The 57,671-nt window shown below is 40.8% G+C and carries 45 protein-coding genes, 6 tRNA genes, 1 pseudogene and 1 other annotated feature (2 of these 53 only partly in view); of the genes and pseudogenes, 45 read left to right on the forward strand and 7 right to left on the reverse strand.

Going from position 1 to position 57,671, the window contains the following annotated elements; genetic code table 11:
• Window positions 1–288 (forward strand) — a sequence feature (23S ribosomal RNA rRNA prediction is too short) (it extends 86 nt beyond the left edge of the window).
• A 73-nt stretch (window positions 289–361) separates the two neighbouring features.
• The 7 genes from T543_RS13015 (at window position 362) to T543_RS13045 (ending at window position 1,547) form a co-directional block, all read left to right on the forward strand.
• Window positions 362–435, forward strand: a tRNA-Asp gene (locus tag T543_RS13015).
• Between the two features lie 24 nt (window positions 436–459).
• A tRNA-Val gene (locus T543_RS13020) sits at window positions 460–532 on the forward strand.
• A 27-nt stretch (window positions 533–559) separates the two neighbouring features.
• Window positions 560–632, forward strand: a tRNA-Thr gene (locus T543_RS13025).
• An 8-nt stretch (window positions 633–640) separates the two neighbouring features.
• Window positions 641–722 (forward strand) — tRNA-Tyr (locus tag T543_RS13030).
• 13 nt (window positions 723–735) lie between these two features.
• Window positions 736–809, forward strand: a tRNA-Met gene (locus tag T543_RS13035).
• Window positions 810–817: 8 nt separating this feature from the next.
• A tRNA-Phe gene (locus tag T543_RS13040) sits at window positions 818–890 on the forward strand.
• A 129-nt stretch (window positions 891–1,019) separates the two neighbouring features.
• Window positions 1,020–1,547 (forward strand): HD domain-containing protein, encoded by a 528-nt coding sequence (locus T543_RS13045; protein ID WP_051638775.1) that lies wholly within the window; start codon window positions 1,020–1,022, stop codon window positions 1,545–1,547.
• Between the two features lie 144 nt (window positions 1,548–1,691).
• On the opposite strand, the gene pckA is transcribed toward T543_RS13045, so the two are convergent.
• Window positions 1,692–3,305, reverse strand: a complete 1,614-nt coding sequence (gene pckA / locus T543_RS13050; RefSeq protein WP_035769145.1) for a phosphoenolpyruvate carboxykinase (ATP) — start codon at window positions 3,303–3,305, stop codon at window positions 1,692–1,694.
• A gap of 286 nt (window positions 3,306–3,591) precedes the next feature.
• On the opposite strand from pckA, the gene T543_RS13055 reads away from it, so the two are divergent.
• From T543_RS13055 to T543_RS13095, 9 genes and pseudogenes are all read left to right on the forward strand, one after another.
• On the forward strand, window positions 3,592–4,461 hold the full coding sequence (locus tag T543_RS13055) for a helix-turn-helix domain-containing protein (protein ID WP_051638776.1): 870 nt from the start codon (window positions 3,592–3,594) through the stop codon (window positions 4,459–4,461).
• A 24-nt stretch (window positions 4,462–4,485) separates the two neighbouring features.
• Window positions 4,486–5,970 (forward strand): aminotransferase class I/II-fold pyridoxal phosphate-dependent enzyme, encoded by a 1,485-nt coding sequence (locus T543_RS13060; RefSeq protein WP_035769146.1) that lies wholly within the window; start codon window positions 4,486–4,488, stop codon window positions 5,968–5,970.
• A 15-nt stretch (window positions 5,971–5,985) separates the two neighbouring features.
• Window positions 5,986–6,585 carry a nucleoside/nucleotide kinase family protein gene (locus tag T543_RS13065; RefSeq protein WP_035769148.1) on the forward strand — a complete coding sequence of 200 codons (600 nt, stop codon included), beginning with the start codon at window positions 5,986–5,988 and terminating at the stop codon, window positions 6,583–6,585.
• A 4-nt stretch (window positions 6,586–6,589) separates the two neighbouring features.
• Window positions 6,590–7,030 (forward strand): YaaR family protein, encoded by a 441-nt coding sequence (locus T543_RS13070; protein WP_035769150.1) that lies wholly within the window; start codon window positions 6,590–6,592, stop codon window positions 7,028–7,030.
• Between the two features lie 33 nt (window positions 7,031–7,063).
• On the forward strand, window positions 7,064–8,152 hold the full coding sequence (locus T543_RS13075; protein WP_051638777.1) for a DNA polymerase III subunit: 1,089 nt from the start codon (window positions 7,064–7,066) through the stop codon (window positions 8,150–8,152).
• Window positions 8,149–9,060: pseudogene (locus tag T543_RS13080) on the forward strand (PSP1 domain-containing protein); the annotation flags it as partial. The gene T543_RS13075 and the pseudogene T543_RS13080, both read left to right, overlap by 4 nt.
• Before the next feature lie 289 nt (window positions 9,061–9,349).
• Window positions 9,350–10,105 (forward strand): tRNA1(Val) (adenine(37)-N6)-methyltransferase, encoded by a 756-nt coding sequence (locus tag T543_RS13085; protein ID WP_035769154.1) that lies wholly within the window; start codon window positions 9,350–9,352, stop codon window positions 10,103–10,105.
• Between the two features lie 126 nt (window positions 10,106–10,231).
• Window positions 10,232–11,107, forward strand: a complete 876-nt coding sequence (rsmI, locus tag T543_RS13090; protein ID WP_035769155.1) for a 16S rRNA (cytidine(1402)-2'-O)-methyltransferase — start codon at window positions 10,232–10,234, stop codon at window positions 11,105–11,107.
• Window positions 11,108–11,296: 189 nt separating this feature from the next.
• Entirely contained in the window at window positions 11,297–13,288 is a 1,992-nt protein-coding gene (locus T543_RS13095; RefSeq protein WP_051638778.1) for an alpha-glucuronidase family glycosyl hydrolase, read from the forward strand.
• 93 nt (window positions 13,289–13,381) lie between these two features.
• Here T543_RS13095 and T543_RS13100 read toward each other — a convergent pair whose 3' ends face one another.
• Entirely contained in the window at window positions 13,382–14,185 is an 804-nt protein-coding gene (locus T543_RS13100) for an FRG domain-containing protein (protein ID WP_035769158.1), read from the reverse strand.
• A 195-nt stretch (window positions 14,186–14,380) separates the two neighbouring features.
• Here T543_RS13100 and T543_RS13105 point away from each other — a divergent pair, with 195 nt between their 5' ends.
• Entirely contained in the window at window positions 14,381–16,501 is a 2,121-nt protein-coding gene (locus T543_RS13105) for a glycoside hydrolase family 3 C-terminal domain-containing protein (RefSeq protein WP_035769161.1), read from the forward strand.
• A 1-nt stretch (window position 16,502) separates the two neighbouring features.
• On the opposite strand, the gene T543_RS13110 is transcribed toward T543_RS13105, so the two are convergent.
• The 4 genes from T543_RS13110 to T543_RS16490 are packed head-to-tail and all read right to left on the reverse strand — an operon-like array spanning window position 16,503 to window position 21,935.
• A complete protein-coding gene (locus T543_RS13110) occupies window positions 16,503–17,168 on the reverse strand; it encodes a TVP38/TMEM64 family protein (RefSeq protein WP_035769163.1) in 666 nt (221 codons plus the stop codon).
• Window positions 17,168–17,914: an alpha/beta hydrolase gene (locus T543_RS13115; protein ID WP_051638779.1), complete on the reverse strand. Its 747-nt coding sequence runs from the start codon at window positions 17,912–17,914 to the stop codon at window positions 17,168–17,170. Before T543_RS13115 ends, T543_RS13110 begins: the two co-directional genes overlap by 1 nt.
• A gap of 14 nt (window positions 17,915–17,928) precedes the next feature.
• Complete coding sequence (locus T543_RS13120) at window positions 17,929–19,131, reverse strand: glycoside hydrolase family 5 protein (RefSeq protein ID WP_035769168.1); 1,203 nt, start codon at window positions 19,129–19,131, stop codon at window positions 17,929–17,931.
• Window positions 19,132–19,154: 23 nt separating this feature from the next.
• The gene (locus T543_RS16490) at window positions 19,155–21,935 is read right to left on the reverse strand and encodes a carboxylesterase family protein (protein ID WP_197023969.1); all 2,781 of its coding nucleotides are present in this window, start codon (window positions 21,933–21,935) and stop codon (window positions 19,155–19,157) included.
• A 340-nt stretch (window positions 21,936–22,275) separates the two neighbouring features.
• On the opposite strand from T543_RS16490, the gene T543_RS13130 reads away from it, so the two are divergent.
• Window positions 22,276–23,724: a glycoside hydrolase family 43 protein gene (locus T543_RS13130; RefSeq protein ID WP_035769171.1), complete on the forward strand. Its 1,449-nt coding sequence runs from the start codon at window positions 22,276–22,278 to the stop codon at window positions 23,722–23,724.
• A 59-nt stretch (window positions 23,725–23,783) separates the two neighbouring features.
• On the opposite strand, the gene T543_RS13135 is transcribed toward T543_RS13130, so the two are convergent.
• Window positions 23,784–24,749 carry a helix-turn-helix transcriptional regulator gene (locus T543_RS13135; protein ID WP_081830073.1) on the reverse strand — a complete coding sequence of 322 codons (966 nt, stop codon included), beginning with the start codon at window positions 24,747–24,749 and terminating at the stop codon, window positions 23,784–23,786.
• A gap of 362 nt (window positions 24,750–25,111) precedes the next feature.
• Here T543_RS13135 and T543_RS13140 point away from each other — a divergent pair, with 362 nt between their 5' ends.
• From T543_RS13140 to T543_RS13270, 27 genes are all read left to right on the forward strand, one after another.
• A complete protein-coding gene (locus T543_RS13140) occupies window positions 25,112–26,569 on the forward strand; it encodes an endo-1,4-beta-xylanase (RefSeq protein WP_035769173.1) in 1,458 nt (485 codons plus the stop codon).
• Window positions 26,570–26,595: 26 nt separating this feature from the next.
• Complete coding sequence (locus T543_RS13145; RefSeq protein WP_035769176.1) at window positions 26,596–29,550, forward strand: extracellular solute-binding protein; 2,955 nt, start codon at window positions 26,596–26,598, stop codon at window positions 29,548–29,550.
• Window positions 29,551–29,578: 28 nt separating this feature from the next.
• A complete protein-coding gene (locus tag T543_RS13150; protein ID WP_035769178.1) occupies window positions 29,579–30,517 on the forward strand; it encodes a carbohydrate ABC transporter permease in 939 nt (312 codons plus the stop codon).
• A gap of 1 nt (window position 30,518) precedes the next feature.
• The gene (locus T543_RS13155; protein ID WP_035769180.1) at window positions 30,519–31,382 is read left to right on the forward strand and encodes a carbohydrate ABC transporter permease; all 864 of its coding nucleotides are present in this window, start codon (window positions 30,519–30,521) and stop codon (window positions 31,380–31,382) included.
• A gap of 18 nt (window positions 31,383–31,400) precedes the next feature.
• Entirely contained in the window at window positions 31,401–32,924 is a 1,524-nt protein-coding gene (locus T543_RS13160; RefSeq protein ID WP_035769183.1) for a hypothetical protein, read from the forward strand.
• A gap of 4 nt (window positions 32,925–32,928) precedes the next feature.
• Window positions 32,929–33,588, forward strand: a complete 660-nt coding sequence (locus T543_RS13165) for a Yip1 family protein (RefSeq protein ID WP_035769185.1) — start codon at window positions 32,929–32,931, stop codon at window positions 33,586–33,588.
• A 15-nt stretch (window positions 33,589–33,603) separates the two neighbouring features.
• On the forward strand, window positions 33,604–36,183 hold the full coding sequence (locus T543_RS13170; protein ID WP_035769187.1) for a DUF5696 domain-containing protein: 2,580 nt from the start codon (window positions 33,604–33,606) through the stop codon (window positions 36,181–36,183).
• Window positions 36,184–36,199: 16 nt separating this feature from the next.
• Window positions 36,200–37,108, forward strand: coding sequence for a carbohydrate ABC transporter permease (locus tag T543_RS13175; RefSeq protein WP_035769189.1), 909 nt, complete (start codon window positions 36,200–36,202; stop codon window positions 37,106–37,108).
• On the forward strand, window positions 37,101–38,108 hold the full coding sequence (locus T543_RS13180) for a carbohydrate ABC transporter permease (RefSeq protein WP_035769191.1): 1,008 nt from the start codon (window positions 37,101–37,103) through the stop codon (window positions 38,106–38,108). The genes T543_RS13175 and T543_RS13180 overlap by 8 nt, the downstream gene beginning before the upstream one ends.
• A gap of 98 nt (window positions 38,109–38,206) precedes the next feature.
• Window positions 38,207–39,727, forward strand: a complete 1,521-nt coding sequence (locus T543_RS13185; protein ID WP_035769192.1) for an ABC transporter substrate-binding protein — start codon at window positions 38,207–38,209, stop codon at window positions 39,725–39,727.
• Between the two features lie 94 nt (window positions 39,728–39,821).
• Entirely contained in the window at window positions 39,822–41,552 is a 1,731-nt protein-coding gene (locus T543_RS13190; RefSeq protein WP_081830074.1) for an SGNH/GDSL hydrolase family protein, read from the forward strand.
• Between the two features lie 217 nt (window positions 41,553–41,769).
• On the forward strand, window positions 41,770–42,879 hold the full coding sequence (locus T543_RS13195) for a GntR family transcriptional regulator (RefSeq protein ID WP_035769194.1): 1,110 nt from the start codon (window positions 41,770–41,772) through the stop codon (window positions 42,877–42,879).
• Entirely contained in the window at window positions 42,876–44,372 is a 1,497-nt protein-coding gene (araA, locus tag T543_RS13200) for an L-arabinose isomerase (RefSeq protein WP_035769197.1), read from the forward strand. The genes T543_RS13195 and araA overlap by 4 nt, the downstream gene beginning before the upstream one ends.
• Window positions 44,373–44,389: 17 nt before the next feature.
• Entirely contained in the window at window positions 44,390–45,985 is a 1,596-nt protein-coding gene (locus T543_RS13205; RefSeq protein ID WP_035769199.1) for a xylulokinase, read from the forward strand.
• A gap of 10 nt (window positions 45,986–45,995) precedes the next feature.
• Window positions 45,996–46,691, forward strand: a complete 696-nt coding sequence (locus tag T543_RS13210) for an L-ribulose-5-phosphate 4-epimerase (protein WP_035769201.1) — start codon at window positions 45,996–45,998, stop codon at window positions 46,689–46,691.
• 153 nt (window positions 46,692–46,844) lie between these two features.
• A complete protein-coding gene (locus T543_RS13215; protein WP_035769203.1) occupies window positions 46,845–47,675 on the forward strand; it encodes a transketolase in 831 nt (276 codons plus the stop codon).
• Window positions 47,676–47,700: 25 nt separating this feature from the next.
• Entirely contained in the window at window positions 47,701–48,642 is a 942-nt protein-coding gene (locus tag T543_RS13220) for a transketolase family protein (protein ID WP_035769205.1), read from the forward strand.
• 92 nt (window positions 48,643–48,734) lie between these two features.
• Window positions 48,735–49,382, forward strand: coding sequence for a ribulose-phosphate 3-epimerase (gene rpe / locus T543_RS13225; RefSeq protein ID WP_035769207.1), 648 nt, complete (start codon window positions 48,735–48,737; stop codon window positions 49,380–49,382).
• Between the two features lie 117 nt (window positions 49,383–49,499).
• A complete protein-coding gene (locus T543_RS13230; RefSeq protein WP_035769209.1) occupies window positions 49,500–49,733 on the forward strand; it encodes a hypothetical protein in 234 nt (77 codons plus the stop codon).
• 163 nt (window positions 49,734–49,896) lie between these two features.
• A complete protein-coding gene (locus T543_RS13235; protein WP_035769211.1) occupies window positions 49,897–50,772 on the forward strand; it encodes a methionyl aminopeptidase in 876 nt (291 codons plus the stop codon).
• Between the two features lie 29 nt (window positions 50,773–50,801).
• Entirely contained in the window at window positions 50,802–52,859 is a 2,058-nt protein-coding gene (gene metG, locus T543_RS13240) for a methionine--tRNA ligase (protein ID WP_035769213.1), read from the forward strand.
• A gap of 30 nt (window positions 52,860–52,889) precedes the next feature.
• Window positions 52,890–54,098, forward strand: a complete 1,209-nt coding sequence (locus T543_RS13245) for a DUF819 family protein (protein ID WP_035769215.1) — start codon at window positions 52,890–52,892, stop codon at window positions 54,096–54,098.
• A 5-nt stretch (window positions 54,099–54,103) separates the two neighbouring features.
• A complete protein-coding gene (locus tag T543_RS13250) occupies window positions 54,104–54,751 on the forward strand; it encodes a M15 family metallopeptidase (protein WP_051638800.1) in 648 nt (215 codons plus the stop codon).
• A gap of 32 nt (window positions 54,752–54,783) precedes the next feature.
• Window positions 54,784–55,197 (forward strand): hypothetical protein, encoded by a 414-nt coding sequence (locus tag T543_RS13255; protein ID WP_035769217.1) that lies wholly within the window; start codon window positions 54,784–54,786, stop codon window positions 55,195–55,197.
• 207 nt (window positions 55,198–55,404) lie between these two features.
• Complete coding sequence (locus T543_RS13260; protein WP_035769219.1) at window positions 55,405–56,343, forward strand: alpha/beta fold hydrolase; 939 nt, start codon at window positions 55,405–55,407, stop codon at window positions 56,341–56,343.
• A gap of 98 nt (window positions 56,344–56,441) precedes the next feature.
• Complete coding sequence (locus T543_RS13265) at window positions 56,442–57,158, forward strand: YesL family protein (protein WP_051638781.1); 717 nt, start codon at window positions 56,442–56,444, stop codon at window positions 57,156–57,158.
• Between the two features lie 231 nt (window positions 57,159–57,389).
• Window positions 57,390–57,671: the 5' portion of an ABC transporter ATP-binding protein gene (locus T543_RS13270; protein ID WP_035769221.1), read on the forward strand. 828 nt of this gene lie beyond the right edge of the window; the window shows 282 of its 1,110 coding nt (coding positions 1–282); it begins with the start codon at window positions 57,390–57,392; the stop codon falls past the right edge of the window.

A 57,671-nucleotide genomic window follows, 5' to 3' on the forward strand; every position in this document is an offset into this window, starting at 1 on the left:
CCTATCCGGCGCGGGCGTAGGATATCTGAGAGGAGCTGTCCTTAGTACGAGAGGACCGGGATGGACGGACCGCTGGTGTATCAGCTGCATCGCCAGATGCATAAGGCTGGGTAGCCAAGTCCGGAAGGGATAAACGCTGAAGGCATCTAAGCGTGAAGCCCCCCTCAAGATGAGATATCCCTGCTTCGGCAGTAAGACCCCTTAGAGACTATGAGGTAGATAGGCACAAGGTGTACGCACGGTAACGTGTTCAGCTGATGTGTACTAATAGGTCGAGGGCTTGTCCAAGAAGGACATAGAACGAAGAAGGATCTGAGATGTATTCAGTGTTCGGTTTTGAAGGTACATGCCTTTAACAAATGGCCCGGTGGCTCAGCTGGTTAGAGCGCCGCCCTGTCACGGCGGAGGTCAGGGGTTCGAACCCCCTTCGGGTCGCTCATTATCTAATAACTGTATATTGGGGTCTTAGCTCAGCTGGGAGAGCATCTGCCTTACAAGCAGAGGGTCACAGGTTCGAGCCCTGTAGGCCCCACTATTTCAAAGATTTTCTTTGAGATAAGCCGATGTGGCTCAATTGGCAGAGCAGCTGATTTGTAATCAGCAGGTTAACGGTTCGAGTCCGCTCATCGGCTCTTTATATGGATGGCTTCCCGAGTGGCCAAAGGGGACAGACTGTAAATCTGCTGCAAATTGCTTCGGTGGTTCGAATCCACCGCCATCCATTCAATTTCATATCGCGGGGTGGAGCAGTCTGGAAGCTCGTCGGGCTCATAACCCGAAGGTCATAGGTTCAAATCCTGTCCCCGCTACTCAATTTGCCTAGATAGCTCAGTTGGTAGAGCAGAGGACTGAAAATCCTCGTGTCCTTGGTTCGATTCCGAGTCTAGGCATCTTTTTTTATTCTTTTTTATCCATTTGTTTATTGATTTATATCTCCAGCCTTATATAATAGAGATTAGGTTTGTTAGCATAAGCTTTCAAATTTGAAATATTAGATTTAGGAAAGATATAAGCTATTTATGACAAGAGAAGAAAAACGCAAAAAGATCAGAGAAATTCTTAAGAAACATGGTCATGAAATATTAAATTCCCATTCGTTTTTAAAATCCCACGGATTCATACAACATGGTGATATGTCAGTATATGAGCATAGTGTTAATGTTGCGGATAGAGCCTTGAGGATCAATCGTTTTCTGCATGCTAAATGCAGCGAGAGAGAACTAGTACGTGGAGCTTTATTACATGATTATTTTTTGTATGACTGGCATATAGACGGAAAAGATAAAGGAAATATACATCCAAAGCTTCATGGCTTTTTTCATCCCTCTACGGCCCTTAAAAACGCTAATAGGGACTTCATATTAACAGATAGGGAAAAGGACATAATTAAGAAGCATATGTGGCCTTTAACGATTGTGCCGCCGCTCTGTAGGGAGGCATGGATTGTTACACTTGCCGATAAATATTGCTCGACTATGGAAGCACTAGGTCTTCATCGTGCAAGGATAAAGGTTAAATATATTGATATGACAGACGATGCGGAATAAATGATCTAGACTATATATAAAATTTTAATATATTACTATAGGTTTCTGTTTTCTCAGAAAAACGAGAAATACAGCTGAACTAAGCAGCAAAAAGCGGTGATCATTACGATCACCGCTAATTTTGTTACCTAATTTGGATTTAAATTAAAGCTGGGGGCCTGCTGAAACAAGTGCCTTACCTGCTTCATTTCCTTCATACTTCTTAAAGTTCTTTGTGAATCTCTCAGCAAGATCCTTAGCCTTTGTTTCCCATTCAGAAGCATTAGCATATGTATCACGAGGATCAAGAATTGTAGGATCAACGCCCGGAAGAGATGTAGGAACTTCGAAATCGAAGATCGGAATCTTCTTTGTCTCTGCCTTGTTTACATCGCCGTTAAGGATTGCGTCGATAATTCCACGAGTATCCTTGATTGAGATTCTCTTACCTGTGCCGTTCCAACCTGTATTTACAAGGTAAGCCTTAGCACCAGACTTCTTCATCTTCTTTACAAGCTCTTCGCCGTATTTTGTAGGATGAAGCTCAAGGAATGCCTGACCAAAGCAAGCTGAGAATGTAGGAGTGGGCTCTGTGATACCACGCTCTGTACCAGCAAGCTTAGCTGTAAAGCCTGAAAGGAAGTAGTACTGTGTCTGCTCAGGAGTAAGGATTGATACAGGAGGAAGTACTCCGAATGCATCTGCTGAAAGGAAGATAACATTCTTAGCATCAGGACCTGCTGAAATCTTGTTAACCTTCTGAACGATGTTCTCGATGTGGTTAATAGGATAAGAAACACGAGTATTCTCTGTTACGCTCTTATCATTAAAGTCGATCTTGCCATCTGCAGCAACCGTTACGTTCTCAAGAAGAGCATCTCTCTTGATAGCGTTGAAGATATCAGGCTCAGCTTCCTTATCAAGGCCGATAACCTTTGCATAGCAACCACCTTCGAAGTTGAATACGCCGTTGTCGTCCCAACCGTGCTCATCATCACCGATGAGGAGTCTCTTAGGATCAGTTGAAAGAGTTGTCTTACCTGTTCCTGAAAGACCGAAGAAGATAGCTGTGTTCTTACCTTCCATATCAGTGTTAGCAGAGCAGTGCATTGAAGCCATACCCTTAAGAGGAAGGTAATAGTTCATCATGGAGAACATACCCTTCTTCATCTCACCGCCGTACCATGTGTTGATGATAACCTGTTCACGGCTTGTGATATTGAATGCAACGCAAGTCTCAGAATTAAGACCAAGTGCCTTATAATCTTCTACTTTAGCAAGTGAAGCATTGTAAACTACGAAATCAGGCTTGAAGTTAGCAAGTTCCTCATCTGAAGGCTGAATGAACATGTTCTTAATGAAATGAGCCTGCCAAGCAACCTCAACGATGAAACGAACTGCCATACGGGAATCTTTGTTAGCACCGCAGAAAGCGTCAACAACAAAAAGTCTCTTATTGCATAATTCATTCTTTGCAATTTCCTTAACTTTTTCCCATGTTTCCTGGCTCATCTCGTGGTTATCATTGGGATATTCAGGTGTATTCCACCATACTGTATCTTTGGAGTTCTCATCCATAACGATGTACTTATCTTTAGGTGAACGTCCTGTGTAGATACCGGTCATAACATTAACAGCGCCGAGCTCTGTGTTCTGACCTTTCTCATAACCTGTAAGCTCAGGTTTCATTTCCTCTTCATATAAAAATTCATATGAAGGATTGTGAACGATCTCAGTTGTACCTGTGATACCGTACTGTGTTAAATTGATTTCTGCCATCTTTTTAACTCCTTTTCTTTTTCTATTGTGATAGCATGTGATAACAAATATCAATGCTAAACGCTCATGTAGATTATTATACAATAGAAATTCAGTAAAAAACTATAAAATTGCTATAAATTTAACAAAACGTTCAGAATTTTCTTAATTTATGGGTAAGATAAAATAAATGTCCGTCTCTTATATATATGACAGTAGGAACTACAACATATGCAAACCTTGACGTGTTAGATCAGGTGTCATAAAGTTAGATTTAGCACTTTGATTGATTTCGTGAGGGAATATTTTGAGATATATCATTTTTCCGGAGAACAGACAATTTAAATATGATTACACAGGCAAATTTGAAGCTTTGTCCTCAGAATGGAAGCATGAACAGTTTAATCTTGAGGATTATGAACTGATCGTAATGACAGAGGGGATTTTGTATCTGGGATATGGAGATGACAGATTTACGGTAAAAAAGGGTGAATACCTTATTTTGCCTCCAAGCGATGGATACAGGGAAGGATTCAAGGAAGCATATTGTTCTTTTTACTGGGCTCATTTTTCAGTAGGGAAAACTAATCTTCCGCTAACGGTAAATATTCCAAGAGAAAACTTTGATGATCTGGATGGTAAGGAGTATATAGCAATTCCGCAGCATGGGAAGATACCAAGACCGGAGAAGATGGTTGTGCAGATGAAGCAGCTGCAGGATATAGTCAAAAATGAATATCCATCTATGTCTATAAATGCGATGATAACGAGCATCGTAGGAGAATTATACGGGCAGTTATCGGTAAGAGAGCCTTTTTATAAGGATCTTGCAGGAAGAAAACAGATTTACATGGATATAATTGATTATATACAGACAAATATTAACAGAAATTTGAGAATATCGGAGATAGCGGATGTATTTGGATATAACCCTAAATATTTATCGCATCTGTTTGCTGAGATCAGAGGAATTCCGCTTAAGCAGTATATTTTGAATCAGAAGATTGATGCGGCAAATTTTATGCTCTCTGACAATGATAAGGCTGTGACAGAGATAGCATCTGAACTTGGTTTTTCGGATGTACACAATTTCGCAAGAGCATATAAGAAGATAACGGGGCTTACGCCAAGTGAGTATAGAAATGCATACGCAAAGAGAATGCTTTTTCATGTATAACGCGCTTATGAAGAAGGGACAGAGTTGGAGAGTTTAAAGAAAAAATTAGAAGAATTAAATGAAAAAAACATATATCCGTTTCACATGCCGGGGCATAAGAGAAGTAATGAAGCAGGCATAATGGCCGGGTATTTTGACATTGATATAACCGAAATAGATGATTATGACAATCTTCATGATGCTGAGGGAATAATACTTGATGCAGAAAAGAGGGCAAATAGGCTGTATGGTGCAGACGAAACACATTTCCTTGTAAATGGCAGTAGTTGCGGAATACTATCTGCTATATCCTGTGCGGTTTCTGATGGAGGGACAATACTTGCAGGAAGAAATTGTCACAGATCGATGTTCAATGCAGCTTATTTGAAAAATCTAAGCATCGAATTTCTGATCCCGGAAAACAGGATAATCAGTAAAGATAGAAATATTATGGTTCCGGGGATCATCACACCTGACTTTGTCAGAAAAGCTTTCGAAAAAAACAGGGATATAGAAGCTGTTTTTGTTACATCACCAACCTATGAGGGTTTTTCATCAGATGTTGAAGAGATTGCAAGGATAGCACATGAAAATGATGCAATACTGATAGTTGATGCTGCGCATGGAGCACACTTTGGACTTGATAAGAGGCTTCCAAGGGATGCGGTTAGCCAAGGGGCAGATATAGTTATTCATAGTGTTCACAAGACTCTTGCTGCGATGACTCAGACGGCACTTATCCATGTAAAAGGAAACAGAGTTAATATTGATAGGCTTCGCAGATATCTGCGTATTTATCAGTCAAGCAGTCCTTCATACGTATTAATGGCATCAATAGATTCAGCTATGGAAGATATTGAAAAAAGGGGAGAGGAAGTATTTTCAAAACTGCTTTATTACAGAGAAAAAGTAGAGAAGCTCCTAAATGACACTGAATATATTAAAGTGTATGGAATTGGGGAAAATGATGATCCGGGTAAGCTCCTTATATATTCAAATGAGCCTGGTATTACAGGGCAGATGATATATGATATACTCAGAAGAGAGTATGGGCTTGCACTTGAGATGGTAGGAGATGGTTATGCCCTTGCTATAATTACAGGCTATGATACAGAAGATGGAATAGCTAGACTGATAGATGCAGTCAAAAAAATAGATGATGAAATAAGATCAGGATATATAGATAAATATTTAGATAAAGATTTTGAAAAAAAGAAGATCCCTGAAAACGGTGAAGATCCTGAGGGTGAAGACTTAGGATCAGATGGCAAAATAACTCTTCCAAAGAAAGCTATTTCATTAAAAACAGCTTGGGACAAAGAATCTGAAAAAGTGGTACTGGATGAAGCTTCAGGGAGAGTAGCAGGTGATTTTGTGAATTTATATCCGCCGGGAATACCACTTATAATACCCGGAGAAGAAATCAGTAACAGCCTGATATTTGAGATAAAAAGGTACATTAATGAAGGGTATAATGTTCAGGGTATTTGTGAAGGTAAAGAATATATGATTACCTGCGTGAAGAAATAATTGTTGGAGCATAGAATGGGTAAGATTTTTATAATAATGGGACGAAGCTCTTGTGGGAAAGATACGATATACAAGCATCTTCTTGAAAGGGAAAACGTAGACCTGAAAAAAGTAATAATTTATACAACAAGGCCTATGAGAGAGAAGGAAAAAGAAGGTGTTCAATACTTTTTTCGCAGTATAGAAGAATACGAAAAGCTTAAGAGTGACGGAAGGATAATTGAAGAAAGAACATATAATACCATGTATGGGCCATGGCATTACTTTACGGTTGATGACGGACAGATAGATTTGTCAAAAGGAAATTATCTGATGATCGGAACCATAGAGATGTTTAAGTCAATAGAAGCATATTTTGGAAAAGAAAATGTCTATCCGGTAATGATACATGTGGAGGATGGCAATATTCTTAAGAGAGCATTACACAGAGAGCTAAAGCAGGAAAATCCAAAATATGATGAGATGTGCAGAAGATATCTTGCAGATCTTGCAGATTATTCCGAAGAAAACTTAAAGGATGCGGGCATAGACAGAAGCTTTTCAAATGACGAAGACATTAATACCTGTATTGAAGAAATAGAAGAGTTTATAAAAGAGGTAGAATCCAAGAGGTAACCTTATGGATATCAGGATTGATAACGTACAGCAGACTCAGCAAATTCAGCAGACACAGCAAAGTCAGGAAGCCAGCGGTGACTTCAAATTTACATTGACCAGTAAGATTGAAGATTCAGCACTTGCGGAGAGACTTAATCTCATGATGGAGGATATTGTTCAGCAAGGCAAACAGATAGCCAAGAAGAATGATATCAGAGACATGCAGAGATATCGATTCCTCATAAAAGATTTTTTAAATGAGATTGTAACGAGATCCCATGCTTTTTCGAGAGAAAATTTCCTGGACAGAAGAGGAAGGCACAGGGTTTACGGAATAATAAGGCTTGTTGACGAGAATCTGGATGAACTTGCAAAGGAACTTGTGAAGGATGAGAAGGATAATATCGGTATCCTTGCAAAAATAGGGCAGATAGAGGGACTTCTTCTGGATATTTTTACATAAAGACTTAATAAGAAACGAAAGGAAATGCCATATATGGCGCATTTTTCAGATATATTAGATCAAGATCAGATAAAGGATCACATGCAAAATGCCATAAAGACAGGGAAACTCTCTCATGCGTATATAATTTCCGGAGAGTCCCACAGTGGCAAAAAGATGATCGCAAATATTTTTGCTAAGACCATCTTGTGCGAAAACAAGGTGACAGCAGGCGACAATATAGAGAGTTGTGATGAATGTCATTCCTGCAAACAGGCAGAGAGCTTTTCACATCCGGATATAAAAATCGTGACACATGAAAGACCAAGGCTTATTCGAGTTGATGAGATTAGGCAGCAGGTGTGCGATGACGTATATATTAAGCCATATTCTGACCATAAGATTTATATAATACCGGATGGGGACCTTATGAATCAGGCTGCGCAGAATGCTATATTAAAGACATTGGAGGAGCCGCCTTCATATGTCGTCATTATCATACTAACGTCAAATATTGACGCGTTTCTTCCGACAATCCTTAGCAGATGTATAGTATTTTCCATAAAGCCTGTAAGAGATGACCTTCTTATGAAATATCTTATGGAAAAAAGGAAGGTTGTTGATTATAAGGCGAGATTATGCGTGTCTTTTGCGCAGGGAAATGTGGGAAAAGCAATACTGCTATCCGAAAATGAGGAATTTGAGAAGCTAAAGAATAATGTTCTTGATTTTATTTCAAGACTTGAGAGACTTCAGATTAATGAAATAGCAGACAGGATAAATATGATGCTCACCTCGGAATCGGATGGGGCTGATGATGAAGATGGACAAGAGGATGATGGCGAGGAGAAAAAATCAAAGAAAAAGACAAAGAAGCTTGATCCGGAGCTTATCGTCAACTTTTTCGATATAATTACTTTTTTTATAAGGGATGCCCTTGTTTATAAGGCGGAAGGGGTGCCAAATCACTTGATTTTCGCCGATAAACTGTCGTATATTAGTAGTGTTACGGATAAATGCTCATATGAAGAATTAGAGACAATTTTAAAGCAGATTGAGATAGCAAGAGCGCGAATTAATGCCAATGTAAATGCGCTTCTTACGCTACAGATGCTTATGATAAATGTTAAGGAGAATTTATGACCACTGTTATAGGTGTCAGATTTAGAACAGCAGGAAAGATTTACTATTTTGATCCTGCGAATTTCGATATAAAAAAAGGCGATCATGTTATTGTAGAGACTGCTCGTGGTGTGGAATTCGGAACTGTGCTTACCGGTCCAAAGGAAGTTGAGGATGAGGAAGTCAGTAAGCCACTTAAAGCTGTACTTAGAATGGCAAATGAAAAAGATGAAGAGCAGGAAGCTGCAAACAAGCTAAAAGAGAAGGACGCTTTCAAAATCTGCAAGGAAAAGATAATAAAACACGGGCTTGAAATGAAGCTCATCGATGCAGAATATACTTTTGATAACAACAAGGTTCTTTTTTATTTCACAGCTGATGGAAGAATTGATTTCAGAGATCTTGTAAAGGATCTTGCTTCAGAATTCAAGACAAGAATTGAACTAAGACAGATCGGTGTAAGGGATGAAACAAAGATAATCGGTGGATATGGCATATGCGGAAGACCGCTTTGCTGCCACTCATATCTTTCAGACTTTATTCCTGTATCAATTAAGATGGCAAAAGAGCAGAGTCTTTCACTTAATCCGACAAAGATTTCCGGTGTGTGCGGAAGACTTATGTGCTGCCTTAAAAATGAAGAAGAAGTATATGAAGAACTCAATCGTAAGATGCCCGGAGTTGGTGATATCGTTCAGACACCGGATAAGCTTGAAGGAGAGGTTTCTTCAGTTAATATACTTAGACAGACAGTTAAGATACTGGTCGATGTTGATGATGAGAAGGAAGTTCATGAATGTCATGTGGATGACCTTACTTTCATAAGGAAAAAGGCAAAGCACAAGGGCAATGCTCCTAAGGAGAAGGATGCTGAGGAAGAAGCTCTTGAAGCATTGGAGGAAAAAGAGCAGGAATTGCTGGAGGAGAGTCTTGAAGGCGATCAGAACAGCCAAAAACCTGCAAACAATGGTCAAAGGAACAAGAACCAGAACAGAAATAACAAAGGTCAGGACAGACGTAAAAACTTCAATAATAAAAATAATAAGCCTGAATCAGACACAGGCCGCGTAGATGAGGAAACTGTAAAAGAAGCAGAAGGCGGCGAAGGACAGGGTCCTCATAAAAAGAGAAATAACTTCAAAAAGAAGTTTAACAAAAACAATAAGAACAAATATGGAAACGGCGGAAACAAGGATAATTCCGCAAAAGAGGGCGGCAATGGAAATAGCCAGGGATAAGAGTTTATTCCTTAAAGAAGGCGAAAGGCTTGACGATCTTCAGAGAAACGGGTATCAGATAATTCAGAATCCTGAAAAGTTCTGCTTTGGAATCGATGCGGTTCTTCTGTCAGGATTTGCGACTGCAAAGAGAGGGGATAAGGTTCTGGATCTGGGATGCGGAACCGGGATCATCCCTATTCTCATGGCAGCAAAAACAGATGCCGATGTGTTCTATGCGCTTGAAATACAGGAAGAAAGCGCGGATATGGCAAGAAGAAGCGTAGAAATAAACGACCTTCAAAAAAGAATACATATTGTCAGCGGAGATATTAAAGAGGCAGCGAATATTTTTGATCCTGCCTCTTTTGATGTTGTAACAACTAATCCTCCATATATGATAAGTGGGCATGGGATAAAGAATCCGGACAGTCCAAAGGCGATAGCAAGACATGAAGTTCTGTGCGATCTGTCGGATGTATGCAGGGCAGCCTCATATTGCCTGAAGAACAGTGGGAAGCTATATATGGTTCACAGACCATTCAGGCTTGCTGAGATCATCAGATGTATGAGCGAGTATCACATTGAACCAAAGAGAATGCGCCTTGTTTATCCATACGCTGATAAGGAACCTTCAATTGTGCTGATAGAAGGGGCAAAGGGTGGAAAGCCTAGGATGACAGTTGAACCGCCACTTATAATCTATGAAGATAAAAACAAGTATTCGGCTGAAATGGTTTCAGATTATGGTTTTTAAAATGTTATACAAAGTCGAAGAAGGCAGGATTAGACTATAAAAACTATAAAGACAGAGTACACGATATGAGGCATGAATGTCTATAATGACAGGGCAGATGTGATCAGGTAAAAAGCGGAGATAATTATGGAAGTTAATGAAAATAGCGCAGGCGGACAGGGAATGTTATATCTGTGCGCAACGCCTATAGGGAATTTAAAAGATATTACACAGAGAGTGCTCGAAACATTAAGTAGTGTGGATGTAATTGCAGCGGAGGATACTAGGAACAGCATTAAACTGCTTAATCACTTTGACATACATACTCCGCTGACAAGCTATCATGAGTATAACAAAGTAGAGAAGGCAAAGTATCTTATTGGAGAAATGCTTTCAGGTAAAAATATAGCATTGATAACAGATGCGGGTACTCCTGCTATTTCAGATCCTGGAGAAGTTCTTGTTTCTATGTGTCACGAAGCAGGGATAACTGTCACATCGCTACCCGGACCGGCTGCATGTATAGTTGCGCTTACTCTTTCCGGACTAAATACCAGAAGATTTGTTTTTGAAGGGTTTCTACCGGGACTTGATGAAAAAAAGGAAAGAAAGAAGAGACTGGGACTTTTAAAGGACGAACACAGAACCTTTATCATATATGAAGCACCTCACCACTTAAAGGGGACTTTAAATGATCTGCTAGAAACTCTCGGGGACAGAAGAATATCCATTTGCAGAGAACTGACAAAAAGATTTGAAGAGGTTATGCCAACTACCCTTGAGGCCGCAGTAGCATATTATGAGGACAATGAACCAAGGGGAGAGTACGTACTTGTTATAGAGGGCGTAGATATTTCGGACCTTGATAAGAAGGAGCAGGAAAAGTGGAGTGAAATGAGTCTTAAAGACCATATGGCTTATTATGAAAATGCGGGAATGAGCCATAAGGATGCAATGAAGCAGGTGGCTCAGGACAGGGGAGTAGGAAAAAGAGAAATCTATAAAGCGCTCCTTGAAGAGTAAAAATATAGTGTTAACGCAATAAATAAAGTATTTTTCGCAAGTATTGATATGCCATATATCGCTAAAATTCGTAGAATTAAAGTGATATATGGCATTTTTGCAAATTAAACCAATTATTTTACAAACTATGTGCAGGATGTCGCAAATTAAAATGCATGAACTTATTTGAATTAGCGGGAGGAAGAGAAAGTGAGTAATGCCAAGTGGACACAGCTATGGCTTGAATATCATAAGGTAGAAGATATAACAAAGCCTTTTGCAATAGTAATTGATGGATTTAAAAAAGAAAACAGGATTATAAAGAGCCTTATTTGTGAGCTCAAGACAGGGCTTGAAAAAATGACAGGGGCAAAATGCACTGAAGAAGAAAAGACAACAGATGGTGCATACGTTGTAAATATAAGAAAAAAAGAAGATCTGGCTAAAGAAGGCTATAGAATTAGCAAAAACGGCCTTTCTATTAATGTCGATTCATCTGATGAAAACGGCGCCCTGTACGGAGTTTTTGAATTCTTAAGAACGATAGCTCTTAAGAAATTTGATGAGAATTTTGAAAAAAAATGCGTTCCGGATAATCCGCTTAGAATGATGGATCATTGGGATAATATGGACGGAACCATAGAGAGGGGCTATTCAGGAAACTCTTTCTTTTTCGTTAATAATGAAATAATTGTTGATGATAGAACGAGAGACTATGCAAGATTTCTTGCAAGCGTAGGTATTAATGGAGTAGTTATTAATAATGTAAATGTCAAACAGTGCGCAAGCCTTATGATAACAGATAGGTATTTTGATAAGCTTAAGGAGCTGTCTGATGTTTTTGCTGACTATGGAATATCAATGTACATGTCTCTTAACTTCGCATCACCGATTGAAATCGGAAATATGGATAACTGTGATCCACTGAATGAGGATGTCATCGCATGGTGGAAAAAGAAATGTAAAGAAGTATTTGAAGCTCTGCCGAATCTTGGAGGATTCCTTGTAAAAGCTGATTCCGAAGGACGCCCGGGACCTTTTACATACGGAAGGACACAGGCCGACGGTGCAAATATGCTTGCGGATATCGTTAAGGACTACGGGAAGATCATAATCTGGAGATGCTTTGTATATAACTGCACCCAAGACTGGCGCGATACAAAGACAGATCGCGCAAGAGCAGGATATGATCACTTCAAGGGACAGGACGGTCAGTACCACGACAATGTAATACTGCAAATCAAGAACGGACCTATGGATTTCCAGATAAGAGAACCCGTTTCACCACTTCTTGGCGGACTTAAAGAAACCAATCAGATGCTTGAAGTTCAGATTGCACAGGAATATACGGGACACCAGATAGATCTTTGTTATCTGATTCCAATGTTTAAAGAGGTTCTTGAATTTAAGACTTATTGCCAAAAGGAAAATGATACCGTAGCAGATGTAATAAGCGGAAAAGCATTCGGCAATAAAAACTGCGGAATTGCAGCTGTGATCAATACGGGAAATGATCTTAATTGGACAGGAAATGACTTGGCAGCAGCGAACTTTTACGGATTTGGAAGACTAGCTTTTGATATGAGCTTATCCTCTGAGGAGATTGCCAGAGAGTGGACCATGCTGACGTTTTGTGCGGATGAAAAAACTACGGATGTGATTGTGGATATGCTCCTTCGATCAAGGGAAATATATGAGAAATACACCTGCCCTCTTGGTATAGGCTGGATGGTAACACCCCAGACTCATTATGGTCCAAGCGTAGACGGATACGAATACTCAAGATGGGGAACTTATCACAGAGCTGACCATTTAGGACTTGGTGTCGACAGAAGTAGTAGCGGCACGGGATATGCCATGCAATACTATAAAGAAAATGCGGATATGTATAATGATCCCTCTACTTGCCCTGAAGAACTTCTGTTGTTCTTCCACCACATTCCTTATACGTGGAAATTAAAGGATGGAAGGACGCTTATCCAGTATATTTACGATACACACTTTGCGGGAGAAGAGGAAGCAGAAGAAATTGCAGCAAACTGGAAGAAGCTGGAAGGAAAGGTACCGGAAGGCACATTCAATACAGTATCTCACAGATTTGAAATGCAGATTTACAACGCAAAAGAATGGAGAGATCAGGTTAATTCATATTTTTATAGAAAAAGCGGAATTCCCGATGAGAAAAACCGCCCAATCTATTAATATACTGAAATTCTAACATGCCGGGAGAGACCATGCTCCCGGTATGTGTAGTTTTAGTTGATCAAAGAGCATGACAATAATAAGTTCAAAGTATCAGTGTTTGACGAAATAGTGTCTGCCGAGCCATCTTGATAAGCCGTCGAGACCTGGATATACAATGCGCTCAGAAATATTCTGGTGATCGAGCATATCACGGATCTGCCAGCGGAGCTCCTTTTTTATAACGTATTTTACAGTCTGATCGCACTTTTTGTTGAGGAAATCTTCGACGTATTCCATGGAGCTTGGTACGACTGAGAAGAATGAATATTGATTGACAATGCGGACATCTACGGAGGGTGGCTCTATCATGAGCATGGAATCGGTGCCCATATCCTCATCATATTGCTCAAGACTAGAGCAGACTTCCTGAAGCATGTCGACAGAAAATACAGTAGTGCAGTACTTCTCACAAATTTTCTGGTATTTTTCGGGCAAAAGATCGTGAAGCTCATGGATGTCAGTTCGCCATACGGCGCTGTCGTGAGCTTCCATCATGTCCATATCATTTTCTGTTACAGAAAAGTGAAGTGCTATAAGAGGAGAAAACGACCAGTCAAGCAGCCTTGTGGGGAGTCCGTGATGCTGACCAAAGATCATCTGCCTCCAGACGGATCGTTCGATTGTTGGCTCTTCAAGAGCGGCATATTTTGTAAAATTCCTTAGAATGCAGGGCTCTAAAGTTTTGCGCTTATCTTTACAATTTCTCTGAAGGCTTGTTGTGAGGGGAAAACTTGCATCCGGCTGGCCGCGATAGACATAGAGATTGCGGTTTCTTCCGAGGTCGCTTCTGTATTGCTGCTCGGAAACCATGTCAAAAAGAGAATTCATGTCGGAAATTTCTATAGTTTTAATCATATGATCACCTCACGATTTCGATTCGTATTCGGAATAAAGAGGATATATGTTTTCTGATTTAATTATAATATTTTTCTTTCCCGCGTAAAAGCAAATATTAAGCAGCAGACCGCAATTTGTGAGAAGAACAGAGGTTTTTTTATAAGTAAAATTGTACATAAATAGTTTATATGATGTATTAAGGGGAAAGTTTTTATGAACAGAGAAGAGGCAAGAAAAAAAGCTAAAGAACTTGTTAGTAAGATGACTGTTGCTGAGAAGGCATCTCAGCTTAAATTTGATGCGCCTGCAATAGACAGGCTCGGAATACCTGCATATAACTGGTGGAATGAAGCACTTCACGGAGTTGCCAGAGCAGGCACCGCTACAATGTTTCCACAGGCAATTGGACTTGCAGCTTCTTTTGATGAAGAGCTTATGCAGGAGGTCGGCGAAGTAATAGCAACCGAGGGAAGAGCAAAATACAATGAACAGTCTAAAAGAGGTGACAGGGATATATACAAGGGGCTCACATTCTGGGCACCTAATGTAAATATATTCAGAGATCCCAGATGGGGAAGAGGACATGAAACCTATGGAGAAGATCCATTTCTTACAGGGAAACTTGCTGTTCCTTTCATAAAGGGCATTCAAGGAGACGGAGAGCACATGAAGGCAGCAGCCTGTGCCAAGCATTTTGCTGTACATTCAGGTCCTGAGGCTGACAGACATCACTTTGATGCAAAAGCTTCAAAGAAAGACCTTGAAGAGACATATCTTCCTGCGTTTGAAGCCTGCGTAAAAGACGGCAAGGTGGAAGCTGTAATGGGCGCTTACAACAGGACAAACGGAGATCCCTGCTGCGCGCATGAAGTGCTCATGAAGGACTACCTCAGAGGAAGATGGGGATTTGAAGGACATTATTTATCAGATTGCTGGGCAGTTAGAGACTTCCATGAAAACCACCATGTGACAAGAATTCCTGAAGAATCAGTAAAGCTTGCACTTGAGATGGGATGTGACCTTAACTGTGGCTGCACATATCAGAAGGTAATGAACGCATACCGCGCCGGAATGATAGATGAAAAGGTAATTACAGAGTCATGTGAGAGACTATTTACAACAAGATTCCTTCTTGGAATGTTTGAAGAGACAGAATATGACAATATTCCTTTCACAGTTGTTGAAAGCAAGGAGCACCTTGATATAGCAGACAGAGCAGCACTTGAGAGCGTAGTAATGCTCAAAAACGATGGAGTCCTTCCTCTTGATAAAAATAAGATAAAGACAATCGGAGTTATAGGTCCCAATGCAGATTCAAGAGTAGCTCTTATGGGTAACTATCACGGAACATCTTCAAGATATGTGACTATTCTGCAGGGAATACAGAATGCAGTATCAGAAGACACAAGAGTTCTCTATTCAGAGGGATGCGATCTATGGAAAGAGAATATAAGCGGACTTGCCAATCCTTTCTATCCCGACAGACTATCAGAAGCTCAGACAGTAGCAGACTATTCTGATGTTGTAGTTGTAGTACTTGGACTTGATGAAACACTTGAGGGAGAAGAAGGAGATACAGGAAATCAGTTCTCATCAGGAGATAAAAACGATTTAGAGCTTCCTATGTCTCAGAGACTCCTTCTTAAGGGAGTTTTAGATAGAAACAAGCCTACAATCGTGATAAACATGTCCGGCAGTGCTATTAACCTTGAACTCGCAGAAGAGAGAGCAGCAGCAATTCTTCAGGTATTCTATCCCGGTGGAATGGGCGGAAAAGATGTTGCAAAGATCCTGTTTGGTGAGGTATCACCTTCCGGAAAATTGCCTGTTACATTCTATGGCGATGGAAAAGACTTGCCTGATTTTGCGGATTACTCAATGAAGAACAGAACTTACCGCTATTATGAGGGAACTGCTGAGTATCCATTTGGATATGGCCTTACATACGGAAACTGCCTGGCTGAAAAAATAGAAGCAGAAGTAAATACTAAAGCAGGTGATAAGGATTATGCTTTGGTAAAAGTTACCGTTAAAAATACCGGAAAAGTAGATACAGAAGACGTTCTTCAGGTATATATAAAGGACGAAGATAGCGAATTTGCAGTAAGAAACCATAGCCTCTGCGGATTTAAGAGAGTAAAGCTCTCTGCGGGTGAAACCAAAGAAGTTGCGATAAATCTTGATAGAAGAGCCTTTACTTCTGTTGACGAAGATGGAAACAGAGCCATCTTTGGCAAGAACTTCACACTGTATGCCGGCTTCTCTCAGCCTGATGACAGATCCAAAGAGCTTACCGGAAATGCTTGTGCAACTACAAAAATTAGCATTAACTAATTTATTTTTTGCCCTGTTTTCTTTTTAGAACGAAAAACATGATAACGTAAGAAAGTGTTGCAAATACGGCTCCGAAAATAAAGGAGCCGTATTTTTGTGTGGTTAATTGTCTTCCGGCAGTAGTGTAGATAAGAATATGCGGAAATCTGGCTATAAATGTGATGAGGATCCACTGAATGAGGTTTTCTCCTGAGTAGTATCCAAACCAGGCATAGGTATCCTTGGGAAGAGCAAGGAGCATGAAAAGAAAATGAATGAGCTTGGGATTGCGCTCATCAATATATTTTTCAACACTCTTGATCTTTTTGTCTGAGAAAATTTCGCATAGAAGCTTCTTTCCGAATCTTCTGCCGATAAGAAAAGCAAAAGTATTGCCTATTGTCGATCCAAGGTCACATAAAAGTGCTGCTTTAATACCTCCTAAAACATAACCGGATGATAAATAAAACGGCATGCCGGGGATACAGTTTGAAAATGACTGAACAGCGACAAAGGCGCAAAAAACAGCATATCCGGAAACGCCTTTGTCTTGTATATATTGTGATAGCTTATCAGGTTCCCCAATAAACCTAAGCATCGGTCTGCCGACAAGGAAGTAAAAGCTAATGAGGAAAACAGCTATAAAACATATTAGGATTATCAGTTTTCTTAGTTTCTTTTTCTCCATTATCTAGCCATCTGCTCTAACATAAATTCTTTTACAGCCTTAGTTACAAGCTCAAGGTGATGATCATAACAATGAGTATCTCCGGGAATGGTAACAAGTCTGCAGTCTTTGTAAAGCTTTGAAAATTTAACTGAAGTTTCGTAAGGAACAGCTTCATCCTGATCTCCGTGTACAAGAAGAACAGGCTTTGTGTATTTATCTACAAAGTCTTCAACCTTAATAGTCTGAGCAACTCTTGCATAGTTTCCGCTTAGTTTTCTTCCGTCCCAGGCTTCCAGATATTCAGGGATGTTTTCAGGGTCGAATTTAAGCCCCAAAAGCTCGCCGGTCCTTGCAATTTCGGGAATCATGGCAGCAGGAGATAAGGGCATAAGCGCTTTTATAACATCTCTTTCCATAGCTGCAGAAAGCATCACAGAAAGACCGCCCTGAGAGTGACCTGCCATATAAATATCAGTTACAAAATCAAGAGACTTGGCATAATCTACAACAGCTATAATGTTTGTCAGCCACTTAAAAAGTGTGTGGTCCTCAAATTTTCCATCACTCTTTCCGTGTCCGTACATATCGGCACGAAGAGTAGCTATGCCGATCTCATTTAGAGTTTCCTGAACAGCAACAATGTGTCTTTCTTCGCTGTGTCCTGTAAAACCATGAATAATGATACATAAGGGGCATTTATCAGGACCGTTTTTGGGCATATCAAGATATGCATTTAATTTTATACCATCACAATCAATAAACATTTTCTGCCTCCAATTTATCTGCATACATCCATAATAGCATCTACGACGCTTTCACGATACCAGCTTAAGTCATATCTGTTGAAAATAGCGAAATGTTCGTTTCCTTCTTCGTATTGCCCGTTGTCCCACCAAACGCAGGGAACACCGTTGTCTTTGGCAATGGTCAGATAATCTGTGACCCATTTGGTGACGTCTTCTATGTCATCGTTTTTGTGTATAGCACCATATTCAGTGATGATCACAGGAATGCCTTTGTCAAGAAAGGCGCGCTTTATGTCTCTGAAAACAGTCTGGATTTCATTTTTATGGCTGCCATCCCAAGAGTTAAGCTCCCAGTCTTCATCAATATCAAAAGTAAACGCGTAAGGCGTATATGCATGAATAGAAACGCCAAGATGCGCATCATCGGGTATTTCGAGAGCATTAATTGTGACCGGCAGCGGAGAAGCCGCAACTGATGTTATGAGAAGAAGCCTCTTTTCATTTTTTCCACCGGATGCTCTTACTGTATCAACAAAAGTTTTATTTAAGCGGTTTAGGCAATTTCTAACTTCATCTGTGCCGCCATCCCACTCGTGTGCATCGTTTTTTATCCTTGGCTCATTTAGGCCTTCGAAAATCAGATGATCGCCGTAATCAGCAAAATAGTCGGCAATCTGTGTCCAAAGAGCCTTGTGCTTTTCGTCTACTTCATCAATATGGGCATCGTCAGGAATACGCCAGTCCTCTTCGTGATGGGTGTTGATTATTACGTACATTCCATCATCAAGAGCGTAGTTAACAACTTCTTCTACACGGGCAAACCATTCGGGATCAACAGTATAATCAGGTGCATCGCCCATATGATACATGTATGTTGTGGGGATTCTTATAACATCAAAACCCTTGGCATGGACAGCATCTATCATCTCCCTGGTGGTTTCGGGATTCCCCCAGCTTGTTTCGGCAGATAGTCCCGAGGTACCAAGTGAATCAAAGGTATTTCCAAGATTCCATCCTGTGTGCATTTCTGCGACGAGATCTGTAGGTGTTATATCACGCATCTCCATCTTGTCAAAATCTGTCACGCTTGTTTCCTCCATGACTTCTTCGGCAACTTCAGTCTCCGAAGACTCTGAAGTTGCTTTTTCTGCGTTCCCGCATCCTGCGAGGCAGCTTAATGAAAGAAAAGCTGCCGCAGAAACGGAAATTGTTTTTGTAATAGTTTTTTTAAACATAGTAACTCCTAAAAATAATATGATCAGTCGTGTAAAAATTCGATGGAAGCAAGGCTGCATGCTCCGCTTCCCTTGCAGCGAAGGTAAAGTGCATGAGTTCCTGAAATCTTATCAAAGTGAGTTTCGCCTGCAGTCCATACATTAGTTCCGATAACGGAAATCGTGCCGAGAGCTTTTTCATTAATGCCTGTTGCTACTTCGAATTCGCCATTGAAATAAGCCTTTGTGCGGATTCTAAGACCGGTTACATCATGGAGATCAAAATACTTAAATCCAATGACAGTTCCGTCTGTGATCGCCTTAATATATCCGGGTGCCTGAACACCGTCGCCGCCTTCCTGGACAACTCTGGGAGCATCACCTTCAACATATATAGAATGCTTCTTAGTAAATATGTTACATGCGATGTATGCCGGATACTCGCCTATATCTGATAAGGGAGCACCGTTAAGACCGCAGGATGTTATCTCAACCTGAGGAATTTCTCCGTTATCATTTATGTGTAATTTTTCTGCGCATCCCTGTCTGCTGAACCAGTTACCATTAGTATGTCTGTGGTAGAAAATATACCAGTCATCACCAATCTGGACCATGCTTCCGTGGTTGTTTGCACCGTAAGCTGAAGGAACCTCAGCTTCTTTGTAGCCGCCAATATGAAGGTCACAGTTACTTACCAGTACGCCGCCGTATTTGTAAGGACCTTCCGGACTTATAGAAGTAGCATAACATAATTCATGCATAACTTCAGAAGAATAAATGAAGTAGTAAGTATCCTTGCATTTCCTGATAGAAGGTGCTTCAAAGAATGCATGTCCCTCAAATTCTGTTCCTGCACTGTACATATTTCCGGGAGCTATGAATTTAGGCGCTTTTTTTACAGTGAGCATATCTTTGTCAAGTACTGTCAGCATGGAGCCGTGGCGGGATTTATCGCCTTGTCCGCAAAAACCTGTGAAAAGGTATGTTAAGCCGTTCTCTGTAAGTACGCCGGGATCAAACTGCGGCTCATCTCCCTCTTTATCGCCGAGTTTTGTTCCGTCCTCATAGTGAACATATCCATAGAATTCGTAAGGGCCTGCAGGCGTATCACTTACGGCAACGGAGACAACCGATACCTTATCAAGTACATAGTAGAGATAGTATCTGCCGTCAGGACCAACGGTAACATCGGGAGCATATAGACACATATGACCATCTTCGTTGAGAGGATCCTGGGTTTTCTTATATATTACACCTTCGTAGTGCCAGTCGCCCAGGCTGTTTATTGGAGCTGACCAGCAGACATAGTCTCCAAGGCAGAATGTCTCACCGTTATAGAGGTCATGCGAACCGTAAACATATACCCTGTCACCAAATACGTAGGGTTCTCCGTCAGGAACATATTCCCATGAAGGAAGATAAGGATTAACAGCCTGTTTTACGGTATTCTGTCTGATGCCGCCTTCCATCCTGGGAGATGCGCCATAGCCCATGAATTCCATCTCTGCATGGAGGTCTTTTTTATAGGGCTGCCATGTGGGAAGGCTGTTAGTATCTCGTCCTGTTCCGTTAGGGTCACCTGTCTTTATGAAATTTGCGAAATAATCGCACATCTGTCCTGCAAGGTCGTAATGTCTTCCTGTGTATGGTCTGTGGCACATATCCATATTGTCGAAGAAAAACCACAGATCACATGAATGGAAGGTTCCGGGATAGGAATCATTCTTGTGACCGTCTCCGGGGATATCGGGATCAAAGCGGTAGTAGTACATATTCTGTTTTGATCCGGCTTCTTGTCTAAGCAGGAATGTGGATTTGACAGCCTGTTCAACGACACTTACTCCGTTAACAAGGAATTCATCTGTAGTATTACCGGATACGATCGGAGCATTAGCGCAATCGCCTCTTGCGATCATATCTATTGGACTTTCGCTGCAGAACTTGCCATCAAGTATCGGGAACATACGAGGATGATCCTTAACATATCTGTTATAGCCGTTAAATATTTCTTCAAATGGAAGCTCTCTTGCTTCCTTAAGAGATTTTACCCCGAGGAAATCAAAGAAATCCTTCCCTCTTTTTTCTGCTTCAGCAAGATTTATAGGCTCGAAAATATCATCACTATGATTGGGAAGTCTAATCATGCCACTCATAATGAAGGCGCCTTTTACATATTTTCTGCTCTTTTCATTTACAAACTGATGCATTGTGCTGGCGCCGCCTGCTGACTGACCTGAAATTGTTATCTTATCGGGATCTCCGCCAAATGCTGCGATGTTTCTGCTTACCCACATAAGTCCGGCCTGCTGATCAAGAAGACCAAAGTTGCTTGGAGCATCCGGAGCCTCGGCTGTTATTTCGGGATGAGCCATATAGCCAAAGCAGTTTAGACGGTAGTTCACAGTGACAACGATTACTCCGCGTCTTGCAAGCTTTTCTCCGTTAAATTCCATTTCGGATGGATAACCCCACTGAAAACCGCCGCCGAAGTACCATACAAGTACAGGGAGCTTATCATCTGCAGAGTTTGCAGGAGTCCAAATATTTAAATACAGACAGTCTTCGTTTATTTCGACACCGGAATCTACATGCCACTCGCGGCAGTAGAGATCGTCTCCCATGCCGGGTTTGTCCTGAACGGAAATAGGACCAAACTCAAAACAATTAAGCGTTCCATCCCAGTCCTTACAAGGCTGTGGTGCACGGAATCTGTTTTCGCCAACAGGCGGTGCGGCAAAAGGAATCTTCTTAAATACGGTTACTCTGGGATCGTTTCCGGGTAACCCTCTGACTTTACCATTTTCAACTTTTGTTTCTCTTATCATTTCATAACCCCATCTTTCATTTTTGTTTTTGTAATATAAGAGCTCTGGACTCTTACCCATTTTTTATATCCATAAAACCATTTTAAGTATTTGTCTTTTTCCAAGTCTTATCAGATATTGTCACCTAATGATCAAAGTTTGCCAAAATAAAGGAAATCGCAACGCATGAAATGATTTCCGCAATTTTTTTGTGGCGATATGGTTTCACATTTTATATCTTATGCTGTAGGACAAAATATACCTTAAGTGAGAGGGCAACAAATTATAAAAACCATAGACTTTTGCAGGTGATTTTTTGTTTATGCCTGCATGAAGTCACAGAAACAGAAAGGGAAAGTGTATGGAAACAGTAGCGACAGAAGTTAGTATTGAAGAGAGTTACAAAAAACTGTCAGATCACAATCCGCTCATGGTTCAAAGATTTGGCGCAGATCCGTATGCTCTTGTTTATGAGGACAGGGTATATATGTACATGACGGGGGATGATTTTAGTTATGATGAAAAAGGAGAGGTTACAGAAAATACTTACGGTAACATAAATACAATAAACGTAATATCTTCCGACGACCTCGTTAACTGGACAGATCACGGAACAGTATATGCAGCAGGAAAAGACGGAGCTGCAAGCTGGGGAAACAACTCATGGGCCCCTGCGGCTGCTTACAAAAATATAGACGGACAGGATAAGTTCTTCTTGTATTTTGCAAATAACGGGAACGGAATAGCAGTTCTTGAAGCTGATACGCCTTACGGGCCTTTTACAGATCCAATCAAGAAGCCGCTGATCTCAAGGGATACACCTACATGCGCAGAGGTTACATGGCTTTTTGATCCTGCAGTACTTATGGATGATGATGGATCAGCATATATTTATTTTGGAGGTGGTGTGCCTTCACCTGATAAGGCAGCGAACCCCGGAACAGCAAGAGTTGCAAAGCTCTCTGACGATATGATCCACATCGAGGGCGACCCCAAACCAATAGAGAATGTTGATTATCTGTTCGAAGATTCTGGAATAAACAAGATAGATGGGACATATTATTACTCTTATTGCTCAAACTTCAGTATGACAAAAGCAGCAGAAAAAGAGCTCGGCTTTGATCAGGGCGAGATCGTCACCATGAAGTCAAAAAATCCGATGGGACCTTTTAAGAGATGTAATCCGGTACTTAAAAATCCGGAGCATTTCTTTGGTCTTGGCGGAAATAACCACCACTGCATATTTGAGTTTAAGAAAAAATACTATATAGCATATCACTCAAGAATTCTTGAAGAGAAGATGGGAATCCTTAAGGGCTACAGAAGCACCAATATTGATGTTCTTTCCTTTAATGAAAAGGGAGAGCCCTCTGCAAGCAGAGGAACGAGAAAGGGAGTAAAGCAGCTTAAACCGATCGATGCTTTTAAAGAGAACATGGCTGTTACGATGTCCAACTCAGCCGGAATAAAAACTACCCAGTATGGCGAAGATGCTGTTAAGTACGGATCCGGAGACATGATCGTTACGGATATAAGTGACGGAAGCTGGATAAGTGTAAGCGGAGTGGATTTCGGAATAGACGGAACTGATTCTCTTACAGTATGTATAAGAGGAAAAAGCGGCGGAAAAATACATGTGCGAGTAGAAAAACCTGACGGAGAAGAAGCGGGAGTTATTGATTTAAAAGGCATTACAAGTAAGTTTAAGGAAAAAACAGTAAAACTTGATAATAAGATAGTCGGAAAACATGACCTCTTCTTTGTATTCGAGGGAGAAGACTTTGAGATGCTTTCATGGAAGTTTAACTAATTCATAGATGATATATGTAAACTTTGCCTGCCATTTTTAAAAGAGGAGTCGGATGCTTTTTAAGCGTCCGGCTCCTGTGATACATCGCCCATATCCTGATTGGATATTCCACCTGAAAACAGGGTCCTGTACTCGCCCGGAGTGCATCCCTTTTTCATCTTAAATGTTCTGTTAAAAGTAGGAATACTTGAAAATCCCGCCTGAAGAGCAATATCTGTAATTGAAAGATCGTCCCTTGTAAGAAGAACTTCTGTTGCCTTGATCCTTCTGTTTATCAGATAGTCATAGAAAGTGCAGTGCATGTATTCCTTAAATAGTCTTGAGAAGTGGAACTTGGAAAAACCGCTGAAAGAAGCCACATCCTCAAGGGTCAATTTGCTGGTATAGTTCTCATCAATGTAGTCGATAGCATTGTTTAATCTGTCAAAATACTCACGCCTCTTAACAGGTGAAGTCTCATTAAAAAGCTGCAACTTGTTTAAGTGATATCTTGAAAGAACGGTAAGTATCTGGAAAAGGTGCGAGTATATCGAGAATTCATAGAATTCTGTTTTCTGGAAATACTCAGTCCAAATTTGTGAAAACAAATCGTAAATCTCATTATATATAGGAGCATATTCATCAGGAGTAATGTGGATTGCATCCTTTAGCATGGAAATAAGTCCCGAATAGCCTCTCATAGATGAAAAGAAATCGATGTCAAAAAGGCAGATATATCTCTCTCCGGAGCTGGGTGCATGGAGATAGTGAGATTTTCTGGGCGGGATAAAAAGAATATCACCGGGCAGAACATGATGCCTCTCCGTATCAACATCCACATCATAGTAATTATTTATAGGTAGTATTATCTCAAGGGCGTTATGCCAATGTGTTGCGAAATCAATTGTCTCGATATTGTGCCAGATTCTGATAGAACTATCCTTGGGGAAAATATACTTTTCATTATTACCTTCAACGACACGTTCTCTGTAATCTGTATTTTGCTGATAATAATTTAATTTGAGATTGTCATTTATTTTAATCATGATTCCTCCGGCACAATGCAATCGAAATGCATTAAAATGCGTCTTTATCTAAGTAAAATGCACAACGAAAAATGTTTCGTGCAGTGCCATAATAACACAAATGAAAACAAAAAACTATCAGATTTTGCTATTTGAATAAATTGTGAACAGAAAAATTGTTAATGAAAATCGCGATTTTTAAAGAGTTTTGTAAAAAGTGCACAAAAAAGTGAGGTGCAATTTTTATACCAAATCGCAATATCTGAAAGGCTAATTGCAACAAATGGTAGGCGACGCAGCAATAAAGCCATTATACTAACCATTGTCAAAATCAATATGGATTAGCAAAATTTGGGAATTAAAAATTTGGGAGGATACACAATTTGTATCGAAGGGGAAAAACAGTTGGCTCTATTTTGGCGCTGGTAGCAGCATCAGTACTTGCTTTGGAAGGCTGTGGAGCGCCTGTTCAGAACAATATTTCAGATAATAAAAAAGGTACAGAATCTTCCGCTAATGAAACTCCAAATAACAGCGACACTGATGAAAGCTCTGAAGAAAGTGATGCCGCGGAGGCGGGATCAGCAGAGTCTTTAGAAAAAGATGGAGAAGAGATGGGAGATAATAATGAGGTTCAGGAAATTCCCGCACTTCGTGACTGCGTAGAACAAAAAATGGGATGTAGGATCGGATGTGCGATAACCGGACAGGAACCATGGGATATACCTCTGTGGAACCTTGTGACCACACACTTTAATGCAGTGACACTTGGGAATGAGTTAAAACCGGATTCGCTTTTTGGATATAGCGTTGAGAAGTGTCCGGGAACCGAGGAAGCAGAGCTTAACGGAGAAACGATCACGGTACCTGTGCTTGATTTCTCCAATCCGGAGAAGATACTTAATAAGCTTCTTAAATGGAATGAAGCAAATCCGGACAGGAAGATCGAAGTCAGAGGACATGTGCTTTTGTGGCATTCGCAGACACCTGAGTGGTTCTTCCATGAGGAATATGATAAGACAAAGCCTTATGTAACAAAAGAAGAAATGGACAAAAGGCTTGAGTGGTACATAAGAGAAGTTCTCACACACTTCACCGGCGATGAGAGCGAATACAAAGATCTGTTTTACGGATGGGATGTCGTAAACGAAGCGATTTCAGATGCGACAGGGTCTTTCAGAACGGATACGGAAAATCCCGATGAAGATCTTCTTTCAGACAGACATGGTAATAATTCAAGCTGGTGGCATGTATACCAGAGCGAAGAATTCATAATAAATGCTTTTAAATATGCAAACAAATATGCACCGGAAAATCTGGAGCTTTACTATAACGACTACAACGAATGCGTTCCTAAAAAGAGAGAAGGAATCATAAAGCTCTTAAAGGAAATTAAAGATGCACAGGGTGCTCCCGGAGAGGGAACAAGGATAGATGCGATGGGAATGCAGGGACATTACAATGTGGCATCTCCTTCGGGGACAGAGGTTCAGGCATCTGCAGAAGCCTACGGCGAAGTAGTCGGAAATGTCCAGATAACAGAGTGGGATCTGAGTGCATCTGATGGATATGACGGAAGCGAAGAAGCCAAAGAAGAAGAGTACGAGAAACAAAGAAAGCAATACAATCTCATGTACTACGGATTGCAATCAGCTCAGAAATCCGGAAAAGTGAAGATCACGGGAATGACATTCTGGGGAACGGTTGATAAATATTCATGGCTTAACTTTAGAAGTAATGTCGGCGGCGGAAGCAAAAAAGATCAGAAACAATGCCCGCTTTTGTTTGATGATAAATATGAGCCAAAGCCCTGTTTCTGGGTGTTCGCAGATACTAATTAAAGATAAAGGAAAAGAGTAAGCATAACATGAGCAAAAAAGTAAAAACCACATTAGTAGTTATAGCAGCCTTAGCAGTTGTCTCATGCATATTGGTCTTTCTTTCAAGAACAGAAAAGAAAGACTTCCATGAAAAATATGAAGGCGTGGATCTTACTGCAGATGTTGCGGGAATGGAACGAGAGGGAAGCTATTCAGGATACCTTGCCGACCACAAAGATGCAAAGATGCAGACAAGTGATGTAGATGTAGATCTTTTCACTTACGAATCTGAAGGAACTGTAAGAGTTGAAAAGGGAGAAGCAAAAGACGGAAGCGATGCTCTTTTTACAGACACAGGATCCAAGGTAAGCTGGAACGTAAATGTTCCCGAGGAAGGAATGTACAGATTGTACATAGAATATAAGCTTCCCGAATCACGTGGAGTTCCTGCCGAGAGAACAGTTTACATCAACGATGAGCTTCCTTTTGAAGATGCAAGAAATATTTCATTCACAAGAATGTGGATGGATGATGGAGAACCTAAGGTAGATAACCAGGGTAATGAAATAAGACCAAGACAGGTTGAATATTTCGACTGGCAGAGTGCTTACTTTAGAGATGATATGGGATATATCGCCGAACCCTATATCTTCTATATGAATAAGGGCGATAACAAATTGACATTCGAAGCTGATAACGAACCGATGCTTCTGCAGAAGGTAGTTGTAAAGGGAATTGAGGAAAGACCTACATACGAACAGTATTTTGCAGAGTGCAATTCAAAGAATGATTCAGATGAAGCAAAAAGCTTCAAGGAAATTGTTCAGGGTGAAGATTCAACACTTAGATCAGAATCATCTCTTTATGCAAAGTATGACAGATCATCACCGACCACAATGCCGAACAGCGTAACAACAACAGTGCTTAACTATGTTGGTGGTGAGAGCTGGAGAAGCTCAGGTCAGTGGATAGAATGGAACTTCGAAGTTCCTGCAGATGGTTTTTACAATATCTGCGTAAAAGGACGTCAGAACTACGCAAGAGGTTCGGTATCAAACAGAAGCGTATATATCGATGGCGAGATACCTTTTAAAGAACTTGAGGAAATATCATTTGACTACAACAATGACTGGGATAGCCTGACACTGGGAGATGATGAAAACAATCCCTACAACTTCTACCTCACAAAGGGTACTCATACATTAAGGCTTGAGGCAACACTTGGAGGCATGGGTGCAATCCTTGAAGAAATGGAGGATTCAACCTACAGACTTAACCAGATTTACAGAAGAATACTTGTTTACACAGGAGCAAATCCTGATGTTTACCGTGATTATCATATAGATACAACATATCCTGAGATCATGGAAGCTATGGATCTCGAGGCAAAGCGTCTGTACAAGATAGTTGATGACATGGTTGCATACTCCGGACAGATGGCGGATAACATCGCAACAGCACAGACGATCGCTCAGCAGCTTGAGAGATTCTGTGAGAAGCCTCAGAAGATAACAACAGAGTTTACAACATTTAAGGACAACATTACCTCAATGGGTACTGCTTCCCTGAAAATGAGTGAGACAAAGCTCGATATTGATTATCTGGTTGTTTCAGGAACGCAGGCAAACTTTAAGAAAGACAAAGCAAACTTCTTCACCAAGGCAGCGCACGAAATCAAGTCATTCGTTGCATCATTCGTAGTTGACTATAACTCAGTAGGTGATGTCTATGAGGAAGGTAAGGATAGTGACGTAGTAAAGGTTTGGGTTTTAACAGGTCGTGATCAGGGAACAATACTTAAATCCATGGTCGATGATGACTTTACACCAAACTCAGGAGTAAAGGTCAACGTAGAAATTGTTGATCCGGGAGCACTTCTTAATGCGGTACTTGCAGGAAGAGGACCGAATGTAGTTCTTTCAGTCGGCGCAGATCAGCCTGTAAACTACGCACTGCGTGGTGCAGCAGAAGATATCACACAGTTTGAGGGATGGGAAGAAGTTATGTCCCACTACTCAGAAAGCTCATATGAGCAGTACAGACTAGATGATCACATCTACGGTATTCCTGAGACACAGACATTCAACGTAATGTTCTACAGAAAAGATGTCCTTGATGAGATGGAACTTGAGATACCGCAGACCTGGCAGGAACTTATAGAAATGCTTCCTACGATCCAGGGAAACAACTTATCGATCGGTATCCCTACCGCAGCAGGAAGTAGCGGTGCTACAGCAGCTTCAACTTCCATAATGTCAAATGTACCTGATCTTTCAATGTATTTCTCACTCCTGTATCAGTATGGCGGAGATATGTACAACGAAAACGGAACAAAGACAACAGTCAATACGGAAGCCGGTGTAAGAGCATTTGATGACTATGTAAGATACTTTAACGATTACAATATACCTACTATTTACGACTTTGTAAGCAGATTCCGTTCAGGAGAGATGCCAATAGGTGTAGCACCATATTCAACATATAACACACTTATGGTATCAGCGCCTGAAATAAGAGGCCTTTGGGACTTCACTCTAATACCTGGAACAGAGGTAACAAGAGACGGCAAGACATATATAGACAGATCTGATTTCATCACTGGAAATGCAACGATGATGATAAGCACAGAAGATGAGAGTCTGAAACAGGCTTCATGGGAATTCATGAAGTGGTGGGCTACTGCAGATACACAGATAAGATTCGGTAGAGAAATAGAAGCTCTTCTTGGATCTTCAGCAAGATATGCAACAGCCAACAGAGACGCATTTAAAAATCTTTCATGGAGTGCAGAAGACATAGAAGTACTTGATGACCAGTGGGATCAGACCGTAGGAATCAGAGAGGTTCCCGGCGGATACTTCACCGGAAGACACATTTCAAATGCAATACGTAAGGTACTCAATCAGAAGGTTGACTCACGTGAAACAATCATCGACTACTCGATCCTTATAGATGAAGAGATAGAGAAGAAGAGAAAAGAATTTGGAATGCCGGTGGAATAAGAAAAAGACCGATTTTGGGAGAATAAACATGAAGGAATATCTGCATAAATATTTTGTACTGCGTAAGCACAATATAAATGTAGCCATGAAGAAGGCAAAAAACCGAAAGATGTGTTACCTCTTCCTGGCACCGTACGCAATCTTATTTACGATGTTTTATGTGTTTCCTGTAGTTGCTTCAATCTACTACAGCTTCACATATTACAACATACTCGAACCTCCTCGGTTCATAGGACTTCAGAATTATGTCAGTCTTGTACTTCAGGATGACATCTTTCTGATAGGTGTGAAAAACACATTGATGATAGCGCTGATAACCGGCCCGCTTGGATATATTTTGTCCTTCCTATTTGCCTGGCTCATCAACGAGCTTCCAAGGTGGGTACGAAGCATAGCTGTCATCGTGTTTTACGCACCGTCTATAGCAGGTAACTGCTATGTTATCTTCTCAGTATTCTTCAGAGGAGATGCTTACGGATACGTAAATGCATTTTTGATGAATTTGGGAATCATCGATGCTCCTAAGCTTTGGTTCATCGATCCAAAATATATGCTTCCCATCTGTATGCTGGTTATCTTATGGATGAGTTTGGGAACAGGATTCCTTTCATTCGTAGCAGGTCTTCAGGGTGTAGATAAAGCACAGTTTGAAGCAGGATACATGGATGGAATCAAGAACAGATGGCAGGAGCTTTGGTACATAACTCTTCCGAACATGAAACCTATGCTTATGTTCGGTGCCGTAATGTCAATCACACAGTCCTTTGGTGTTGCGGATGTTACCATGGCACTTTGCGGATATCCAAGTACGGATTACGCAGCAAGAACAATAGTTACCCACTTGTTTGACTACGGTTTTTCAAGATTTGAAATGGGATATGCCTGCGCAATAGCAACAATATTGTTCTTAATGATGATTCTTTGTAATAAAGCAATTCAAAGTCTGTTAAGGAGAGTTGGAACCTGAGATGAAAGGGAAGATATTAAAGAAAAGAAAGCCAAACAGATCAATTGCAGGAGATATAGCACTTTATCTGTTCCTGCTTCTCGTAGCATTTGTTATGGCATTTCCAATTATATATGCTGTCAGCAGTGCATTAAAACCGCTTGATGAATTATTTAAGTTTCCGCCCAGAATATTTGCACAGCATCCCACACTGGACAACTTCTCTGATCTGTTTGTCACTATGGGAAAATCATGGGTTACCTTTTCAAGATACCTGTTTAACACTGTGTTCATTACATTCTTCGGAACATTTGGACATCTGATCATTGCTTCCATGGGTGCATTCGTACTTGCCAAGTATGACTTCCCCGGAAACCAGACGTTCTTCAAAGTTGTTACGGTAGCCATGATGTTCACCGGTTGGGTAACACAGATTCCCAACTACCTGATCCTCAATAAACTTGGATGGATCGATACATACTGGTCAATCATCATTCCTGCATTTGCTTCACCTATGGGCCTTTTCCTTATGAAGCAGTTCATGGAAGGGCTTCCGACATCACTTATAGAAGCAGCCAAAATTGATGGTGCTAATGAATGGCTTGTATTTTCAAAGATTGTTATGCCCAATGTTAAGCCTGCTTGGATGACACTTATCATCTTCTCTGTACAGGCTCTGTGGAACAACAAGGCATCAACATATATCTACTCAGAAGAGAGAAAAACACTTGTATATGCCCTGCAGCAGATTCAGTCAGGTGGTATCGCAAGAACCGGTCAGGGTGCAGCAGTACTTGTTGTAGTAATGATCGTACCGATTATCATATTTGTATTATCTGAGAGCCAGATACTTGAAACAATGGCTAGTTCAGGTCTTAAAGACTGATGCGGAAAGGATGAATGGATGATGAGTAGAAAACTTGGAAAACTGATAAAATCCTCTGCCGCAATAGTGACCGCGCTTTTCACACTGGTATCGCCGATCACGGCTTATGCAACAAGCGATGGCGGATACACATACAATTACGATTACTGGGGAGATTATCAAAACAGTGCGGATTGTTACAACGTTTGTAAGGTGTTTACATCCACTGAGTTGGGACTTGATGTAAAGCTTAAAAATCCTCAGGGTATGTTCTCCTTGGGAGATAGCATTTATATCTGCGACAGCGGAAACAACAGGATCATAGAACTTCACATTGCTTCTGAGGAATCACTTGAAGTTGTAAGAATCATAGACAGCTTCAACGGAGGAAGCGGAAACAATACCTTTAACAATCCAACAGATATTGCAATATCGGATGAGGGAAACATCTTCATTGCAGATCAGGGAAATGCGAGAATTCTTAAGCTCGACAAAGACCTTAACTACATTATGGAATTTGTAAAGCCCGATGATAATACTCTTGATCCCAAGCTTGTATTCCAGCCAAGTAAGCTTGCTGTTGATACGGCTGAGAGAGTTTACTGCATAGCAACCGGTATTAACAAAGGTCTTGTCAAATATGAAAATGACGGAGTATTTTCCGGATTCGTCGGAGCTACACCTGTTTCCTTTGACTGGACAGATTATATATGGAAGAAACTGGCATCTCAGGAACAGAGAGCTAAGATGGAATCCTTTGTACCTACAGAGTATGAAAATATTTTCATGGACTACGAAGGTTTCATATATGCAACCAAAGCTCGTACCGTAGATCAGGCAAGAGCGGATGAGAACGCAGTAAGAAAGCTTAACCTTATGGGTAACGACATCCTGGTTTCAAACGGTGACTGGTCCGTAGGTGGTGATCTGTATCTTGGATCCGGTGGTGGTTATGAAGGTCCTTCAATTTTTACAGATATAACAGTTATGGAAAATGACATCTATGTATGCCTTGACCGTAACAGAGGAAGGCTTTTCGGATATGACGATCAGGGTCACATGGTATTCGCATTCGGCGGAAACGGTAACATGGATGGTTATTTCAGACAGCCTTCCGCAATAGAGCGTCACGGACATGAGTTATATGTTTTAGACAGTCTTGATTGTTCAATAACAGCTTTTGTTCCTACAGCATTCGGCGATCTGGTTTACCAGGCTATCGAAGAATTCGACAAAGGTAACTATGAGGCATCCGAAGCAGCATGGCAGGAAGTCATGAACCAGAACGGTAACTATGATCTTGCTTACATAGGAATAGGAAGAGCACTTCTTCGCCAGAAGAGATATAAAGAGGCGATGAACTACTTTGAACTTAAGTACGACACAGAGAACTATTCAAAAGCCTACAAACAGTACCGTAAAGAGTGGGTTGAGGATCACATCGTAATAATCGTAATCGTTATTCTACTGCTGTTCCTTGTACCGCTTTCAATCGGCAAGGTTAAGAAAATACGCCATGAGATTGATACTGCAGATATCTTCGTAGCTGGCAGAAATGGGTGACTAAATGATAGTAAGTACAACAAAAGAAAAATTCGACTGGGCAAAATATAAAGATTCGCTGAAATTTTCGCTATATTGCATCACTCATCCACTGGATGGATTTTGGGATCTGACACATGAGAAAAGAGGCACGATAGCTGCAGCGAACACAATACTGGCGCTTACGTTACTGATAAGAATAATGAAGCTTAGATATACAAGTTTCATATTTATGCAGGTTTACTGGGAAGACTTAAATATCTTCCTGTACCTTGCAAGTATTCTGTTTCCGCTAGCCTTATGGGTAGTAGGAAACTGGGGACTTACAACACTTTTCGATGGAAAAGGAAGACTTGATCAGGTGTACATGGCAACATGTTATGCACTTACACCTTATCCGCTTATACAGTTCCCGCTTATGGTGTTTAGTAATTTTGTAACCGTTGACGAGGCGGAATTCTACAGCGTAGTGAGTGCATTATCACTATTCTGGGCAGCAATGCTTGTAATCGCTGCTATGGGGCAGATACATGAATACTCAGCAAAAAAGAACATTTTGTTTACGGTGGCTACACTGTTTGCAATGCTTGTAATGATATTCATTTTGATGATTTTCTTTAGCATGATTTCCCAGGGCGTCGCATACTTCATATCCCTGGCAAAAGAATTGATGTTCCGAATATAACAAGAGGTGACGAACTTGAAAACGAATGATAGAGCAAAAAAAATAGGGAAGGCACTACTTAGTCAGCTTCCTAAAATAATATTGGCACTTGTCATCCTTGCGGGTGTTCTACTGGTAATCAATTATAAAAATCCGGAAGAGAAAAAGGAAGCTATCGCACCATATGCTTATTCGGGTTCCGAGGAACAGACAGTCATCGAAAATGATGAGCTTAAGCTTGTGATGGATAACGCAACAACCGAGTTTTCTATAGAGGTTAAGGATTCCGGAAAGATCTGGTATTCAAACCCCCAGGATGCAAACGAAGATCCGGTCGCACTGCAGGATGAAAAAGCTCTTCTCCAGTCTCCACTCGTAATGAGCTATGCAGTTACAACAGGTCTTGAAACAACCTACAACTCATTTGGATACAGTGCACAGAACGGAATATATGAGATTATTCCGGGAGAAAATGAAGTAAGAGTTAACTACTCCATGGGTACGGTAGCAAAGGAATTCACAATTCCTCCGGTGCTTACCGAAGAAAACATGGATAAGTGGCTTGGAAACATGGATTCAAAGGATGCTGATCTTGTAAAGCAGTACTACAAGAAATACGACATCAACAAGTTAAAGCCCAAGGATAACAAGGACGAGCTTGTTGCAAACTATCCGGTTATAGAGGAAAGCGTAATCTACGTTTTAAGACAAAAGACTAAGGATAATACAAAGAAGCAGATTGAAGATCTCTTTGCGGCAGCAGGTTATACATATGATGATTACACAGCTGACAAGGCACTTGATATGTCAAGCAGCTCATCAGATAACCCGATCTTCAATGCAAGCGTTATCTACAGACTTGAAGGAAAAGATCTGGTAGTTGAGATTCCTTATGATTCGCTTTCATATGACAAGGAAACTCCTATTTATACAATTACACCTCTTCCGTATTTCGGAGCAGGCGGACCAAACGATCAGGGATTTATGTTTGTTCCTGAGGGCGGCGGAGCAACGATCAACTTCAATAACGGTAAGACAGCACAGAGCAGTTACTACGCAAATGTATACGGATGGGATATGTGCCTTTCAAGAGATGCGATAGTACATGATACAAGAGCTTACTATGGAGTGTACGGTATCTCAGAAGGTGAAGATTCATTTATCTGTATCCTTGAAAACGGCAGATCCTATGCAGCTGTACAGGCTGACATAGCAGGAAAGAACAACAGCTACAACTTTGTAAATGCTATTTACTCTGTAACACAGAGAGAAAAATATGATGTAGGTGATATCGCAAACAGTGATATTTACCAGTACCTTCCCAAGCTTCCCGATGAATCACTATCACAGAGATATTCATTTATCGGTTCAGGAAGTTATGTAGATATGGCAAAGGATTACGGTTCATATCTGCAAAAAGAGTATGAGGGTTACATGGAACCCTTGACTGATGAGAGCACACCTGTTGCTGTCGAAATCGTAGGAGCAATTGATAAGGTTGAACAGATTCTTGGTGTTCCGGTTTCAAAACCTCTTAAGCTTACAAGCTACAATGAAGCAAGCGACATCATTAAAGAAATGAGCGCAGGCGGCATGAAAAATATGGACGTTAAGCTTACAGGTTGGTGCAACGGCGGAGTAAAGCAGAAGATTTTAAAGAAAGCTAAGACAATAGGAGCTCTCGGAAGTAAGAAAGATCTTCAGAATCTCGTAAATACCGGAAAAGAGTGTGATGCTCAGGTTTACTTAAACGGAATTACACAGTATGCATTTGAAAGCAATATTCTGGACGGTTTCTTCTCTTACAGAGATGCAGCCAAGTTTATCAGTAAGGAAAGAGCCGAGCTTTATGAATATAGCCATGTAACATATGCACAGAGAGAAAATGCTGATCACAACTACTTCTTATTACATACTGATCTTGCTTCAAAGATGGCAGGAAATCTTGTAAAGAGTGCAGACAAATACGGTGCAGGCGTTTCATTCCAGGATTTGGGAAAAGACTTATCTTCTGATTTTTATGAGAAGAAGACATATTCAAGACAGGCAGTTCTTAATAAACAGACAGAGCAGCTTAAGGAAATCGCAGATTCAGGTACACCTATCATGGTAAACATGGGTAATGATTATGCCGTACCTTTTGCGAACATGATTACAGGAATGGATCTTCGCGGAAGTGAATACACAATCCTTGATGAATGCGTACCTTTCTTCCAGCTTGCAGTACATGGAAGAACAAACTACACAGGAGAACCGATAAATATCTGCGGCAATCCTGAAAACGAGATTTTATACAGTGCTGAATATGGCGCTGGACTGAACTTTACGTTCATGGACGAGACATCATTTGCAACACAGAAGACATTGTATACAGATTATTACGGTGCAAACTTCGATGCTTGGAAAGACAAGATGCTTGCTATTTATACAAAATATAATGATGAACTCGGTCATACATTCAATCAGGAAATGGTTGGGCATGAGAACTTAACCGGTGATGTTTCCAGAACCGATTATGCAGACGGAACAAAGGTATATGTAAATTACGGATACAGCGATTATGTTGCAGACGGTAACATAACAGTTCCGGCAAGAGATTACGTGGTAAGTAGATGAGAAAGGGCTTTAGATTATGAGTAAACAAAAAAACAAACTTGCCGGACTTCAAAAGAGGAAGGCAATATCAGGATATTTGTTTATATCCCCGTTCATCTTTGGTTTTCTGGTATTCCTCGTAAAGCCTATGTTCGAATCTCTGTATATGAGTTTTTGTAACGTTGACCTTGCAGCAGGAACGGTAACCAAGACATTAAACGGTATTCAGAACTTCATATTTGCATTCAGAGTTGATCCTGAATACAACAGACTCTTGTTTGAGGAACTGTCACGAATGATGGTATACTCACTGGCCATCATAGTATTTTCATTCTTTGTGGCACTGATACTTAACCAGAAGTTCCATGGAAGAGCACTTGTAAGAGCGATTTTCTTCCTCCCTGTTATTCTTTCATCCGGTGTTATCATCGGACTTGAATCTAACAACCAGCTTATGGCTCAGCTTGCTCAGACTATTGAGCAGACAACTGAGGGAGTCAGTGTTACCGCAGCACTTGAGGAAGTTTTAAGAACAGCAGGTGTTGGTGTAAGAGCTTACGAGAAGGTCTTCGAAGTTATAGATAATATCTATGATGTAGCACTTGCTTCAGGTATTCAGATCATTATCTTCCTTTCAGGTCTGCAGACAATCTCATCAAGTATGTATGAGGCAGCAGATATTGAGGGATGTACAAAGTGGGAGAGCCTTTGGAAAATTACTTTCCCCATGATCAGTTCTTTGTTCCTGGTTAACTGGATTTATACAGTAGTTGACTTCTGTATGAGATCTGATAACGCAGTAATTGAGAAAATTCAGAAAGTAATGATTGAGCAGCAGCAGTACGGTAATGCATCGGCAATGTCATGGATCTATTTCATATTAGTACTTGCATTTGTCGGTATCACATCATTCTTTATCTCTAAGAGGGTTTACTACTATGACTAATACAGATACACAGACATATAAAAAACTGGGATTTTGGGAAAGAAATAGACTTTCCGGAGGATACCTTTTAAAGAAGGTTGTGGGTGAAAAGGCAGTAAGCATCATAAGATTTATTCTTCTTTTCGGAATGTGCTTTATGATCATTCAGCCCATATTAAATAAGATTTCTGTCAGCTTCATGACAGAGCAGGATTTGTATAACCCGATAGTTATTTCAATTCCGGAGCATTTTACAACAGCTAACTACAGACTTGCAGCGGAACTTATCAGTTTAAAGGAAGCAGTATTTAACTCACTTATCATATCTCTTACAATTGCAGCTCTTCAGATCGCAATGTGTACACTTGTAGGATATGGCTTTGCAAGATTTGAGTTTCCTTTTAAGAAATTCTGGTTTGCATGTGTGCTCCTTGTTATCCTGATCCCGCCGCAAACAATTGCAAGTTCACTTCATCTGCACTTTAGATATTTCGATATACTTGGAATTTTCAAGTTAATAACCGGCGAGACGATAAACCTCCGTGGTTCCAAGCTTCCCTATTACCTTATGAGTGCAGGCTGTATGGGACTTAAAAACGGATTATACATTTACATGATCCGTCAGTACTTCAGAAATATTCCGGGAGACCTTGAAGAAGCAGCTTATGTTGATGGATGCGGAACACTTAAGACATTCATTACTATCATGCTTCCTCAGGCAAGACCTATCATCACTTCATGTTTCCTCTTTGCATTTGTATGGCAGTGGACAGACGGATTCTATTCCAGAATGTTCCTTGGAAACACCAAGCTTGTAAGTACAGGTCTTTCAAGAATCGTTGATAGCCTCGGTGCATATATCCAGCGTATAAACGGAGTAAAGACAACAATTTCCGTAGCTTATTCAAACTGTATTCTTGCTACAGGTACACTCATAATAATCGTACCTCTTATCATAATTTACCTGTTTGCACAGCGTGAATTCGTAGAGAGTATCAGTAGTACAGGTATCAAGATGTAATTTTTTTGATCAACTACCGTAATCTTGCGCCTGCAATTATAAGCAGGCGAAGAATATAAAGGTTCCTATGAGTAGGAGTAAAAAAGGAGGATTAGAGTATGAAAAGATCTCTAACAACAAAGACAACAGCCGTTATCACAACGGCAGCTATGCTCATGAGCATGGCAGCTTGCAGTGGCTCATCATCTGACGCACCTGCAGAAGCAGATTCTACTGAGGCAGCTTCAACAGAAGAGACTGCTGAAGAGACAACAGAAGAAGCAGCTGAAGAGACAGACGATGCTGAAGCTGCAGAGGAGACAGAGGAAGCTGAAGATACAGCAGAATCTGATTACGATCCTTATAAGGTTATCACAGATGAAAACGGTGATCCCATCGACCTTGGTGGCATGGACATCATCATCCGTGACTGGTGGTCAGGCGATCCGGCAGAACCTCAGAACGATTATGAGGAAGCTCTTCAGGACTACAGAGATTGGATCCAGGAGACATACAACTTCACAATCAAGCAGCAGGCTATTTCTGATTGGGGTTCAACACCTACAGATTTCGTAGACTATGCTACAACAGGTGGCGATGAGAACTACCTCTTCACACTTCGTGATGATCCGGCTATCACATCTGCTATGGCTAACGGCCTTATGTATGACCTTTCAACACTTGACTGCCTTGATTTCTCACAGGACAAGTTCCAGAGAAACAAGCTTCATGAGCAGTATTCTGATGGCGACAAGATCTATGCTATGTTCGCTGGCTATTCAGAAGCTCGTACAGGTGTATACTTCAACAAGAGACTTCTTACAGATGCAGGTATCGATCCTGAATCAATCTATGATATGCAGGCAGACGGAACATGGACATGGGATGCTTTCGAAGAGCTCCTTTCCAAGGTTCAGAGAGATACAGATAACGATGGTGTTATCGATGTTTACGGTCTTACACTTAACGAAGGTGTTATGACAACAGAAGCTGTATTTGCTAACAATGGTTCATTCATTGACAAGGATGCTAACGGATTTGTTTACAACCTTGAGTCTCCTGAGACACTTGAAGCACTTGAGTGGTGCGTAAAGATCTATGACAACTATGATATGCCCGATCCTGAAGGCGCTGAGTGGGATTACTACAAAGAAGCATTCATTAACGGACAGGCTGCATTCCTTGTAGAAGATGAGTATGCTGGATGCCCTGGCAACTTCCTTGAAGATATGCCTGATGAACTCGGTTTCGTAATGTTCCCTAAGGGACCTAAGGCTACTGACTATATCAACGTATGGACAAACAACCCGGTTTCAATCCCTGCTTGCTATGATGCAGATAAGGCTTGGAAGCTTGCATTTGCTTGGAACCTTTACACAAATGCTCCTTCAGCTGAGTATCTTGACTACAATGGATATCTTTCAACAGCAAGAAATGGTATCTTTGATAGCAGAGCAGTTGATGAGACAATCACAATGATGACTGAAAAGGGAACAATCGCATACCATGGTATGGTTCCTAACCTTAACCTTGGTTCTGATTTTGTATGGAATATTGCTCCCGGCGCAGTTGTATCTGAGCAGGTTGAAGCTATCCGTGATACATGGAAGGCTTATGTAGATGACGCTAATAATAAATAATTAGAGTTACTTTTAGCACCTTCTCTTATTAGTAAGGGAAGGTGCTTTTTAGTATCAATAGGAGAAAAAAACCTGTTATAGGTGGAGAAACAGCATGAAAACTATGGAGAGAAAGGGGCCGAAAGCTCCAAAGGATCCCGAAAAGAAGCGCCCTTATTTTTTTGTGATGCAGTCAAAGGGCATATATGGATCGCCTCAGCCTGATGGGAGAGGTATTCAGTTTATTTATGCAAATGATGGAAGAGTGATAGATGCTGCAAGACTTGCGGGTAATCTGTCAAATGAGGAAATGCTTGATAATCTTAGATCCACAGAAGGATTTAGGAAAATGGTACACAGTATAGGTGTAAGTGTGTCTTCTAAAAACAGTGAAGATGTACGTTTTGTTATGCAAATGTATCCCGGAAACCCCGGAGAAGAGTCAACGGAAATCTCAGAGACATTTGCAGCTGATGGTATGGAACGGATAATAGTTCTCTCAGAGGTGGACTGGAAAAAAACTGACAAGGAGATAGGTCAGTTCCGCTTTGAATTTGCAAAAAGCGGAGTACAGGGAACTGCCGATGTGAGATTTTATTTAAATGATGGATTCGAAGCACCGGAGCAAGCTGCCGAATTTGCGGTGGATTTTGAATCAGATAAATATAAAAAAATGATAGGAAGAAGCCTTATGCAGGCAGGAAACACAAAAAGGCTTGAGAAGCTTCTTGAAAAAGCAGCACTTGGTGAAGATGTAACCCTTGGATTTATAGGAGGCTCAATCACTCAGGGCGCAGGCGCGGTTCCTATTCATGAAAAATGTTATCCGAGAATTTTTGCCGATGCTTTTAAGAAAAAGTTTGCCAAGGATGGAAATGTGGATCTGGTGAAGGCCGGAGTTGGCGGAACACCTTCAGAGCTTGGAATGATCAGATTTGACAGAGATGTCCTTAGAGACGGTCAAAAGAAGCCTGATCTTATAGTCATAGAATTCGCAGTTAATGATGAAGGTGATGAAACTAAAGGAGTTTGTTATGAAAGTCTTGTAAGGAAGGCTTTGGCGCTTCCATGGAAGCCGGCTGTTGTACTTTTGTTTGCGGTATTTTCACATGATTGGAATCTGCAGGATAGATTATCACCGGTGGGAAGGAGATATGATCTTCCTATGGTCAGCATTTTAGATGCGGTTTCACCTCAGTTTTCACTTCTTCCGGAAGATGGAAGGGTTATGTCTAAAAACCAGTTCTTCTATGATCAGTATCACCCAAGCAATCTGGGACATCAGGTTATGTGCGATGGACTGATAAATCTTCTTGATGAAGTAAATGAAGGAAAATACAAGGGGAGCGATGAATATGAATTATCATCGATAGAACCGGAAATAGGAGCAGACTTTGAAAACGTTAAGCTCATTGACAGGAAGGAACTTCCCTTGCTGAAAGCAACCTTCGGAATTACGGAAGTAAATCCGGGTTCCTTTGGAGAGGTGGATAAAGATCTTCAGAAGGTTGAAATGGATTCGGAAATAGAGCCTGTTCCGGAGTTTCCTTATAACTGGTGTCATGTAAATGGCGCAGGCAACGAACCCTTCAGGATGCAGATAACCTGTAAAAAGCTCCTTGTTGTATTCAAGGATTCAGGTCTTCCGGATCACGGAACAGCAGTTGTTAGTGTTGACGGAATAAAAGTGATGGAGCTGGATCCGCTAAAGGTTGGCTGGACCCATTGTGATCCGATAATCATATTTAATAATGAAGAATCAGCAAGGCATAATATAGAAATAAAAATGATTGAAGGTCACGAAGACAAGAAATTTACTATTCTTGGATTTGGAGTAGTTAAATAAAAACCAAAAGACGGCGCATGGGCAACCTGCGCCGTTTTTTGTAAATATGTACATATACAACTTTGCAAAGTTGTATAAAATGACAATACAATTTGGATTGACTGAAAAGAACTCCGAGGATATGATAATAAGGCGAGGTCAGAGAATTTAATTAGCATATTCGATATAAATACAACTTCACAAAATGAGTACAAGTTGAGAAAGAGGAGACAACTTTTTGTCAAAATATCAGGAAATCATTGATTGGATTCAGGAGCAGGTTGGAAGCGGTAAGCTTGGACCCGGTGATAAGATTCCTTCAGAGAATGAGTTATGTGAACAATTTAATATGAGCAGGCAGACTGTCAGACATGCCATAGGTATTTTGACAACCGAAGGAATCCTTACGGCTGAGCGCGGAAGCGGAACCTATGTCACCGATGAGAGAGCCGGAACCCATGAGAGAAACAGGATTGCTGTTGTGACGACTTATGTGGACAGTTATATTTTTCCCAAGATGATTCAGGGGATAGAGTCAAAACTGCGAGAGCTTGGATATTCCATGCAGATATTTTTTACTAACAACTCTCCTGTAAGGGAGAGGGAAATTTTACAGGATATTATAGATAAGGATGAGGTAGCGGGGATTCTTTTAGAGCCTACAAGAAGTGCGCTTCCGACTCCCAATGCGGATTTGTTTGTGAAAATATCCGAGATGAAAATACCAGTACTTTTCATAAACAGTTATTATCCGGGACTGCCTCAGTATGTGGGAGGGACAGAACCGATTCCCCATGTATCCATGAATGATGAGAAGTGTGCCTGCAAAGCAGTTAAGTTTCTTATTCAGAACGGACACACGAATATAGGCTGTATTTTGAAGCTGGATGACAGACAGGGACTTGACAGATTCAGCGGCTTTCAGAAGGCAATGATTAACAGCCGCCTTACAGTCAGGGAAGAAAATACGGTATGGATTGATACAAGAGATCTTACAGATACGGAGCTTATCAGGGAAAAGATTATTAAGAGATTTTCGGAATGTACAGCAGTTTTTTGTTATAACGATCAGGTTGCATCTATGGTCATTAATATGCTTCAGGATGAAAACATAAGTGTTCCGAAAGATGTGTCAATAATTAGTATGGATGATTCAGATCTTGCACAGATGGGTAAGATTCAAATAGATTCTATTCCGCATCCCAAGGAAAGACTTGGAGAGAGGGCAGCAGAGAATTTAATAAGACTTATACACCATCCTAATTTTCATGCAAGTTATGAATTTGAGGAACATATCAATGTAAAGGGATCTGTCAGAAATCTGGCTGAAAAAAAGGAGGAAAAATGAAAGGAACAAGAAATTACAAGTTTTGGTTTGCAACAGGATCACAGGATTTATATGGAGATGACTGCTTAAGGAAAGTTGCCGAGCACTCACAGAAAATAGTTGAAGCTTTGAACGGTACAGGAAAGCTTCCTTTTGAAATCGTGCTTAAGCCGACTCTTATCGACCAGGCTTCTATAAGAAAGACATTTAATGATGCAAATAATGATCCGGAATGTGCCGGTGTAATTACATGGATGCATACTTTTTCACCTGCAAAGATGTGGATAATCGGACTTCAGGAGTACAAAAAGCCGCTTTGCCATCTGCATACACAGTTTAATGAAGAGATTCCCTATGACACTATAGATATGGATTTCATGAATGAAAACCAGTCGGCTCATGGTGACAGAGAGTATGGACATATCGTAAGCCGTATGGGTATTGAGAGAAAAATAATAGTTGGACACTGGTCTGACCCTAAGGTAGTAGATGACATTGCAGGCTGGATGAGAACAGCAATAGGCCTTATGGAGTCATCCCATATAAGGGTATGCAGAATCGGCGATAATATGAACAATGTAGCCGTTACAGAAGGCGACAAGGTTGAGGCTCAGATTAAATTTGGTTGGGAAATCGATCACTATAATGTAAATGATGTTGTAGAAGTTGTTAATGCTGTATCAGAAGGGGATGTAAATGCTCTTACAGATGAGTATTACAACAAATATGAGATTCTCCTTGAGGGAAGGGACCCTGAAGAATTCAGAAGACATGTCGCTGAGCAGGCAAGAATTGAGATTGGTCTGGAAAAATTCCTTGTAGATGGCGACTATCATGCAATTGTAGATCACTTTGGTATGCTCGGCGGACTTAAGCAGCTACCGGGTCTTGCTATTCAGAGACTTATGGAGAAAGGCTACGGCTTTGGTGCTGAGGGTGACTGGAAGACAGCAGCTCTTGTAAGGCTTATGAAAATTATGACAACCGGAATCAAGGATGCAAAGGGTACATCTTTCCTTGAAGACTACACCTACAATCTTGTTCCCGGGAAGGAAGGAATTCTGGAAGCTCATATGTTAGAGGTCTGCCCTACAATAGCAGAGGGACCTGTCTCAATTAAGGTTCAGCCTCTTTCAATGGGAAACAGGGAAGATCCCGCACGTCTTGTATTTACAAGTAAGACAGGTACAGGTGTTGCCTGCTCACTTGTTGATTTGGGAAATAGATTCAGACTTATTATAAATGTTGTAGACTGCAAGAAGGTGGAAAAACCTATGCCAAAACTTCCTGTTGCGACAGCATTCTGGACACCTCAGCCTGATCTTAAAACCGGGGCAGCGGCATGGATACTTGCAGGTGGCGCACATCATACAGCATTTTCCTATGACCTTACTGCAGAGCAGATGGTTGATTGGGCTGATGCGATGGGAATTGAAAGCATAGTAATCGATAACGATACTACACTTAGAGGACTTAAAAATGAACTTCGCTGGAATAGCGTTGTATACAGATAATACGGAAAGGGATAATTATGGCAGATATTAAACAGGCAATAATAAATGGAAAAACATTACTTGGAATCGAATTTGGTTCAACAAGAATAAAGGCAGTTCTTACAGATTTTGAGCATAATCCGATAGCTCAGGGCGGCCACGGCTGGGAAAACAGACTGGAGAACGGAATCTGGACTTATACACTTGAGGACATCTGGACAGGTCTTCAGGACTGCTATGCAAAGCTTGCAGAAGATGTAGAAAAACAGTACGGCGTGAAGCTTGAGACTGTAGGTGCTATGGGCTTTTCAGCAATGATGCACGGATATATGGCATTTGACAAGGAAGGAAATCTCCTTGTTCCTTTCAGAACATGGAGAAATACAATTACTGAAGAAGCTTCCGATAAGCTGACAGAGCTTTTTGGATATCATATTCCTCAGCGCTGGAGCATTGCGCATCTTTATCAGGCAATCTTAAACGGTGAAGAGCATGTTGGAAAGATTGACTTTTTCACAACACTTGCAGGATATATCCACTGGCAGCTGACAGGTGAGAAGGTACTTGGCGTTGGAGATGCATCAGGTATGTTCCCCATTGACTCTGCAAGCTGTGATTACAATGAGAAGATGGTTGGTCAGTTTGATGAGCTTATTGCTCCTAAGGGATTTTCATGGAAATTAAGAGATATTCTTCCTGTATCTCTTGCTGCAGGTAAGAGCGCAGGATCACTTACACAGGAAGGCGCTAAAAAGCTTGATCCTACAGGCACTTTAAAGGCAGGTATACCTGTTTGCCCTCCCGAAGGAGATGCAGGAACAGGTATGGCAGCAACTAATTCAGTTGGTGTAAGAACAGGTAATATTTCAGCCGGAACTTCTGTATTCTCAATGGTAGTTCTTGAGCATGACCTTTCAAAAGCTTATCCGGAGCTTGACCTTGTGACAACTCCTTCAGGTGAGCAGGTAGCGATGGTTCATTGCAACAACTGCACTTCCGATCTTAATGCTTATGTTGGACTTTTCAGAGAATTTGCAAAGGCGGCAGGCAACGAGATCGATGATGATACACTTTACGGAACTCTTTACAGAAAGGCTATGGAAGGGGATGCTGATTGCGGCGGACTTCTTGCCTATAACTATTTTTCCGGTGAAAGCATCACAGGCTTCAACGAAGGAAGACCTCTGTTTGTAAGAAGACCCGATGCAAAGATGAATCTTGCAAACTTCATGAGAACACACCTCTATACAGCTCTTGGAGCTCTCAAGGTTGGTAATGATATCCTTATGAAAGAAGAAAATGTAAAAGCTGATTTCTTCTTCGGTCAGGGCGGATTCTTCAAGATCCGCGGTGTTGGCGACAGAGTAATGGCAGCAGCACTCAATACTCCCATTAAGCTCATGGAGACAGCAGGAGAAGGCGGCCCCTGGGGTGAAGCAATACTTGCAGGATACATGCTTTTAAAAGAAGAAGGCGAAACTCTTGAGCAGTACCTTAACAACAAGGTATTTAAGAGCGGCAAGGTTGAGACCTGCGAGCCTGTGGCAGAGGATGTTAAGGGATTCGATGAATTTATGAAAGACTACAACGCAGGTCTTTCTATTGAGAGAGCTGCTGTAGATTCACTTAAATAAGGAGCAAAAAATGTTAGAAGAGTTAAAAAAGAAAGTATATGAAGCAAACATTCTTCTTCCCAAGTATGGCCTTGTTACTTTTACCTGGGGAAATGTAAGCGCAATTGACAGGGAGTCCGGTCTTTTCGTAATAAAGCCAAGCGGCGTGGATTATGAAACCATGACTCCTGATGATATGGTTGTTATGGATCTAAACGGCAAGAAGGTTGAGGGAAAATTAAATCCCTCTTCCGATACACCTACTCATGTAGAGATTTACAAAGCATTCAAGGAAGTAGGCGGCGTTGTGCATACACATTCTTCTTATGCAACAAGCTGGGCGCAGGCAGGAAGATCTATTCCCTGCTACGGAACAACCCATGCTGATTACTTTTATGGCGAGATTCCTTGCGTAAGATGCCTCACAAAAGAAGAAATAGAAGATGCCTACGAGGAAAACACAGGACATCTTATAGTCAATGAATTTGAAAGAATGGGAAAAGATCCTGTGGCAGTACCAGCAGTATTATGCAAAAACCACGGTGTATTTTCATGGGGTAAGGATGCCCACGAAGCAGTTCACAACGCAGTTGTTACAGAAGAAGTTGCTAAGATGGCTTACAGATGCGAGGTGATAAATCCCAGAGTAATGCCTGCACCGCAGGAACTTCAGGACAAGCATTATTACAGAAAACACGGCGCAAACGCATACTATGGTCAACGATGAGTACCTGACGAGCGAAGCGAGAGCAGAACTATCTTGTTTAAAAATTTTGCTAACAATATTTAAGAAAAACTGCGCAAAAAAAAGATAGTTAAATATAAATATATATGCTAAATTAAAACTGCTAATAATTAGGAATAAGGAAGTGGAGGAATTATGACAAACAAAGAATTGCAGAAAATTGCAAATGAAGTCCGCAAGGGCATAGTCACAGCGGTTCATTCAGCAGGTGCAGGACACCCGGGTGGATCACTGTCAGCAGCAGATATTTTCACATATCTGTACTTTGAGGAGATGAACATCGATCCCAAGGATCCTGTAGCAGAAAATCGCGACCGTTTTGTTCTCTCAAAGGGACACACTGCTCCCGGCTTATATTCAGCAATGGCTCAGCGTGGATATTTCCCTGTAGAGGAGCTTAAGACTCTTCGTAAGCTTGGATCAAGACTTCAGGGACATCCCAGTATGCAGTACCTTCCCGGACTTGATATGTCTTCAGGTTCACTTGGACAGGGTATTTCAGTAGCATGCGGTATGGCTCTTTCTGCAAAGCTTGATAATAAAGATTTCAGAACTTATACACTGCTTGGTGATGGTGAGATCGAAGAAGGACAGGTTTGGGAGGCTGCTATGTTCGCAGGTTTCCGCAAGCTCGACAATCTTGTTGTTATAGTTGATAACAACGGTCTTCAGATTGATGGACCTATAGATCAGGTTTGCTCACCTTATCCAATCGATAAGAAGTTTGAAGCTTTTAACTTCCATGTAATCAACATAGATGCACATGACTTTGATGCTATAAGAGCAGCTTTCAAGGAAGCAAGAGAGACTAAGGGTCAGCCTACAGCAATCATTGCTCACTCCATAAAGGGTAAGGGCGTATCCTTCATGGAAAATCAGGTTTCATGGCATGGCGTTGCACCTAACGATGAAGAGTATGCAAAGGCTATGGAAGACCTGAATAAGATTGGTGAAGAATTAGCCTGAAGGCTAGCATTATTAGGAGGTTAAAATGAGCGAAGTTAAGAAGATAGCTACAAGAGACAGCTATGGTAAAGAACTTATAGAGCTTGCAAAGGTTAATGACAAGGTTGTTGTCCTTGATGCTGACCTTGCAGCAGCAACAAGAACAGGTTGGTTTAAGAAAGAATTCCCGGATCGTCATATCGACTGCGGCATTGCAGAGTGCAACATGATGGGTATAGCAGCAGGTCTTGCAACAACAGGAAAGATTCCTTTTGTAAGTACTTTTGCAATGTTTGCTACAGGACGTGCTTTTGAGCAGGTTCGTAACTCTATCGGATACCCTCATCTCAACGTAAAGATAGGCGGAACACATGCAGGAATCACAGTTGGTGAAGATGGTGCCAGCCATCAGTGTAACGAGGATCTTGCACTTATGCGTACTATTCCCGGAATGGTAGTTATGTGCCCCGCTGATGATATTGAAGCAAGAGCATGCGTAAGAGCAGCTGCTGAGCATGAAGGCCCTGTATATATCCGTTTTGGACGTGCAGCATGCCCCGTTGTTAACGACAGACCTGATTACAAGTTTGAGCTTGGCAAGGGTACAGTTCTTCGTGAAGGCACAGATGTTAGTATCATCGCTACAGGTATCGGTGTTGGCTCAGCTCTTGAAGCTGCTGAGAAACTTGCAGCAGACGGAATAAACGCAGAGGTAGTAAACATCTGCACGATCAAGCCTATCGACAGAGAGCTTGTAGTTGCTACAGCCAAGAAAACAGGCAAGGTTGTAACAGTTGAAGAGCATTCAGTAATAGGCGGACTTGGCAGTGCTGTTTGTGATGTACTTTCTGAAGAATGTCCTACAGTAGTTAAGAAGATCGGTATGCAGGATCGCTATGGCGAATCAGGACCTGCAGCTGAGCTTGTTAAGAAATACGGTCTTGATGGTGAGGGCGTATATAATTCTGTAAAAGAATTTCTTAAATGATTTAGATCTGAATCTGTAAATGATTGACTAATGGCCCACATATGTGATATATGTGGGCTGTTATATTTTTAGATTTTTTAGGAGTAGCAGTTATGAATATTCTTGCACCATCAATTCTTTCAGCAGATTTTACAATTCTTGGAGAGCAGATAAAAGAGACTAAAGAGGCAGGCGCGCGCTATTTACATTTTGATGTTATGGACGGCGTTTTTGTTCCATCAATTTCCTTTGGGCTTCCTGTTCTTAAGTCGATAAGAAAAGCATCAGACCAGATATATGATGTTCATCTGATGATAGAGGAACCTATCAGATATGTGGAGCAGTTTGCAGAGAGCGGAGCAGATATTATAACTTTTCATGTTGAAGCAGCATCCGATCCAAGAGAAGTCATTGATAAGATCCACAGTCTTGGCAAAAAGGCCGGAATGGCTATAAAGCCAAAGACAGATGTGAATGCATTTAAGCCCTACATGGAGAGCCTTGATATGCTCCTTGTGATGACTGTAGAACCGGGATTTGGCGGACAGAAATATATCGATTATTGTACGGACAAAATAAAAGAGACCAGAAAAATGCTGGATATGGCTGGTCTTTCTACAGATATAGAGATTGACGGAGGAGTAAACAAGGACAATATAACGATTCCTCTCGAAGCCGGAGCCAACGTAATAGTTGCAGGCTCTGCTGTATTTAATGGCGACATTTCAGAAAATGTTCATGAGCTTATGAAAAATATGTAAAGTTATAGACTGCTTAAATATTTATTAAAAAACCCTTAATTTGTGAAACGGAGCTTTTTTTCGCGTATAATTACATATAGAAGTTAGCTGTTTTTCATTTGTTAAGAAGGTGATATCATGGCTCATAACGTAAGAAATATGTGCATTAATTGCGGAAGATTTTTTACTGCAAGGGAAAGCCGCCATGCGTTCTGTTCACTTGAATGTAAGAAGATGTATTCGAATCATTCAGGCTACAGATGCAGGGATTGTAGAAATGCGTCCTGTAAGGTGAGAAATGATTCACTTATGAACTCACCGCCTAATTGTGAGAATCTTGAGAAACATAAATCATATAAGACGAGCTCTTAATTTACTTGCCGGAGGCTTTCCTCCGGCAGTTTTCATATACCTGCTTTGTTGACAATGAGGGCACAAAAAGGCATACTAGATATTGGCTCATCAGCTATATACATATTAATATGGAGATTTCTGGTTGGATTTATAGAATTTATAGCTGATAGAAAGGCATGAGATGTATAAGAAAATAGAAAGAAATGCACCATGTTGGTGTGGAAGCGGAAAAAAGTATAAGACTTGTCATGAAGCTTTTGATGACAAGATAATTGCTCTTCAGAGAGAGGGAAAGATCGTTCCCAAAAGATCTCTTATTAAGACAGAGAAAGATATTCAGGGCATAAAGGAAAGTGCCAAGATCAATATGGCTTGCCTTGACGAGGTAGGCGATAAGATAAAGGCCGGAATGTCAACGCAGGATATCGATGACATCGTAGCAGATGTTACAAGAAAAATGGGCGGAATTGCTGCTCCTTTGAACTACGAAGGATTTCCCAAGAGTGTTTGCACTTCGATCAATGATATGGTATGCCACGGAATACCTTCAAAGACGGATATTTTGGAAGACGGCGATATTATAAATGTAGATTGCTCTACTATATTAAATGGATATTATTCAGACTCTTCACGAATGTTTTGCATAGGAAATGTGCATCCGGAATGGAAGAGACTAGTAGATGTGACGAAAGAGGCTGTTGAAATCGGAATAAAGCATGTAATTCCATGGACACCTCTTGGGGATATGGGACATGCAGTTCATGACCATGCTCTTATGAATGGCTATAGCGTTGTAAGGGAAATCGGCGGTCACGGCTGCGGCAATGAATTCCATGAAGAGCCTTTTGTAAGCTTTGTATCAAAGCCCGGAACCGAGATGATAATGGTTCCCGGAATGGTATTTACCATAGAGCCTATGATCAACATGGGTGAAGATAAGATTTTCATTGATGCTGATAATGACTGGACAGTATATACGGAAGATGGCTCACCTTCTGCACAGTGGGAAGTTGAACTGGTTGTTACAGAAGATGGATGCGAGCTTCTTTGCTGGTAAAATATAAATCATAAGGAGATTTTTTATAGATGCAAAATAAAGGAAAGTATTACATCACAACAGCGATTGCCTATACATCAGGTAAGCCGCACATTGGCAACAGCTATGAGATAGTGCTTGCTGATGCAATTGCAAGATATAAGAGAAAAGACGGATATGATGTCCATTTTCAGACAGGTTCTGATGAACATGGTCAAAAGATCGAGACAAGAGCTATTGAGGCCGGCTGCAGCAGCCCTAAGGAATTTGTTGATGGCGTAGCAGGAACAATAAAGGGTCTTTGGGATATGATGGATACTTCTTATGACAGATTTATCCGTACTACAGATGAGGACCATGTAAAGCAGGTTCAGAAGATTTTCAAGAAATTCTATGATCAGGGCGATATTTATAAGGGATCTTATAAGGGAATGTACTGCACAGAGTGTGAGGCTTTTTATACAGAGTCACAGCTTAAGGATGGGAAATGTCCTGAGTGTGGATCTGACGTACATCCCGCTGAAGAAGAGGCATATTTCTTCAAGATGAGTAAGTATGCTCCCAAACTTATAGATTATATCAATGAGCATCCTGAATTTATTCAGCCTGTATCCAGAAAGAACGAGATGATGAACAATTTCCTTCTTCCCGGACTTCAGGATCTGTGTGTATCAAGAACATCCTTTAAATGGGGAATCCCTGTAAGCTTTGATGAAAAGCACGTAGTTTATGTATGGCTTGATGCGCTTACAAACTATATCACCGGAATCGGTTATGATGTAGATAACAGCAGTGATGAGTACAAAAAGTGGTGGCCTGCTGATCTTCATCTTATCGGAAAGGATATCATCAGATTCCATACAATTTACTGGCCTATTTTCCTTCTTGCTCTCGGTGAGCCTCTTCCTAAGCAGGTATTTGGACATCCATGGCTCCTTCAGGGCGGCGAGAAGATGAGTAAGTCCAAGGGAAATGTTATCTATGCTGATGACCTTGTAAGTCTTTTTGGTGTAGACCCTGTTAAATACTTCGTTCTTCATGAGATGCCCTATGATAATGATGGCGTGATCACTTGGGAACTTATGGTTGAGAGATACAACTCTGACCTTGCAAATACACTTGGTAACCTTGTAAACAGAACAATTGCAATGTCAAACAAGTACTTTGGCGGAATTGTTGAAAATAAGGGTGTTGAAGGCGGTGTTGATGCTGACCTTAAGGCAGTATGTACTGGCGCTTATGACAGAGTTGAGAGAAAGATGGATGAGCTCAGGGTTGCTGATGCTCTAACAGAAATCTTTGCGGTATTTAAGCGCTGCAACAAATATATAGATGAGACAGAACCGTGGAATCTTGCCAAGGATGAGGCACAAAAGGACAGACTTGCGACAGTTCTCTACAATCTCGTAGAAGGCATAACAATCGGAACAAGTCTTCTTGAGCCCTTCATGCCAAGAACTGCCAAGCTTATATTTAAGCAGCTTAATACTAAGAGCCGTGACTTTGATACTCTTGAGACTTTCGGATTATATGAGAGTGGTAACAAGGTTACTGATACTCCTGAGCAGTGCTTTGCAAGAAAGGATCTGAATGAGGTTCTTGCAGATGCTGCCAAGATCACAGAAAAGCAGAAGGCAGAGTATGTCGAAGCACAGAAGAGAGCAAAGGAAAACCTTACTAAGGCAGGTATGCTCAAGGAAGCTGCTGCAATTGTTATTGGCGGTGACGGTGATCAGGATGAGAGTGACAAGGCTGACGATGGAATAGATATTCCTGCAAAGGATGAGATTACTTTTGATGACTTTATGGGAATGCAGTTCCAGGTTGGTGAAATTGTTGCATGTGAAGCAGTTCCCAAGTCCAAAAAGCTTCTTTGCTCACAGGTAAAGATCGGAAGCCAGACAAAGCAGATTGTTTCAGGCATTCGCAAATATTACTCTCCTGAAGAGATGGTTGGCAAGAAGGTTATGGTACTTGTTAACTTAAAGCCTGCTATGCTTGCCGGAGTCAAGTCAGAAGGTATGCTTCTTTGCGCAGAGGATGCTGAAGGCAATCTTGCGCTCATGGTACCTGAAAAAGCAATGCCTTCAGGAGCAGAGATTTGCTAAAATGAATATGTAAAACTATGGAGGGCCAATATGACGACGATTATAAGTGCTGATAATCATTGGATGCTGATAACAGTCATGTTTTTATCCACGGCTGTGGCAATATTCCTTGAGCAAAGGTATAATTGGGCAGCAAAGATATCAGGAGCAATTATCACGCTCATTATCGCCGTGGTATTGGTTAACATAGGCATTATTCCCACAAGCGCACCGGTTTTTGATGATGTGGTGTGGGGATATGCAGTGCCTCTTGCGATTCCTCTCCTTCTCTTAAAGACAAATGTCAGGAAGATAGGAAAGGAAGCAGGCAGATTTCTTATTATTTTTCTTATAGGCTCTCTGGGAACTGTGACAGGAGCTTTTCTTTCAGCATTTCTTTTAAGAAAATATATTGACGGGATTGAAGGCATTTCAGCGGTAATGACAGGTTCATATATAGGCGGCGGAGTAAATTTTACTGCTGTATCAGATGCTTTTCATGTAGATCCGACTCTTATATCTGCGACGACGGTTGCAGATAATCTAAATATGGCCATATATTTTGCGGTTCTGTTGGGAATAGCAGGTAGCGCCTGGTTTAATAAGTATTACAGCCATCCTCATATCGATGAGGTAAAAATGACTGGGAATAATGCGAATGAGACCACAGCTTCCGCTTACTGGGGTAGAAAGGACATTTCCCTAAAGGACATTGCTATATGTATGGCTTATTCAGCATTAGTTGTCAGTATTTCGAGACTTATCGCTGATTTTCTGGGGAATATTATTCCTGATGGAAACTTTATTTTCCAAATGTTTAAGGTGTTTTTGGGAAGTCAGTATGTATGGATTACTAATTTTTCAGTTCTTTTTGCTACAGTATTTGAAAAGAAGGCTCTTGAAATGCATGGGGCAGAGGAACTAGGTACATGGCTTATTTACCTTTTCTACTTTGTTATAGGTGTACCTGCCTCTATAGTTCTTATAATAAAGAGGGCGCCGGTTTTGCTTGTTCTATGCATGATCATAGTTATTGTGAATATGCTATTTAGCTTTGGCTTTGGTAAAATTTTTAAATTTGATCTTGAAGAAATAATTCTTGCCTCAAATGCAAACATAGGAGGTCCTACAACAGCTGCAGGCATGGCAATATCACAGGGCTGGACGAGGCTCGTTGGCCCTAGCATCTTAGTGGGAACACTTGGTTATGCGATAGGAACCTGGCTTGGGATACTTGTAGGTTCCATATTGGGAGCATGATGAATATGGATGATAAGATGAAAATGACACTATCTGATGATTCTTCCGGTTTTGTATCAGTTACAGATGTTGTGCCTGATGCAATACTTGATATAAGGTATTATTCGGAAAATAATTTCATTGGCGAAAGGATAGACGGCTATGAGGAGCCCATTGCGCTTTTGACAAAAGAAGCAGCTCTTGCTCTTAAAAAAGCTGCAGATGAAATAAGAAAAAGAGGGTTGTGTTTTAGGATATATGATGCTTACAGACCTCAAAAGGCAGTCGACCATTTTGTAAGGTGGGCGAAGGATCTTGGTGATACCAGAATGAAAAAATGGTACTATCCTGATATTTCAAAACAGGATATTTTTCCATTGGGATTTATAGCAGAGCATTCAGGGCATTCAAGGGGTAGTACTGTTGATCTTACATTGTATGACTGCGATGGGAGATGCGATGTTGACATGGGTGGAACCTTTGATTATTTTGGAGAAATTAGCCATTCCGACTATGCAGATCTATCTTCAGAGCAGCTAAGTAACAGAAAATATCTTAGGGAAGTTATGGTAAAAAATGGCTTTATTCCTCTAAAAGAAGAGTGGTGGCATTATACACTTAAGGATGAGCCCTGCCCTAATACATACTTTACATTTCCAAACAGGCGACTTTGATGGGTGCACTTTACTACTAAATTGGAGGGCGCATGAAATTTAAATACTGCAGAATTCAGGGAAAAGAGCTTGCGGCTAATACCAGAACCGGTAAAGGGATTTTTAGCATGCTCAATCAGATGGTAACAGATAATGTAATGGATGAGGAAGATGTGGGTCTTTTTAAGGAAATTGATTCCTGGTTTGCAGAGGAGCTTCCCTGGCCGCCTCAGTGCAGAAGGCAGGAGAAGGTAATCTGCTACTTTAAGGTGGATAATTCAGAACTGATGATGAAGATGATAAATCCTCTGTGCTGGCTCCTTGAAAGATACAATCATCCTTATTATGTGGTATATACAAATTTCCCAGGAGAAATAGTATATGAAGATGAGTACCAGATAGTGGTAAAAGTTGATGAAAACGTAGTGATTGAAGATGTACAAAAGAGCTGGTCTCCGGAAGATTAGTACACGGAATAAGGAATTATAGCGTTGATGACTAATCCATATACTTTCCAATGATATAAAATTGTGCAATATTGTGAAATTATTGAACCAAAACCTATCAAATTGTGGTAAAATTAAGGAGGAAGACTAAAAAAGTCTTCCTCCTTTATCATTTTTTATGAGTAATCTGTATATTACAAAACTTGGTAAATCTATGGAGGGGTTAATATGGCACGCAAAGAGGAGCTTACTTACAAGTCGAGAGATCGCAAAACTACAATACATGCTATCAGATGGATACCTGATGAAAAGCCCATCGCAATTCTTCAGATTATTCATGGTATGCAGGAGTTTATAGATCGTTACGATGAATTTGCTAATTACATGACCGATAATGGGATAATGGTAATAGGCAATGATCATCTTGGACACGGGGAATCCATTTCAGAAAGTGTACCTTTTGGTTACTTCTGCAAAAATGATCCCGCTACAGTTCTTCTTAGAGATGCACATAGACTTAAGAAGATGACTCAGGAAGAGTATCCGGGAGTTCCGGTGATCATTCTTGGTCACAGCTTTGGATCTTTTATTGCAAGAGAGTATCTTACACGCTATGGTACCGGTATTCAGGGTGCTATCATTCAGGGAACAGGATGGCAGACTCCGGGAACTCTTAAGAGCGGCAAAGCACTTACAGCATTTATAAGCGCTTTCCTTGGAGAAAAGCATCGCTCAAATATGATAAACAATATGGCATTCAAGAATTACAATAAGAGAATTCAGAATCCCAAGACCAAGGTTGACTGGCTCTCACATAATGAAGAGAGCATAAACAAATACATAAATGATCCGAGATGTACTTTCATATTTACGATAAACGGATTTGAGACAATGTTTGAAATCCTGACAAGAGTACAGGATGTTGGCAAGATGGAAGATATTCCGAAGAAGCTTCCTATCCTTCTTACAGCAGGAAAAGAAGATCCGGTTGGAGATTACGGAGCAGCTGTAGAGCAGCTTTACAAGATTTATACAGAGCAGGTAGGCCTTACAGATGTTGAGTTAAAACTCTATGACGGAATGAGACATGAGCTTCAGCAGGAAGTTGGAAGAGAGCAGGTTTTTGCTGATCAGCTTGCTTGGATTAAGAAAACAATAGGTAAATAATAGATATTTTTTAAATAAAATAGGTAATGTAAATAATGCCCGGGCATGTTATTATTGTGCTTGGGCATTTTTTTGTTTTATTAAGGAGGATTAGTTTTATGGGTAAATTATTTGATCTCGACAGCCCAATAATGCGAGTGTTGAACAGAGTGGCTGATTTAATGATATTAAATCTTATCGTTCTTTTGTTTGTGCTTATTCCATTTACCGGCGGCGCTTCCCTTACTGCAATGCATTATGTAATACTCAAGATGGTCAGGGATGAGGAAACCTACACTATCAGGGGATTCTGGAAATCATTTAAGCAGAATTTCAAGCAGGCAACAATTCTTTGGATAATCGTATGCATTATAGCGATGATAATAGCTGTGGATTTTATCTGGATAAGAGCAAATGTGCAGATTATTCCCGGATTCTATGTATACGTGATGTTTGGTCTTTCCATCATTTTGTATATGTTTTCATTATGGATTTTTCCGCTTCAGGCAAGATTCGAAAATCCCATTAAGAATACACTTAAGAACGCGGTTATGTTTGCAATCCTTGGTCTTCCGAGAACAATAGGTATGGTAATTGTTTCTGCGATTCCTGTGGTTTTGGTGTACTTCTTTGATATACAGATATTACCTATTCTTATTTTGTTTGGATTTACAGCTCCGGCATATCTTATGGCAATGATGTATAACGGTCTGTTTAAAAAGTTTGAGCCCAAACAGGAAGAGGTGCAGGAAGATAGAGAAATCCTGAGCGATGAGGATGATGAAGAGCTCCAGGCAGCAATTAAGCGCATGCAGGAAGCAAGAGACAATAAGTGATGCATGAATTCAGCATTTGCGCCAATGGTGTTGTCAAAGTGCACATAAGAAATTATTAAATTTGTGCAAAAATTCCTAATAGATTTCTAAAAAAAAAGTAAATAAGCAATTTTTACAACGATTGGAGAAATCTTTGTATAATAGTTGCATAGCCAAAGCCACGCGCTTTGGCTATACTTTTAAGGGTAAAGAGCAGGTTGCTCTTCATTTGCACAGAGGAGGAATAAGAAAATGGCAAGTTTAACACTTGAGAATGTATGCAAAGTATATCCTAACGGTTTCGAAGCTGTTAAGAATTTCAACCTTGATATCCAGGATAAGGAATTCATTATCTTCGTAGGACCTTCAGGATGTGGTAAGTCAACAACACTTCGTATGATCGCAGGTCTTGAAGATATTACTTCAGGTACACTTAAGATTGGTGATCGCGTTGTTAACGACGTAGAGCCTAAGGACAGAGATATTGCGATGGTATTCCAGAACTACGCTCTGTATCCTCATATGACAGTTTAT

The organism is Butyrivibrio sp. NC2002 (genome assembly GCF_000702265.1).
In the GTDB taxonomy this organism is placed as follows: domain Bacteria; phylum Bacillota; class Clostridia; order Lachnospirales; family Lachnospiraceae; genus Butyrivibrio.

Bases quoted from the DNA above. Each gene is read 5' to 3' on its own strand.
- T543_RS13045 (WP_051638775.1), top strand. From the start codon at position 1,020: ATGACAAGAGAAGAAAAACGCAAAAAGATCAGAGAAATTCTTAAGAAA.
- pckA (WP_035769145.1), bottom strand. From the start codon at position 3,305: ATGGCAGAAATCAATTTAACACAGTACGGTATCACAGGTACAACTGAG.
- T543_RS13065 (WP_035769148.1), top strand. From the start codon at position 5,986: ATGGGTAAGATTTTTATAATAATGGGACGAAGCTCTTGTGGGAAAGAT.
- T543_RS13070 (WP_035769150.1), top strand. From the start codon at position 6,590: ATGGATATCAGGATTGATAACGTACAGCAGACTCAGCAAATTCAGCAG.
- T543_RS13075 (WP_051638777.1), top strand. From the start codon at position 7,064: ATGGCGCATTTTTCAGATATATTAGATCAAGATCAGATAAAGGATCAC.
- T543_RS13085 (WP_035769154.1), top strand. From the start codon at position 9,350: ATGGAAATAGCCAGGGATAAGAGTTTATTCCTTAAAGAAGGCGAAAGG.
- rsmI (WP_035769155.1), top strand. From the start codon at position 10,232: ATGGAAGTTAATGAAAATAGCGCAGGCGGACAGGGAATGTTATATCTG.
- T543_RS13100 (WP_035769158.1), bottom strand. From the start codon at position 14,185: ATGATTAAAACTATAGAAATTTCCGACATGAATTCTCTTTTTGACATG.
- T543_RS13105 (WP_035769161.1), top strand. From the start codon at position 14,381: ATGAACAGAGAAGAGGCAAGAAAAAAAGCTAAAGAACTTGTTAGTAAG.
- T543_RS13110 (WP_035769163.1), bottom strand. From the start codon at position 17,168: ATGGAGAAAAAGAAACTAAGAAAACTGATAATCCTAATATGTTTTATA.
- T543_RS13115 (WP_051638779.1), bottom strand. From the start codon at position 17,914: ATGTTTATTGATTGTGATGGTATAAAATTAAATGCATATCTTGATATG.
- T543_RS13120 (WP_035769168.1), bottom strand. From the start codon at position 19,131: ATGTTTAAAAAAACTATTACAAAAACAATTTCCGTTTCTGCGGCAGCT.
- T543_RS16490 (WP_197023969.1), bottom strand. From the start codon at position 21,935: ATGATAAGAGAAACAAAAGTTGAAAATGGTAAAGTCAGAGGGTTACCC.
- T543_RS13130 (WP_035769171.1), top strand. From the start codon at position 22,276: ATGGAAACAGTAGCGACAGAAGTTAGTATTGAAGAGAGTTACAAAAAA.
- T543_RS13135 (WP_081830073.1), bottom strand. From the start codon at position 24,749: ATGATTAAAATAAATGACAATCTCAAATTAAATTATTATCAGCAAAAT.
- T543_RS13145 (WP_035769176.1), top strand. From the start codon at position 26,596: ATGAGCAAAAAAGTAAAAACCACATTAGTAGTTATAGCAGCCTTAGCA.
- T543_RS13150 (WP_035769178.1), top strand. From the start codon at position 29,579: ATGAAGGAATATCTGCATAAATATTTTGTACTGCGTAAGCACAATATA.
- T543_RS13155 (WP_035769180.1), top strand. From the start codon at position 30,519: ATGAAAGGGAAGATATTAAAGAAAAGAAAGCCAAACAGATCAATTGCA.
- T543_RS13160 (WP_035769183.1), top strand. From the start codon at position 31,401: ATGATGAGTAGAAAACTTGGAAAACTGATAAAATCCTCTGCCGCAATA.
- T543_RS13165 (WP_035769185.1), top strand. From the start codon at position 32,929: ATGATAGTAAGTACAACAAAAGAAAAATTCGACTGGGCAAAATATAAA.
- T543_RS13175 (WP_035769189.1), top strand. From the start codon at position 36,200: ATGAGTAAACAAAAAAACAAACTTGCCGGACTTCAAAAGAGGAAGGCA.
- T543_RS13180 (WP_035769191.1), top strand. From the start codon at position 37,101: ATGACTAATACAGATACACAGACATATAAAAAACTGGGATTTTGGGAA.
- T543_RS13185 (WP_035769192.1), top strand. From the start codon at position 38,207: ATGAAAAGATCTCTAACAACAAAGACAACAGCCGTTATCACAACGGCA.
- T543_RS13190 (WP_081830074.1), top strand. From the start codon at position 39,822: ATGAAAACTATGGAGAGAAAGGGGCCGAAAGCTCCAAAGGATCCCGAA.
- araA (WP_035769197.1), top strand. From the start codon at position 42,876: ATGAAAGGAACAAGAAATTACAAGTTTTGGTTTGCAACAGGATCACAG.
- T543_RS13205 (WP_035769199.1), top strand. From the start codon at position 44,390: ATGGCAGATATTAAACAGGCAATAATAAATGGAAAAACATTACTTGGA.
- T543_RS13210 (WP_035769201.1), top strand. From the start codon at position 45,996: ATGTTAGAAGAGTTAAAAAAGAAAGTATATGAAGCAAACATTCTTCTT.
- T543_RS13215 (WP_035769203.1), top strand. From the start codon at position 46,845: ATGACAAACAAAGAATTGCAGAAAATTGCAAATGAAGTCCGCAAGGGC.
- T543_RS13220 (WP_035769205.1), top strand. From the start codon at position 47,701: ATGAGCGAAGTTAAGAAGATAGCTACAAGAGACAGCTATGGTAAAGAA.
- rpe (WP_035769207.1), top strand. From the start codon at position 48,735: ATGAATATTCTTGCACCATCAATTCTTTCAGCAGATTTTACAATTCTT.
- T543_RS13230 (WP_035769209.1), top strand. From the start codon at position 49,500: ATGGCTCATAACGTAAGAAATATGTGCATTAATTGCGGAAGATTTTTT.
- T543_RS13235 (WP_035769211.1), top strand. From the start codon at position 49,897: ATGTATAAGAAAATAGAAAGAAATGCACCATGTTGGTGTGGAAGCGGA.
- metG (WP_035769213.1), top strand. From the start codon at position 50,802: ATGCAAAATAAAGGAAAGTATTACATCACAACAGCGATTGCCTATACA.
- T543_RS13245 (WP_035769215.1), top strand. From the start codon at position 52,890: ATGACGACGATTATAAGTGCTGATAATCATTGGATGCTGATAACAGTC.
- T543_RS13250 (WP_051638800.1), top strand. From the start codon at position 54,104: ATGGATGATAAGATGAAAATGACACTATCTGATGATTCTTCCGGTTTT.
- T543_RS13255 (WP_035769217.1), top strand. From the start codon at position 54,784: ATGAAATTTAAATACTGCAGAATTCAGGGAAAAGAGCTTGCGGCTAAT.
- T543_RS13260 (WP_035769219.1), top strand. From the start codon at position 55,405: ATGGCACGCAAAGAGGAGCTTACTTACAAGTCGAGAGATCGCAAAACT.
- T543_RS13265 (WP_051638781.1), top strand. From the start codon at position 56,442: ATGGGTAAATTATTTGATCTCGACAGCCCAATAATGCGAGTGTTGAAC.